This window comes from Thalassospira sp. MBR-102, assembly GCF_040549275.1.
Lineage (GTDB): Bacteria > Pseudomonadota > Alphaproteobacteria > Rhodospirillales > Thalassospiraceae > Thalassospira > Thalassospira xiamenensis.
The window spans coordinates 55,503-112,220 of record NZ_JBEPTC010000006.1; the positions used below are offsets into that span (position 1 = coordinate 55,503).

Genomic DNA, 56,718 nt, shown 5'->3' on the forward strand with positions numbered 1-56,718 from the left:
TTGTTCAAGCCGGGAGCAAACATAGTCCCCAAAAATCTGCCGCGGCACGAAACTGGCTGCGGTCGCATATTTCCGGATTTCCGGATCGTCGGACGTGGCGAGCCATTCGATAAAATCATCCCTGCGATCCGGGAAAATGCTGATTTTTCCGGCAGGAACATTAAGAATGTGCGAGGTGCAGCTTGTGCCATAGGCCAAACCCCGACCGCAGACCGAACGTGGCTCGAACACGATGACTTCGTCTGTCTCGGGCAGGCGGCGGAGCAACTGTATGGCCAGAAGACTGCCGCTCAGGCCGCCACCGACGATACCAATTTTGTATGCCATAATCGTCTCCTGTCGTTGAACCGGCATTATTGCCAAAGCGTCCGGTATGATTGCGCTAGTCGATACGATGGTTTTTCAGCAGGGTCCGCAACTGGCTGCGGCTCAACCCCAGCAGTTTTGCGGTTTTGATCTGGTTGTGTTCGGCGATCTCATAGGCCTCTTCAATGGCCATATGCACGAGACCATCAAGAGAGAACATGCCTTCGCGGCGGATCAGGTCATGGATGATATGACGGATGGTATCCGCATCCGATCCAGTGGCTTTATCAAGGGTCACATGACTTAGATTGAGATCGTCCGGACGGATCACATGATCTGCTGCCACCAGAACGGCATGATGCATGGCATTCTCCAGTTCCCGGATGTTACCTGGCCAGGAGTAATGCAAAAGGACCTTGATCGCTTCCTTGCCCAAAGAAAGATCCTTGCGCCCGGTTTTTTCGCTGTAGACATGCAAGAAGTGCTCCGAAAGGGTTAGAATATCATCGCGTCTGGCCCGCAAGGGGGCGACGTCAAGCCGCGCGACATTCAGCCGGAAGAAAAGATCTTCCCGGAAATGTCCGGCACGCACGGCATTTTCGAGATTCACATTCGTTGCCGCAACGATCCGTACATCGACCGAGCGCGTCTTGCGACCGCCTACCGGGGTGACTTCGCGTTCCTGAAGGACACGCAGCAGCTTGACCTGAAACGCCAGCGGCAGGTCGCCAATTTCATCAAGAAAGATTGTCCCGCCATTGGCAGCTTCAAACCACCCGGTGCGATTCTCGGTGGCGCCGGTAAAAGCACCTTTTTCATAACCGAACAGTTCTGCCTCGACGAGCGTTTCGGGCAAGGCGGCACAGTTGACCGCAATAAATGGGCCGCTGGCACGTGGCGAGTTATCATGAACGTAACGTGCAATCAGTTCTTTGCCCGTGCCGGTCTCCCCGACGATCAGAACACTGGCATCGCTGACAGAAAACTGTAGCAGACGCCGTTGCAATTCGAGTGAGACTGGATCACGAAACACGAGCGCGCTCGCGCGTATACTTGGCGGAATGTCTGCGCTGCCCCGTCGGGTCAGCCGCAGAACTTCTGCTGACTGTCCCGGTCGCAAATCGCGATGATATGTCAAGCCGGTCCTCCATTTCTCAAGCCTCGCAAGAGAGATTTCCTTAACCACTTAAAGTCTACCTTTTTAGTCGACATTGTCGATAAAAAAAACCCGCCTGCAATCTGATCACCGATAACTACTTGATATGGAGAAGATCATCCCGCCTGCTTCTCGGGATATTGCTCAAACAGAACATCGAGAATTTTACCTTCGATTTCTGCAAGTATCGCGCTACCGCGACGGCGTGGTCGAGGCACGTCGATCTCGATATCGAGCTTGATCTGTCCTTCATCGATCAAAACAACCCTGTCGGCAAGAGCGACGGCTTCGGATACGTCATGCGTCACGAGAATTGCTGTGAAGCCCTGATGCAGCCAGACTTCTTCCAAAAGATTCTGCATGTCGATCCGTGTTAGAGCATCCAGCGCCCCAAGGGGTTCGTCGAGTGCAAGCAGACGGGGATGACTGACCAGTGCGCGTGCCAGAGCGACACGTTGTTTCTGCCCCCCCGAGAGAGCCGAGGGCCATTCATCCCGTTTGTTCTCAAGGCCGACTTCGTCAAGTGTGACCAGAGAGAGGTCAAGAACCTGATCAGGGTTACGAACAGGTGTACCCGTAAGGCCGAGTTTCACGTTATCGATAACCTTTGCCCAAGGAAGCAGCCTGGGTTCCTGGAACACAATTCTTGATGCGGTCTCTCCGCCGCTTCCGATCGATATCTCTCCTTTGGTCGAGGCATCAAGTCCCGCGATCAGTCGCAGGAGGGTACTTTTGCCGCAACCGCTTTTGCCAATGACAGCAATGAACTGTCCTGCCGGAATATGAAGGTCGATACCCTTAAGGACTTCTGTGTGGTCAAAGGATTTATGCAGGTTTTGAAGCGTTACGGCGACCCCACCACTGGTTTGAGGTAAAACGGGCCGTCGGGGTGCCGTTGTGACGCGGCGGAAAGAACTTTTCTCCAGTGCCTGAATGGTCATGACGACTTCTCCTTGAAGACTCTAATGAACTTGAAAGGATGGATGCCAGGCGAGGTAATGGCGTTCAAGCAGGCGTGCGGCGGTATCCGCCAGCTTTCCAAGCAGGGCATATATCGCGATGCCGAGTACGACGACATCCACCAGCAGAAACTCGCGTGCCTGCATTGCCATATAGCCAAGACCCGAAGACGCCGCGATGGTTTCTGCCACGATCAGCGTCAGCCACATGATGCCAAGTGCATAGCGCACACCGACGAAGATTGATGGTAATGCACCCGGCAGGATGACCCGCCAGAACAGCTGCCTTGATGACAGTCCGTAAATGCGTCCCATTTCGATCAATTGCCGATCAACCGTGCGGATACCGTGGAACGTATTGATATAAATCGGGAAAAACACACCAAGCGCGACAAGGAACAGTTTTGACTGCTCCTCGATCCCGAACCACAGGATGACCAGCGGAATCAGGGCGAGATGCGGAACATTCCTGATCATTTGCAGGGTTGTATCGAGATACTCCTCGCTGGTTTTTGAAGCACCATTCAAAAACCCCAGCGTAAAACCGATGGCAGCACCGATTGTAAACCCGCCAAGGGCACGGGCGGTGCTGACCAGCAGATGATCAAACAATTCGCCAGATGCGATCAGACCGGATGCTGCGCCGAGAACCGCGCTTGGAGCGGGTAAAATATAGGGTGGAATAAATCCGGCACTTGCCGCCACCTGCCAGGCGGCGACAAGCAGAACCGGAAGAATCCAGGGGCGGGCTTTGGTCAGCAAAATCGTTCTCACAGGGCGTCTCCATGATTCATGATGTGCTGACGGCGAGCTTGCGCTGCTCGACCGAAGCCGGAAATTCTCCGACAGGATCAAGGTCGCGCTGTCCTGACGCCGAAAGACCGAGTTCAGGGAAAAGAAGCTCGGAAACGGTATAAGCTTCTTCAAGGTGCGGGTAACCCGATGCAATAACAGTATCGATACCAAGCGATTGGTATTCGCGTAGTCGCTTGGCAACGGTGGATGCATCCCCGACAAGTGCGGTGCCCGCCCCGGGTCGCAGCAGGCCGATACCGGCCCAGAGATTGGGGCCCACGATCAGGCGATCACGTTTGCCACCGTGCAGTTCCGCCATGCGACGCTGACCGACAGAGTCATGTTGTTCAAGGAACCGTTTCTGAGCTTTGGTAATATCTTCATCCGAGACTTTGCTGATCAGGCGTTCTGCTTCGGCCCAGGCTGCGTCTTCGGTTTCGCGAACGATCAGATGAATACGAAGCCCAAAGCGAACTTTGCGACCTCGGTCATTCGCACGTTTGCGCACGGCTTCGATTTTCTCGGCAACCTGTTCGACGGGTTCTCCCCAGGTCAGATACAGCTCGACTGTCTCTGCCGCCAGATCCTGTGCGGCCTCCGAAGATCCACCGAAATAAAGTGGCGGATGGGGCTGCTGTACCGGCGGGAAATTGATCCGGCCTTTTTCGACGCGATAATGCTTACCGTGGAAATCGACCTCGTGTCCAGCCAGCAGTCCGCGCCATATATGCAGAAATTCACCGGCCTGCTCATACCGTTTGTCATGTGCGAGAAAAACACCGTCTCCGGCCAGTTCGACCGGATTGCCCCCGACAACGACATTCAGAAGCAGACGCCCTTTGCTCAGCCGGTCAAGGGCAGCGGTCTGGCGTGCCGCATAGGCTGGCGATGTTACGCCGGGGCGCAGGGCAACAAGAAATTTGAGTTTCTCGGTCACGGTTGCAAGACCTGCTGCCGTGATCCAGGAATCCTCGCATCCTTGGCCTGTCGGCAGAAGAACACCCTGATAACCGAGCCGGTCGGCAGCCTGTGCGATTTCCTTGAAATAGTCAAAGTTTGCTGGCCGTTGACGTTCCAGTGAACCAAGGTAAGAACCATCACCGCTTGTCGGAATGAACCAGAAGAAGTTAAGCGGATCGGCGTTCTGACGGTTTTTTTCAATATGTGTCATGATCTGTTTCCTGTGTTGTCGTGAACAGTCCCGTGTGCCGAGTGATCAGGATTGCGGTGCATTCCAGATCGCATCGCGGATGGTAATTTTTTTCGGGATCAGACCGATTTCGTAAAAACGGTCCGCGATGGTTTGCTGCGTCTGAATGATGTCTTGGGTGATCGGATAAATGCCGAAAGACGCCCGCTCTGCCGCGAGGGTTTGCGATTGCAAATCGACGCCAGTGACTTCGGCCAATGCTTCAGCAACCTTGTCGCGATTGGCTTCGGCCCAGTTTGCCGCTTCGGAAAGAGAGGCAATAACACGGGAAACCGTGTCAGGGTGTTGCCGTGCAAAATCGCCATTTGCCAGCAAAAAGCTGTTGGTGGCGACGATCGGTTCGCCGGTGGTCAGAACCCGTGCGTTCTGTTTGGTTTCAGCGATGGCATAATAGGGATCCCAGATTGTCCACGCATCGATGCTTTTGCGAACAAAAGCCGCAGCGGCATCTGCCGGGCTGAGATATACCGGTTCGATGTCATTGTAAGTCAGACCACCTTTGATCAGGGCCTCGACCGTCAGATTGTTGGCACTTGATCCTTTGGTGAAACCGACCTTCTTTCCCTTGAGATCGGAAAGGGTCTGAATTTCGGAATCCTGATGCACAAGTATTGCTGAACCGGTACCCGGAGACGGCTGGGTGGCAACATAGACGATGTTGGCACCCGCGGCCTGGGCGAAGATCGGCGGGGTATCGCCGGTAGTGCCGAAATCAATGCTGCCGACATTGACTGCTTCAAGCAGTGGCGGGCCGGACGAAAACTCAACCCACTTTACGGAAATGCCTTTTTCTTCCAGCGCAGTTTCAATCTTCTGCTGCTGGCGGGCAACCACAAGGGTACCGTTTTTCTGATACCCGATACGGAACTCGGTCAGGGCATCTTCTGCCATGGCATTTACGGGGAACCCGACGACAGCAACGATGGCCGGGATAATTGTCCGGGATATTACATTTCGCAGTTTCATCTGAATTTCCTTTATATCTGTCTGTTGTCGGAAAAAGGCTTAGGCGACGACAGAGACTTGTCGGATCGCTTGCGGTTGCCATGCGGAAAGCTGGGAAACGGCGGTTTCAATTCGTGCGCCAAGTTTTTTGCGGACATCAGCCTCGGTTTCAATCAGATCGGAGGCTGACATATAGATGCCGGTTGGAACCGTCAGGGCGCCGAAAAATGCGAAAAGCGGACGCAAATGATGTTCGATGACAAGGGCATGTCGATTTGACCCGCCTGTAGCGCTCAGAATGACCGGTTTGCCGCGGAGTGCTTCGGGATGCACAAGATCGAAAACATGCTTTAGAAGGCCGGTATACCCGCCTTTGAAAACAGGTGTGCCCACAACCAGCATGTCAGCCTGTTCAATAGCATCGACCAGATGGTTCGGTGTGCCATAGGGGGTGCCGGGATCAAATGAACCAGGGGCTGCATCAAGCAAGTCATAAAAATCGGTTTGCCCCAGATGCCTGTGGGCGATTTCATCAAGAATGACATTGACCAGCATGCTGGTTTTGGATGGTCGATTGATGTTGCCGCTGATGCCGATGATTGTTGTGGTCGACATTGTGACCTCCCGCCTGTTTGAGATGCGGGGTCATAACGGCAATAAGCATGCCAACGGCTAGTGCATTGGTTTTAAATAATAAAAGAAAAACCCGCATCCAAAGAGATGCAGGTTTTCAACCAGGCAAAGGTCATATTTAGCCACTATCCAATGTGATTTATAAATTAATCACATTGGATAAGTGTTGTTTACTGGAGCGGCCAGAAGATCGGAATGATAAAGGTGGCAGTGGCCCAGAACAAAAGGTTCAGCGGTACTCCAACGCGGACGAAATCCATGAATTTGTAACCACCCGCATTATAGACGAAGGTGTTGGTCTGATAGCCAATCGGCGTTGCAAAGCTCGCACTGGCCGCAAACATGACGGCGACGACAAACGGGCGGGGATCAATACCAAGCTGTTCGGCCAGGCCAATCGCAATCGGGGTCAGCAAAATAGCCGCTGCATTGTTGCTCATCATCTCTGTCAGGATTGAGGTAATGAGATACAACCCGGATAAAACTGCAATCGGACCAAGGCCACCGACAAGAATGGCAAAGTTCTCCACAATCAGCTTGGCGGCACCGGTTTTGTCCATCGCGATGCCAAGGGCAAGCATGCCAAAAATCAGCATAAGAATATTCCACCGGATGGAACTGTAAGCTTCGTCCGGTTCAAGACAGCCGAGTGCAACGACAGCGGTTGCTGCGATGATTGCCAGCGCGGCAATAGGTAGGACCTCGAACGCTGCCAGGGCCATGACCAGAAATACAGCGAGAATGGCGATCGGTGCCTTGTTGCGTCGAAACGGGCGCTCGCTTGGCTGGGAGAGGTTGATCAATTCCTGATTGTCGAACAGACGTCGGAAATTTGCAGGTGTTGCTTCGATCAGAACGGTATCGCCGATTTTCAGCCTGGCCTGCTCGAAATCATTACCGATATTTTCCCCCTGCCGGTGCACAGCGAGAATATACGCCCCGTACATTCTCCGAAGCCCAAGCTCTGAGATACGCCGACCGACGACGCGCGACTGTGGCCCTACAACGCCCTCCATGATTGTCGTTTCCTGGGAGGCAATCGGCTCGAAAGCGTGAGCACCATTCTGCTTCAGGAAGTCAACGTCTCCGGCCTCTCGCAATCCCAGCATATCCCCGACGCGGCTGCGGATGATCAGCCGATCCCCGGCTTCCAGCTTTGTTTCGAGCAGGGTTTCGCGCAGAATGCGCCGCATGCTGACATCCTTGCGCACCAGATCGATCACCCGGAACCCGCGGCTTTCGGTAAAACCCGCTTCACGCATCGGTTTGCCGATCAGGGGGGAATCAATCGGGACCAGTACCTCTGCAAGGAAATGGCGTTCTTTATTAGTGGGGAGCAGATTGGCAAGTGTATCACGTACCGGCAGCAGCCAGCGTGATGTTAATGCGAGATAGATGATGCCGACCAGGCCCATACAGATTCCGGCAGCTGTGATTTCAAAGATTCCGAAAGGTTCCATGCCTTTGGACTGGGCCACGCCGTCAACCAGAATGTTGGTTGACGTGCCGATCAGTGTCGTCGTGCCACCGAAGATGCTGGCAAAAGACAGAGGGATCAGAAGCTTTGATGGTGCGGTTCCCATCGTTTGTGCAAGCGAGATCACTACCGGAGTCAGAATGACAACAACCGGGGTATTGTTGATGAAGGCAGACAAAAACATTACCGAGATCATCAGGGCAAGCACAGCAAACAATGGGGATTTCCCGGCAAAGCGGGTCATCAAGCGCCCCATGCCATCAATACTGCCCGTCCGTTCCAGAGCAGCACTGAGGACAAACATGGCAGCAACTGTGATTGGAGCACTGTTGCTGAACACGCTCAACGCGTCGTTGGTGGAAAGGATACCTGTCAGCAGCAGAAGGCCCATGGCACCCAATGCGACAATATCCGGAGGCAGTTTTTCGCGGATGAATCCGAAGAAGACGACTGCCACCAGAGCCAGCACAAAGATGATTTCCAGCGAAGCCCAATCCATTTGCATCTAACGTGCGCTCCTTGCATGAGCCGGGACACGGGTCAAAATTGACCAGAACCTGGTCGAATATGACCAAGGCGGGCATTGTCGCCTGCCCTTGGATTGAAATCAACTATTAAGTCTACATATTAGGTAGAGTATAAGGATAATGAGAAAATATAGATATTCAGTTAGATGGTTGGTTGTGGTGCCATGTTTACCAAGACGAGTAGCGCAGGAACTGATGCTTCCTATCTGGGATGCTTCACCAAATGGATGCTGAAAGTTACAACGTCACCCTGTCACAAAAGGCATCTGAATCGGTTTTGTTTCAGTGATCCTCGTTTTGTCGGATGGCTGGATTATCTATTGCAGTCCGGATGGACAATCAGAGTCGCACAACCGCGCAATTTTCTGGTTTGGAGCTGGACTCTGGAAAATGGCCGCTATGCCGACCCTGTCATCATACTGCCAACAGTCGGTTCTCTTGTCCGGCCGGTTGTGATGGACAAGTTGTTTGCCTGCCTGATGGCGCGCCGTATGGAGTGCGGTTGTGCAGCCGGAACAATAAATGATTTTAGAGATTCATGGCCAGTTACGGATCTGTTTGCGATAATTGGCACGCAAGATCAGGAAGCAATTGCCGAGATCTTGTCTGCTTCTTTATCGGAAATCACCCAGGAAGTATCAGGTCTTGCACGTATTTCAGAGCACCCGAAGCTTCCCTAGGGATAACATCCTGCAGATATACTGACAAAGGCATGTGGCTGCCGGGACAGTTACCAGTTTTCCGCAAGACCAAAAGGATCAGATTTGGTCATCACACCCGCTAGAACGAAAAATTCCTTCATTTGTGACGACTAGAATCTCCGGGGCCGGCTGGCATCAAGGCCGGTGGAACGTCTCGGGGGCAATCCCTCACATCTTTGGAGATAGACATGGTTATAAATCACAATGACCTGACCCGGCGTATTGAAACCCTCCTCTTGGATCTTCGACAGGCAGAAACCAGCAATGCGGTTTACCGTGAACCTGCGTTGTATCTGCATACAGCGCAAAAAGCCCTGGGCTCGATTGCGGATCAACATTCAAGCGATAAAAATCGCCCGACCTGTTAGAAACAGGCATCCGGTTGGGGCACGAGAGTGTGTTATCGGAGGGGGAACAGTCAGATTCCCCCTTTCTTCAAGCCATTTGGCTAAAGATTGAAGGTTTGCCCGGCACAGGTGCTTTCGGGCCAGTATTTGCGATCAACCGGCCAGAGCTGATCGGGAATATAATGCAAAATTTGGTCCCGGTTTGACACTTCGGACAAAAACGTAAGCCCGGTCAGATCTTCTAACTCGGATATCGCGACGATTTGAGGTTTGTGGTCATAAACATGCTTTAGACGTTTCGCCTGGCTGCAATTAACCCATGTCTCCAACGGCTGCGGTATATTTTCGGTGTCCATCCTGTATGGTTGCGGAAACAGGAACGCAATTGCATCCACGGCTCCCTGCCCGATGTCACGGACAAGAATTTTGAATAGTCCGTGTGGGACGGCAACAGGGACTTCGCCTTTGGAGCTCTCCCCGATATAGCCGATCTGCTGGTCCTTGAGGAAGACAGGCCCGGTAATGATCCATATATGGTCAAATCTGTTTGAAGCGGCTGCCGAATAGTCTTCCAGATGTCGCCAGGGTCCCTGATTCATGTCGGCAGCTTGAGGAACAGCATTCCAGAAAAAATGTGTATTGCACGAGGCCTGCCATGAAATTCTCTGGGCATGGTCTGCCATGGCCAGATGTCCGCGGTTCCAAATTCTGCCAACGCCGTCGTAACTGTTATCCAGACGTTTCTTGCGGACGCCTGGGCGGTCCGTCCAGAGGAAGGCAAGGTCGTCTGATCGATACCAGTCTGAGGGTCTGTTAATAGAGATGTCCGGCTCGTGATAGGTTCCATCCGGTTGTGGCTCTACCCCTTTGAGTTCATAGGCAACCCATTGCGGAACAGCCAGATAATCTTCCTGACCGTCTCCGGTATCGTCATCTATGCCGTCAAAGGACGATACATATGCTTCAAAAGTCTTCATGACTTCCCGCTCGCGTGGGGCATAGAGGAGATGATCATATGAGGCATTTTGCAAGATTGGATAAGGAGATGTACCGCTATCTGAGGCGCAGATAAACTTTTCCGCCCTCGATGGGGTCGCGATCAGAAATATGCCCAGAATGGAAAGGGCCGACAGCAAGACAGGGAATGACCGCATCTTTCACTCCATCGGGGAAACACGAATATGCTCAGCAGGCATTTTTCTGCCTTCACGGCGACGTTATGCAGCTCGCCGTGAGGACGTGTTATTGCTACTGCACCGGGATGCCCAAAGCCGTGAGCGTTTCAATGTCCATGCGTCCGGTCTTTGCCAGTGAGCGATCCGTTTGAAACCGTGTGATGGAGTCTCGGGTCATAGGGCCGAGCAAACCGTCAATGTCCCCATTGTAGTATCCGAGCCTCATGAGGGCGGCCTGCACGCGAACGACCATCATCGAAAGCTCTTGGGAGGAAGGTCGCGTGATAATTGACGAACTTGTGCTCGGGCTATTCGCAGACGGAATTTGACGACTTGGTGAAGCGGGTGCCGGCGAAACATACGACGGCGCAGGTGTCGGATAACTAGGCGCAGAATAGGTCGGGGCGGTATATCTGTAGCCAGAACTCGAGCGATGACTGGAGTGCGAGCTGTGGCTGCGGTGACTGGAATGTGACCGGTGGCTTCTATGGCCGGCGAACAGGTCATGAGACGTGCTATTAAGCGTATTTGGCAGCAAAACCGGCTTCTGATGCATATCGGGGTTGGTCCAGAAATCGCCATCCATGGCGGCTGCATTTGCAGATGGTCCCGAGAACGCACTGCCAATGGCAACCGATGGCCAGGAGAGAATGGCTGCCAGTTTCTTTTGCCAGTTCGACGTCATATTGCCCCCTGAAATATGGATGTGCCTAGTGGTGTAATCGGCTGAATTCCCCGACTGGTCCAGCCCGGATCAATTGTACGGAAAAATCCGCAACAGTTCGTTTTCTCAATGCAGCCATCGCATGCCGGAAGATAGACGTTCTTCCAGTCCGAGATACTTTGACGGCAGAAATCGTGCAAAGCCGGTTCAATCGTGCAAATGGGAAAATTATAAAGACTTGGATTCATCCCGCGATCGGCGAGATAGGATACCGCTTCATACAGCTGATCCCGACAATCAATCGGATCGATCCAGATACTGTCCCGGTTGGTCCGGGCAAAGCCCATCGGCTCCAGGGCCATAAAAGCAATATGATCGACAAAACTCAGATTGTGAAAAATGAAGCGCGCAAGTTCCGGCAGGCGATCAACATTGCTCTTCTGGATCACCACACGAATTTCAATGCTGGCCTCAATGCGGGCAAGGTTGTAGAGGCCGTCAATCGTCTCGTGCCAGGCTCCTCGGGACTGGACGATATGATCATGTTGGCCGGGATCATCTGAATAAAGCGGGATGCCCCATTGCAGGTGAGGATGTTTCACGGCTGCAATCATGCGGGTAAATGTCGGGTCGGAAAATCTTCGGCCGTTGCTCAGGATATGCAAGGTTGTATCGGGCAGATGCTTGCGGGCCTGATACAGGACAACAGCAAGATTATCGCCCAAAAGCGTCGGCTCGCCGCCGCTCAGACCGAGCATGCTCTCTTCCGGATCAATCAGGGGAATGGTGTCGAGCATTTGTTGCACAAACCAGCTGTCCTCGACTTCACGTGGCGGCTGGGAACACATGATACAGAAGCTGTTGCAGCGCTCGGTCGCCATAAGGGTGTTGCTGTTTGAGCCGCGGCGATAGAAGACGGAGATACGTGAACTGCCCTCCTGGACACGAATAACGTCCCCGGGGGCAATGACGCCTTGGGTCCTGGGATTGCTGATTGTGATCCCGGACTTTGGCGGAGTGATTTCGGGGACGGCAAGAACCGCGCCAGCAAAATTCTCAAGTGCCAGATCTGTCACCGGCTGATCAAGCCATACCAGCGACTTCTCTGGCGGAAATCTCCCGGTGCGCGCCTCCGGGATATCAACGATTTTCAAGACCTTGGCACCGTCAAGATGCTGGATATCGGCCTGCGTGTATAAAGGCAGCATTACACGGCCTCCCGACGGGCAGAGACCAGATCCGAGAGCGGCTTGCGGGTGATCCAGGACAGAAATACGGACATCGTGTCCCGGTCATTCTTGGCGATGTAGTCAAAGAACAATTCAAAATATTCTGTCTGGCGCTGACAGAATTCGCTGGTCGCGCGATCCCCCGCAGGATCGCCCTGGGTTGCAACGTGAAACACCGGGTCGGCTCCGCAATAGGGAACGAATGCACAATCGCGGCAGCCCGAAAGCTCTTCGGCAATGCCATGTGTGTTTATGATCTTCATCGCCGGGGATGCCTGCAGGTCTGCAAGACTTTGCTTTACGGTTCCCATGCGGAAACGATCATCACCCATCTCGGCCAGCATGCGACCTTCATCTGAAACATACACTCCGCCATCATAGTTATAGACCAGCACATTGTGACCGGCCGCCGCTGGTGACTGCAGATCGACATAGCTGGTTGGAAACGGCGTTAGAATGCGGGTCAGCAATAAGGAGGCATATGTTTCTTCAAGCGGGATGCCCTGGAGATTGAGTTCGATCAGATACTCGATCGCTTCCTTGTAAAACTGCATGAATTCCTGCGCGGTATATCCCAGTTTCCGGACCGACTTGACCGCAAAGCCAAATGGGCTAATCGGGCGCAGGGAGATTGTCTCCAGACCGGCCTCCACATAGGTATCGATGATGGCCCGGGCATGCGGCAGACTGAAACGACTGACGGTCGTCAGTGCGGAGACATGTTCTTTGCCGCAAATTTCGCCGGCCCGTTTGATGGCGGCGATTGTACGCTGCCATGAATCCCGGGTTGCGTTGGGACGGTTGGCATTGTGCACGAAGTCGGGACCGTCCAGCGATGTGGAGAGCTCGATGCTGTGGTCGCGGCAAAATGCCAGTTGGTCGGGATCAAGCAGATGAAGCGTGGTTGTAATGACAAAGCGGACAGTGCGCTGCTCTTGAGCCGCGCGCGCTTCACCCGCTTCAACGATCCGGCACAGCAGATCAAAGCTGAGAGCTGCTTCGCCCCCCTGAAATTCGATTGTCAGAACCTCGGCACGGCTTTCGAAGACGCGATCCAATGCCAATTGTGCGGTTGGCCAATCCATATCGAAACCGCAGGCAGATAGTTTTTGCGGGGTTACCTGACAATAGAGACAACGATGATCACACCTGAGTGTCAGAACAAAAATATGCAGGGCCGGACCTTGAGTGACATGATTCTTGCGGGTTCGGGTCTGGGCTTCAATCGCCTGAAAAAGCGGGCCGCTATCCCTGTCACAGACCATGTGGCGGCTGCGCAGATTTTTGAAGAGCTCTGTGCTCTTTTCGAGCTCGCGAGCAACAATCAGCCGGTATTCGTTTGAGGATACAATCTGATGATCCCCGACACAGGATGTCAGGAGAACCTGACCATTTCGCTCAAGGTGTCGGGCCCGGACGGGCATCAATTCATAGTCTTGCGTTCCGGAACCGAACGCCGTGGGTGGGGCGAATTCAACAGAGCGCTTTTCAAATGACATGATCAATTCTGCCGCGGTGAAAAGATGGCCGTTGGATGCATGGAGCGCCAGGAGGCAGGCATCTCAAAGCGCGTGCCCCACATGCCGCGTTTTTGCTGACGTGCTAACGCTTGCTGATCGCTGAGAATGAGTGACGGGTCTTTGGAGATTGTCGCAAATCCCGTCTGGATCATGGCTGAGGACAGATTGAAATCACTGATCGTGCACTGGCTGATCCATGCTTTTTCCGCCGAAGAAAAATAAACAGGAATACAGGTGACAGTTTGTCCGGCGGTGAAACCGATCAGGGCGTTTCTGGCCATCTCGCCACAGGGCAGGTTTTGATTTTCTTTTTCGCAGGTCTGCAAGGCTTCCAGGGCATCAATGCCGAAAAGAGAAACCTCGCTGCCGTCGAGCGTAAAACTGTCGCCGCTATGGACAAACTCGGGGCGGACTGTGCCGCTAAGCATGCGGGGCTCGGCCGATGTGACCGGTGTTGCCTTACGATCTGTCGAGGCCGGGATCGTGGCAGGCTGATCTTCGCTGGTCAGGCTCGAGAACAGGTCTCCCATCTGACTGCTGACATCATTGATGGTTTGGCAGCCGGTCAGGGCGGTCACAGAACATATGATCACTGTGCGCAACCACCCATGCATAGCCTTTTCCCGAACATTGTTTTGGGCGGCAATGTCGGCGGGGCATTACCATGTCAGACAGAATATTCATAAAATATGATTTTAAAAAGCTATCTGTTCGAGCAGGTTGCTATCCCTTTGAGCGGTTTTTGGCTTGGGTTGTAAATTGATGATATCGATGACGGGAAGGGGCGCTTCGAAGCATTCCCGTCGCTCGGAAGGGCATGATGCGACTTTCCGGTTGCCTTGGTTAATGGCCTTCCAGCAGGGCTTCCAGATAGTGTCGGACGTTCAGCATATAGGGCAGGCCGCGATCAATCATGCGCTCGACAGGTTTGTCGCCGGCAAAGAGCGGCCCCTGATTGGGCAGAAGGATCCAGGAGCGAGCGATAGGCGTGTCAAAATACAGCTCAAGGCTGCGATAGATGCCGATCAGTGCGCTCAGCCTGAGCATCTGATCGACATTGATCCGGCCGCGATAGTTCGGGCGGCGCGCGCCGCGCCATTTTCCCGGGGACATATCGACAAGGGCGGCTGCCTGGCGGGCGGGCAGCGCCCAGTTGTCTGCAATATTGCGATAGGCCTTGAGCGCGACCGCGGTCGCTCTGGGGTTCTGGCTGAATTGTGCTGCCGTCATCCGTGTCTCCCGTTTTGTTGCCCGTCGACAGACTGGAAATTTCATACAATTTCGCCCATCATACAAGGGTGACATGGTTCGAGAGTTGGATGCATGACAAGGGAGGCCCTTATGGATTCCACCAGCATCAATCTTTTTCTCTTTGGCACCGGAGCTTTTTTCGTTCTGCTGCTCATTGGCGTAAAGATCGGCGAATATCTGGAAAAGCACCCGAAGCCGGACTGACCCTTTTCCCTGCGCGAAAGATAGTCGGCGCGGTGAGACCTGGCCTCTCGGCGAGCCGATCGTTTCGGAGAAGCCAAAGCCCGCCGGGGATTGACGGGCTTTGACCGATGTCTGTCGGGGGAGGTCGTGACGACCAAACGTTACCAACAGCACAGATTATTAATATCTGCCTCGTTCCGGACACTGTCAAACGACGTTCTCCCTTACCAGTAATATGGCATAGGCAATCGATCAGGCAGCGGAACGAGTGTATTCCAGTCCTCGCCTTTGAGGATATGGCGTAAATATGCGCGCTCGCGGACACGCATGGGGGTGTGGACACGGCGTTTGCGCCACTCCTTGTTGACACCGTTCGGGAAGCGCGGTCGTGGATAGTCGCAATGACGCTCGTCGATCCGCTTTCCCTTCTGTTTACGATAGGTACGTGACATCAATCATCTCCTAGGTTGAAGGTCTAGAAGATGTCGAGAAGCATATAGAAGAAGCCGGCCGGAGAAGTGGTGTGCGCGAAGCACATACAAACACCCGGTTCGCACAAGGGCGTTCCGGGAGCATTGAGGGTCGCGAGCGCGGAGATGTCAGCTAAATTTTTGAACCACTACTATAAGGGCGATGTGGCCGGGAGACAAGGGTTCCGGTGATATCAGGCCGCATGTGACGAGGGCGTATGCAAGTCAAGCGGATCGGTGATTGTTTCGGCTGTGAATTTGTCCGTTAAGGAACTTTAACGGACAAAATAGACGTATCGGAGGCGCGATCACTCCTTGTTGGGAGTGGAGCGCTTCCAGAGGTGCCCCGGAAATCCGACAGCGGTGACCTGTTCGATAATGAGCTGCAATTCTTTCGCATAATCAGCCTGCAGCGCACCATTCTTTTTCTGACGATCTGCCGGAATGCCCCGTCTGCCATTTCGATCATAAATCTGACCGACAATCCTGTAATCATACCCTTCCGGCGTAAGAATGCGATAACAGCTCGCAGGAATATAGCTGACATTCCGAACAGGATCGTACTCACACAGGATTTTGGAGCCGCCCGCAATCACAGTCTGCCCCATAACCTTAACAGGAAGAGACATGATCAACTGAACGAAACCACCCGGGATTTCGGTATCCAAAGCTTCAACATTACTGGCGAGCATCAGCCTGTTTTGATCAACGAGGATGTCCAATTGGTTGAATGTTTCTGCGACCCACTGATCCTCTTGCGCCTTTGCCGGTTCAGTTAATATAACAGTGCGTAACAGACACGTCAGAGTAACGAGAACCATTCTGTAGCGTGGACATATTTTCTTAAGCTGCATAGATAGATCCACGGGTTCTAGATAACTTCTTCCCAAAGCATTCTGGAGATGGATGAAATATCATCTTTGCGACAATGATCGGTACCAGCGACGCACCGATGGAGAAACCGACGTGTCTTCGTACATGAAGCATTCCGACATCTTATCGATCGTGTTTATCACTCCGTTCAGGGCCGGTGCAGAGAAGCTACTGCTACCACCAGTCGCGTAGTGATTGACCCAGTTTCCAATAATCAACGGAACATGAGAGTTCAGCAGATCTTGAACCTGTTGTGTTTCGAGAACAAGTGATCCTGCTTTTTGATGCAAGTCGATTGCTGAATTGATTGCATCTAGGCAATTGCTGACCATCTTGTTTGTATCTTTTATCGCAAAGTCTAGAGGAACGGGAATATTCACTTTTCGGATAATTTGTTGAAGTTTATATTCTAAGTATTGGCGGACAATCGGCTCTGCCTCACTTATCTGTCCTGCTGTCAGAAGACTTGTAATACGAGTATTGAGGCGACCGGCACCTTGAGCTTGGTGGAGGATATCTCCCAATGGGGGAGACCCTTGCAGTTTGTTGTGATGCCATCCCCCGGCGGCGCCTTTCGTATCAAAATACTTCTCAAGTAATCCATCGTGACTTAAGATGATAAACTGAATTCCTTGGGGATTTTTTGGATATTGGAGCTTTGTTCTGATCAATTCCATTAAGTAGAATTGATGTCCTGCGTCAAAGCTTGATGTCACATCATCAAGAATTATGAAGCGTGGAGCGCCAGAGTGCCGTATGGCAGCGGCTAGGAAAACAGAAATAGCAAGTGCGTTGCGATAACTCTCTGAAAGTAGAGCACGTGCAGATAATTGATGCTGACCATGGAAATCTCTCAGTTCAACGTTCAAATCTTCTTTTTCATCTGAACGCTGCAGGTCTGGGACCACGTCACTAACTTGCATGATGTCCTTGTACATTGATTTGTACTCAGGATCGATATCGTTGATCTTGCCTTTGGATAAGGCTGCCTCCGCCAAAGCAAACCTGTTAGAAGCTGAGGATATAAAATTTTTCCAGCGCTCGCGAATGTCTCGTTGAGCCTGAAGCTTATTCTGCTCGGACTGTCCTTCTATATAACTGGCCAGAGCATTTTTGAACTGGCGTCCATATTCGACTTGCTCAGTAAGCTGTACGAGAGATGCTGGGAGTTCGGTTTCGAGCTTGGTTTTGGCGTCCTGCGCTTTTTCTAGTTGTGTGGCAACAACATCTATAAGTTCGTCTGTGCGTTTAGCGGCATCAGAAACATTGGCTTCGGTCAGCTCGCCTGATTTGCTTCTAATATCAGTTTGCGTATGGATACGATCTTTTGCTTCGATGCTCAGCACTTTGGCTAGCTCGTGCTCGAATAGACTTTGCCGCCATGCTGAATTTTCCCATAACTCCCTAATTTCTTTGTTTTTTTCTACCGCAGCAGTAAATTGATAGAGCTGTTGCTTTATATGTCCGCTTATCGAATTTTCTAGAGAGCTCTCACACAGCGGGCATTGTTTGTCATTTTGCCAAGAGCCATCATTGATAACATTCTGAGCTGCTGAATATAGTTTTTCAAACAGGTCGCCTTTGGTTGCGTGCAGCAAGGCATCCCGCTCTTTGATAAGTGCCGTAATCTTCTTCTGTTCTTCAGATATCACTGGTGTGATCAGGGACTTCAGTGACTCTAAGATCGAAATGTGAGCGATAGTGCTTTCAAGTTGTTTTCGAGCTTCTCCACCTTCTGCCGTTTTAATAACATCCTTAAGTGCGTCAAAATCAATATCTTCCAGAGCTTTTCCGTTAAGGTGCTCTCTTAGAAGTTCGACGTTTGCGAGTGCCTGTGAGACCTCAACACCATGCTGGTCAAGCTTGTTTACATCTTCGATGTTTCTTCCGGTGATTTTCTCGAAGTTGGTTTGTAATAAATCTAGCGCTTGCCTAATGGTACGCTGGTTACTGTCAATCTTTGTAGCTAGGACCTTCAATTCGAGATCGCTATTGGTTGTCCGTGTTTCAGAAACAGTTTGAAGCGCTTGACGACAATCGGAGTACTGCGATAGCCCAAGTAGTGTTGAGAACGTTCTACCACGTTCAAGTGGCGACTCTTCTATGAACCGTGCAAAAGTGCGATAATCAAGCAGAGCAAAAGTTTCATTCAGTGTATCGAGGAGCCTGGATGGATCAGGATGACCACTAGGGCTGCTAACGGATCGAGTTCCCGCACCATCGCGCTCAACCTTGACGGATACTAGATTGCTTCCGTCATCGGGCATTAATTCAATCTCGATAACTGCTTTGTTGGTAGTGTGAAAGCGGTTGCAGTAGTAATCCTGGGGTCGTTCGTGTGTTTTCAGCTCATCAAGCTTTGGAATTGTCCCATGTATTGCATAATACAGAGCGTCAAAAATGGAGCTTTTTCCGATCCCATTTACAGCGAATACCGAGTTTACCGCGTCGTGTTTGAAGCTCAAGTTGAGAGGGTTGTCTTGATTATTGATGCCCCGAAAACCTTCAATTTTCAGATTTGTAAGAAAATATCGAGGCATTACTCGTCTCCCGCTTCTGTCTGCGACGTGAGGAGATTGTCCAAAGCTTCAATAATTGTCGTGTTGAAAGCTGTTCGAGCCTTCGCCTCCCTCTCTCCTGAAGACACGACATTTAGGAGCAAATCCCAATTGGCTTCGAGAATTTTCGCCATCTCTGGATCTATTTCCTTTGTGCTATCTAGGAAGTCAGAACAATTCTGGCTAAAACGCTTGCTTCCGTCGAAATTGAAATCAGGCATTTAGGAGGCCTCGCTCTTAAAGTGGTGCGTTTGTGGGCAACAACGCAGCGTTTAATCTTGTTTGGTATTCAAGGTTGTATTTCTAATTTATCGTCAACTCTCGATCTCCGTTTCGACCGAGATACCTAGTTGCTCAACCTCAGTGCCCATCATCAAACGAAACTCGTTGTAGGTGTCGTCCTCTGGGTCGAGACTTTCTAAGGTCAGAACGAAAGTTGCCTCATGTTCACGTTCCCGGATTGTGACGTCTTCAAAGAGGAAACGATGGCGCCAAAATAACCTGGCTCCAACCTGCAGTCGGTTTTCTCTCAGAAATGGACCATTTGTTTCTGTGAACTGTTTTTCGAGAAACTGAACTGGTTGCCATTTTTGCTCTTCTTTGCGTGCCTTATGCTCATAAGTGGTTGGTTTCTCGCTTCCGAGCAGACCAGCCCACTTCTGTTTGTCTTGCGGTAAATAGCGTACATTTGTTTGGATACGTATGGAGAAATACTCGTCCCCAGCACGCTCTACAGTGGGTTCTAAAATCGCAATTAGTCGGACACGCCCAACCAACCGACCATTTTTGATCATGCTCGGCGGAACGGCAATATCTGTCCAATAGTAGGATTGCTGAGCTCGCATGGCCTCGGACCAAGCCATGATCACCATGTTGGGTGGACAGTTCCACGGCTCATTGATCAGCACTGGCGATCCATAACCCAAGTGCTCATCATATTTCCCCTTTGGCAGATCTGCAGCATTCAGGATCAAGCCACGGACCAGATCCGGCGTAGGGTTGCTTACGTGTTCGAAGCAATGGGCTGCTAGACGGGAAACCAGCGGTGCGGCAAAACTTGAACCACGCACGATTGATCCACCGAGAACCCGATGTGTTGAGAACCAGCTGAGGTCGGGTTTGAACATCAATTCAGGCCCGAATGCAGTTCGCGAAATGTCACATTTACCACCTAAAGCCTCAAAAAGCCCCGTCGTGGAACGACCAAAGCAGCATCACAATCTGCAGGTGGTGAAATGATCTCCGGACTGCCGGGCTCTCGATTACCGCTGGAGATCACAAGGAGGTTCTGATGTTTTCGACACAGGCCAGCCAATAGATGGGCCATTTCGCTAACTTCAAACTCATGAGCTGCAAAAGGCGTATTTGCCGAGAGATTCCAGACACGGGTCTCTGGTTGATCTGCCATAACCTTGTCGAGATGCAGAACCAGCTCTTCTGCTGTGACTGGTGTGACCAGTATGTCGTCACGTTGCACGGCCTGAACAATACCCAAGCGGCACGGCAGATCAGGAATCGGGAGGCTGTTGCTCCAGCGTGTGGCATCAACAATCATTGCAGCAAGCATATTACCATGACGCCGATCCGCTTCATCGTCAGTGACCAGCTTGTCACTTTCCCAAGCAACTGCATTCAGGTAGCTGTTGGCATGATACCCGCCGTCGATGACACCGATGATTGGTGCGCGGCCTAGATCGTAAGGCAGTTCTTCGGGCTCTCGTCCCGCGCCAGGGCTAACACTGCGCGGTGTTGTAATTGGCTCCCAGCGTCCGATTGAGCCGCTAAGAAGGAGTTGGCTAATATGTTCAGTCCTCGAGAGCCCAAGAATTAAGGTTTTTGGTTGGTTTCTACCTGCGCCATAAAGTGCGAGAGTTCTCCCTTGTGCGGGCACCAAATCGCGTGCAGTCGGCTGATCGCTGGTTTCTTCTGCTGGCGGCAACATCCAGACATCACGCAAGGTATCTTCCAGATAAGAACAAACAGCACTTTGGCTGTCAGTTGAGACGTAGGGGGCAACTGTGAACCGAATCCAGATGCGGTTTTTCTCATCGCGATACGCTTGGCTTGCCAAGTCAGAGTGACGTTCATACTCGCGTTGAAGAGCGGACGTAAACGGTTCGATATTCAAAATGTTGGAGATATCGATCTGGGCTTGCTTGGTGGGATTGTCGATCCGGCCTCGAAGGTTACGTAAACCTTGTTCTGTGAGTTCGATGACATAGCCCCCTCGCCAGGGAGCCGTGATCTGACAACCTGAAACCCCACACAATTCGTTTGGGGTATGACTGGGGGCAGCAGAATCATGATAAAACTGCATCCAGACCAGCATCCTCTCTGAAAAACGAGGTAGGGTAGAAAACTGATCAAGCAACCGTGAAACACGCTCATATGCGCGGCGACGGCAGGTCTCATAGCGTTCGGCGCGTTGCTTTTCGAGTTTTCGTCCACCCGTCGCACGGATCTTCTGCTCACTCGGAGATTTTGTGAGTCGCAGTGCCGGGTTATTAAAGACAGGACGATTGTCTGCCACAGGATATACCTCCAGATAGAGATATTATCCTATAGGTTGTTGTTTGGTTATTTCAACAACTTACTAATATGCTGGCGTGTTGTGGACAGCAGGTCACCTATTTCAACCTGACGTAAGCCCCCCCGTTGTTGAAGCTGTTTTGCAAGCTCCTCCATCTCGCTGGTTGTCAGGGACGATGCTTTCGGGCGTCGGATTTTTCCGGTTTCGCTTGCCAAAACAGCAGCCGTGACCTGAGCTAGTTCAATGGGTTTGCCGGTAATTACTGCACGCCGCCTGGCTGCTAGTGAAATTTCACGGATATCGGAGCAGCTCAGATGGTTAGAGCATACTGACAGTGCCTGAAGTGGTCTCTTTTCGGCTTCATCAGAGAAAAGATAATAGTTCCATAACGCGCTTCGCAATTCTTGTGATGGCAATTCGACTTCGATACTATGCGTAAAACGTCGCCAAATTGCTGGGTCGAGAATCTCGGGATGATTTGTTGCGCCGATAACGATGCTGGTCGGTTCCAAGTTATCCAGTCCCTGCAACAGGGTATTTACCACCCTCTTTAACTCCCCCAGTTCCTTGCGATCATCCCGGAACTTTGCCAACGCATCCAGCTCATCAAGGAACAAGATCGCATTGGTGCCGTCGACAAAATCGAATAAAGCGCGGATGTTTTTGGCCGTATCGCCCAGCAGAGATGAGATCACGCTGTCAAGACGCACGATATTGAGCGGCCGTCCGAGGCGTTGCGCCAGATGGCGGGCGATGTGAGTTTTGCCTGTACCGGGGGGGCCATAAAGCAAAAGCGTATTGTTGGTTTCCAATCCGGCCGCAGCCAGTTGCTCCGCATGACTGAACTCTTCAAGGATCAACAGCAATTCTTCTTCAAGACTGTCTTCAAGCAGCAGAGGTTCTCGTGGATCGCTATCAGGTTGTAGAAGTGGTGTGCGGGTTTTGGCATCTACAGGAAGTCGTTCCGCACTTTGAAGAGGGCGCAAATTAACGAGCGGTTTTTTGGTCAGCCGCATTAACTGATCCCGCACTTCTTGTTGATCCGGTCCCGAATAATGACGAGAGATATCAGCAAGCTTGCGAAGCAGGCTGGTATTGTCGCCAGACAGTGCTGTACGGGCCAAATCAACCAAATCCTTGCCCGGGGTGAGTGGTTCGGCAACCAGTGTTTCTGGATCACGAGATATCTGTTTCATGGCCGACCTGCCTGAGCTCTGAACTTGGAATCGAAAGCCCGACAGGAGCTCTGCACATGATGTGACTGCTGCTGTCGGGCACCTGTAAGAGTCGCCCAGAATCGATGTTTTGTCAACAGATTCGGCAATTCTGTAAACGGATTTTTAAGGTTTGTCACCGGAATCACCTGTTTTGTAAACAGAATTTCGAAGGTATGGGTGACTTATCTGTGCGTGATGTATGTACTTATATTCTTCTTCGGGTTGAAAACTGATTAAGAGTAGCATCGGAGGAGAGAGCGACTTCGCGCAGAAGTTATTTCCATCTTGTTCTTGGTTTGTTTTTTCTGTTACGGTCTTGTTCTAACGATTTACTCTTAATACAGGATTCGGAACGATCGAATCAGGTAGCTCCTTTCTCGAACTCGCCAACCGGGCGGGACGCATCATGGATCAGGCGTTGGCGCCTTCGACGCGCACTCGCTATCTCGCATCTTGGCGACGATACGAAGCTTGGTGTGAGGCCAAGGGCACCGAAAAGCCAAATTCCGACCCCAAGACGATTACGCTCTTTCTGACAGAGCGCTCAGCCAAAGTGGGACAAAGTGCTCTCGAACAAGATCTCGCGGCCATCCGCTTTATGGGCGCGATGAACGGACTGGAATTTAAGGATCCTCGAAACTATTTGCGTCGTTTCATGCGAGGTATTCGCCGGGAGCGAGGTCATGATCCCAAACGCAAACGCATGATCGCTCCCGTGTTATTGGGGCAAATGCTGGATCATTTACCAGAGAACGGTCCAAAGGCGTCCCGGGACAGGGCCGCTTTGCTGATCGGATTCTCTCTGGCATTAAGGCGCTCCGAGATTGTTGCAATTGGTTGGGATGACATTGTTTTTGAAGATGCTCACCTGATCGTGCGTCTGAAGCCATCAAAGAACCAAAGCAACGCCGTCTTCCAGTGGATACCCAAAGTGCCGTCCTCGCTTTGCGCCTTTAACGCGATGCAGCACTGGTACCAGCTGAGTAACAGACCCATTGATGGTCCCTGTTTTCCTGCAATCCGTGATGGGAAAATTCAGAAAAGAGCGGTTTCTGACCGCTACATCAATCGTCTGGTCAAGCGATTGCTTTTGTTGTGTGACAAGGTTCCCCAAGAGTTCGGCGCACACTCACTACGAAGCGGAATAGCAACAGCTGCGCATTGGGAGGGGCTCTCGGATGCGGATATTCGCAAGATTACCCGCCACAAAAGTACCGGTGGCCTTTTACCTTATCTGCAGCCCAAAGATGGCCTGTTGCATGAACAGATTTTTCGATCTTTCGATAATGAAGGGGGACGTGCAGGATCGGGAAAATAGTTTGTTAAGCGCACAATATGTTCTGTCGCCTGGTGTTACTTTCAGACACGGGACACCTGATGAATTTGGCAAAACACACATGTTGGGGGTCCATGTCTGATCGCATCCCGTCTATTGAAACACCGCAACTGCGTACTGCTCCTTTTAGAACCCCCCACATTCTTCTCGATGTCGTCGGTTTCACACATGATCCCATAGAATCTCCAAATCTTGGCTATCGTGCAGACCAGATTTGGGGGCTCGCCAAATTTGCGCCTTGTGAGGACGTTTTTCCGACATCGAAGAATAAATCGGGAATTGATGTTGTTACGTATCTGGCTGCTCGGACGCAAACCGAGAGCTGGGTTTACCGCAAGTTTCCAGTGCGGGAATTCGGGTTGATGAGAGAGGGACGCGTTTGGAATAATCGCATTCACTCACCTATTCCTGATCTGGAAGTCTTCCATGCGACTCTTGATCCCAAGACTGCGCGGCTTGAGTGGCTCACTCATAGCATGGCCCACTATCAGTGGATCAATATTCCAGACAATCTGGAGAAGTTTGGTCCAGTAGAACTTCCCTCTCCCCGATTACTCGTTTCCGGTCGGCTAAAGGGGGCAGATCACCAAACACAGTTCATTATGAGTTGTGCAGATTTTCTCTGGTATCTGACTGGATATTGTTCCGAGCTGTTAGTTGGCCTGATGAACGGGAAAACGCAGCCCGTTGTCGAACGGTTTTACCGTGAGCCATTTGAGCTTGAGCATGGGCATATTCGAATCTATCCAAAAAACTATAACGCTGGCGCCAAATTTGCGGCGGCGATTGAGTTGGCTAACATTTTATCAATGGGAAAGAATGCGGAAGCATTTTTGGGGCAATGTGGTTCGCTGATTTTGAAGGGGTTAAGCCCGTATCGTTGGCCAATTTGTCCACCAAGATTGATTTTGCCATTTAGCGATCTGTTTGAAATCAAGTTCGCGGGCTTTTCAGCAGGCCTTACATCTGACATTCGCCTGCCTCTGGAATATGACATCACCGAAAGCTCCCATGCGATTAACGTCCTTCAAATTCAGAGAATTAGAGCGTTGCGCTTGGCATCTACGATTCAGGTCGTTGTTCCGGCAAAGCCTGAGAAAATGGCGTTTGAAACGGAAGATGGAGTATTTTCAGTCACGAGAGCCGGTGGGCAAGAGATCATCGGTGTAACGTCCGAGCCGGCTGATCTGGGGTTTGATGGGGAAACTCTGAATCTGGAAGCCAGTGACTTTGTTCCGCCAAACGCAGACATTCGCATTGAAAAGCATCAGGAACAGCTGGAGCAAAACCAGATAGGTCCAAAATACCAGTTTGTTGAGGGCGATGTTGCAAGCGGATCATTTGCGGAGCCCTTCTCGAGCGGGACTTTGCACTCAACACTGGAGTTTTCTCCAGATGTAGACATCGAAATAGCGCAGCAGTTACGCAAACGAAAAGCGACGGTCGCGCGTGACCTGTTCGGTTGTTCACCGAAAATCCCTTTACCTTTTCACCTCGTTGAATTGGTGGACGATGGTCAAAGTGAAGAGCTGCGACCAGAGCCAGGTGGGGATCCGATCGATTACCCCTTACCTGATTTGGCAAGAGCTTTGGCAACTCTCCAGAGAAAAACCGGAAATCAAATCGCAACACTCGGAGATGATTGGATTCCTGTAGCTGACGGTAAATTTGCTGTAATTGAGTTTCCGAGTACACGCGAATGGCCGGGATGTATTCCACTCAGAAAGGCTGGCAACGGCCGAAATTTACTGGTCATGGTCTGTCGGGTGCCCAACCGCGGAAAATTTAGTTATTTGATGTTTATTGAGCGAAGATTGCGCAACGGCCTCTATGAGGGACGCCCAGCATTTGTCGCTCATCCAGTCACTTTGTTGAAGCTTCCTGTCCGTTTGATTAGGGATATTCTGTATTTCACGATGCGGGCGGATCACGAAGTGGACGGGATGAACGGTTGGCCTACCACGTTAGATTTGTTGAGTACCGTGAACTGCTACGCCAAAAGATTGGAACGTGACGATCCCAAGCCTGAAAACATGCCCCTGATCATTGAAGAACTTTTGCAGCTATCCTAGTTTGGAGAAAATGTCAGGTAACGTGTGGCGGTTTCGCTAAGTGCCGGATGCGGATTTTTTAAATCTTTAAGCAGGAACGAATGCCAGCAATCTGCACGCATCGCATATGCAATAAGCCGCCATGGCCAGTCTTGAAGTGCCCGGCCGACGATGGCCATGAGTTTGTGTCTATCTTCACAACTGAGGCTCTCCAGCCTTTGCGATTTTTGTTCCCCTTCAAAGCTAAATTCGGGGCCGCCTGACATTTCTCGTATGACTTCCCGTAACCTTGCGACACGAGGTGCTCGATGATGCAATATGCTCATGAGGTCATAAACGAGTTTGGCATACGATTGAGGGGATGGCATCGGTACATCCCAGAAAAGTGTTCCTGTACGAAAACCCTGTTCGAGCCTTTTCTGCAGTCTTTCTGCATGACTGTCTATTGGTAAAGCTTCAGCTTCCCGGCGATCAAACCCGCAAGAATGACAGGTATGCCAGGGACTGCGATGAAGACATACAGGCTCGCCGCACTGACAACATCGATCATGCAGTCTTTGAGAATGGGTTGTGCATTGGGTAATGAACACAAGTCGCCACGACAATCGGTAGTAACCCTCATCAGCCAAACATTGAGGGCAGAAGGCTTGGCCATATTTGCGATGGGTTCTGTGATAAACTCCCAGAACTGTAATCATCTGCTGCACATTGTTCGGCTTCAGCATGGGAAACACGCGTCGTTCCAAAAGATGGATGGTTGTTTCGGCGGCCGCTGAAATTGGCGTGCCTGTCAGACGGGCAAGGTCGCAGACAATCTGTTTATCTGTTGGTCGGTCAGTATCCCGTGTAAAAAAATGCTGATGCTTTGACAGGAAATGGCAGAAGGTACCGACAGGTATGCCGTTTGCGTTCGCGACGCGGATCAGCCAGCTTGTGAAAGACTCATCGACTTGAGGCTTTGGGCGAACCGGTAACATGGTCATTTACCCGGCAATTTGTTCGGCTTCTGCTTTGCGGCGTGAAGGTGATGTATAGTCCGCAATTTCAAAATGATGTGGTTTGAGATGAGCGGAACTTTCATCAAGCGCAATGAAAGTCGCTTCTTTCACATACGAAACCATCTCTCCAACGGTCCGTTCTGAAACTGTTAGAATGGTCCTCGCCAGTTCAGATTTATGCAGGTTCGATGGCTCTGGAAGTGGCAAAGTAGATTCGAGAAAATAGAGAAACCTTCGATAATCCTTTCCGTCTTTCCATTCCGGAAGGTTGTATGGTTTGAATCGATTAGCCAGCTGATCATCGGTTTGAATGGTTCGGATGGCTTTCTTGGTGCCGGCACAGATAAAGGAAAGCCTAAGCTCATTGCTCAGAAAGCGCAGCATATTGAGGAACTGACGCTGCTGGGTAAATTTACCCTCAGAGATGTTATGAAGTTCATCAATAATGATGAGGCGCGTACCAACACCCTTAAGAACGTGCAGTACCTGGCTTTCGAGATTTGCTGTCGTATCGCTGGGCCGATGAACCGCTCCAACTTTATCGAGGACCTGTTTGTAGAAGCGTCGAAGTTCAGGCCCTGGTGGCATCGTGATAAAAATTACCGGGATTTGGTCGGCTTCTTCCTCTGGAATTGAGCGACGCGGATGACGGCTCAGAGCTTCCTCCAAAATCATGGTTTTCCCATTATTGGTTTCGCCGACCAGCATCATGGATGGCATGCGGTGCGTTGGCGGGTGCTTGATCATTGCTTCGATCTTTTCAAGCATCCGATTGCCAGTATCGTAAGGGAACCATTTAGGGGTGTTCAGCCAATGAATCTGTTCGTCCCGTGATGCCTCCAGATATTTTGCCGCTTCACTATGAAGGTGCTCAGTCATCGAATTTTGATCTCCGATTCAATCATTGAGGGATCGAATTCAAATTCCAGATCGTCATTGGATAGCGTCTCCCGAGGCCCGGCCGGAGCAGGCTTGGCCGCGTGCGTTTGCGCCGCATGAGGATTCATGCGGCGCTTTTCGGTTCTACGCTGCTTTTTTGCCTTCTGAGTGGAGGCCACTGACTCTGCGATGCGGTTCTGCATAGCTTCATAACCGGCAAAAATACGCCCTTCATCGACCTGGTCTTTACCCTCTCGCCGCATCCTATCCTTGATATGTCTGAGCTCCCAAATGCTCATGGGAGGCTGGCTCGGGTCGCGATAGGGAAGCTCATAGTATGTCTTGTCTTCTGGGTGATAGAGATACAGCGTCGAAATATCTCTAGGGTCGCGTCGAAGTTCAAACTTCCGCTTGTCCCCATCAAACAATATCTGTCCCAGAATGTCAGAATAGTAGTTGATGCCGTCAACACGCACGCCATATCGCTGAACGGTGCGTGTCATGACAGGTAGAAAATCGATCAGGAATGTTTTTTGATTGCTGGGCAAACGTGGGCGCCGGACAATTGAACGGGGATCATTTCCACCAAAACCCTGTTCGAACTTTGCAGCGGGAGGCATGCCAATACCTTGGTGGAGCCTCTGATTGTAGACGTTAACAATAAACTCCAGAAGGTAACCTTCCAACTCCTTGAGGGTCATACAGGCTCGTCCCTGGGAGTCGTACTCGCCCCGATGATGACTGCTGGAGAAAGTCGTACCGGGAATATTGTGGGATCTATGGTTCAGCGTTTTGATGAAACGCTCAATCACAGCACCAAATTGCGGTGCTCCTTTAGGACGATAGTCAAGGGAAATACCGTGTTGATCGCAGCCTCGTTTGAAGGCGGCGCTATGGAAATCTGAGCCGTTATCGACGAAAATTTTCTCCGGAAGTCCCTGCATTGACCAATTGCCTGAAATTTTATGTTCACGCAGCAGTTGCTCTTTCGGTAGGACAGATTGTGTCAGGCAGAGGGCGGTCGATAGTGAGCTTGGCGCTCCGAAAGAAAGATAAAAGCCCATGCAAGCGCGGCTGTATGAATCGATGGCCGACGTGATCCAAGCTCTATCAATTCCCTCGCGTTCTTTAGGGTCAACAAGAGTAAGATCGGTCGGGGTGTGGTCGATTTGGACTTGTTCGAGAGGGCGAGTTGCCGTGGTTGCAGAACCCTTGTGTGGCTCAAAAAGATGTTTCGCTTTCTTTTTAGAATAGCGATGTTCTGTCGCTATGAAAGCTGGGACGTCTGCAATTCGACGATAAATGGTAGGTTTTGAAGGAGGTGAAAGATTGACTTTGAAGCACTGCAACTCGACTTCTTCGACGACACGTGCCCGTATCGGACGCTCTTTTGTCAGATAAAGGTTTTTAATTACATCAGAGATAATTTTTTCGACGTCGGGATGGAGGCGTTGTTTGGTCTTGTTGCCTCTGTTAAGGCCAACCACAAGACTCGAAGTCTGATGATCCTTCCTGAAATTCTGTACCCAGCGATAAAACGTCGGGACACTGCAATTCAATTTAGCAGCAAAGTCTGCAGCCAGTTCTTTGGTCGGGCTGGCAATTTCTAGCCATCGTTCAATAACCCGCCGACGTTCGAGCGCACTTTCCCAGCGCTCGTCATCAATTTTGTCTGGCTGAGTGTTTTGAAATGTCAAATTCCTAGCCCACCTAGAAAACATAACGATATCGAAACTATCATAAATAGATCGATAAATCAGCATCTAATCTACTATCATCATCGGCAAAAAGCTGATGCGTCGCAAGCATCTTGAGAACTTCTGTGTGAACCTGTTCCTCAGAAAAATTGTGAAGCGCATCTGTTATTTGCCGGATTGTTGCAACTTTGTGCTGCTGGACAAACAGGTCAATTGCAGATTCTACCGGAGTATCAGAATCCAGAAAACGGTAGGGCAGGAGCTCACGAGCACGTTCAAGTTCTGATGTTCGGATTTCTTTTTCGGTGAAGACGCTAAAGGACCAGCCTTTGAACTCGGCCCATTGTTTTGCGTGCTTGAATTTTTGCAAAAGGGTTGGCTGATTTTTACCATTAAGGTCGGAAGTGTATTTGATTTCCACCAGCATGGTGTGCAGACCAGTTTCCGGTCGCTCCAACTCATGACGATAACGCGTGATTAGAAAATCGGGCGTGTAGGTTCGTTCTTTGCCAAAGTCATCCAGATATCTGATGGTGACCGGCTGCGCCTCGATTGAAAAGACACCCCTTCGTCCGGTCATCAAGATCGCAAAATCGCGTTCCAGTGACGATTCGAAGGGTATTTGTGGTTGGTCAGGGGCTACTTTTAGCAAACCCGTTATTGACCGGTCGGTTGGCCGAATTTCACGTGCGCCGCGTGTTTCGGCAGAGATGTCATTAAGGGTTTCAAAAAGACTTTCAGCAAGGCTGTAATTTTCGCTGAGTCTCATATTTTGTATTACAGTCTCATATTTAGTGAGCCAATCCACCCATAAGTCTTTGTTTTTTCTCATACCTGTAAGTCTCATATTTTATGTTTCTTTACAGGTGGCCATCGTGTTCGCCCTGGCGAGATTTCCTTAGCCCATCATGGCGTTCTGTTTTTGGATGAATTACCGGAATTTCAGCGCAATGTCCTTGATGCATTGCGTCAGCCACTTGAAACCGGGCAGGTATCGGTTGCGCGTGCCAATGCGCATGTAACCTATCCGGCGCGCGTGCAACTGGTGGCGGCAATGAATCCCTGCAGGTGCGGCTATTTGGGTGATAATGATCTGGCGTGCACGCGGGCACCGCGATGTGGCGAGGATTATCAGGCGCGGCTTTCCGGCCCGCTTCTGGATCGTTTTGATATCCAGATTGATGTTCCCGCAGTCACACCCGAAGAACTTGACCTTCCGGCGTCGGGCGAGACGACGCAGGTGGTGCGCAAACGGATTTTGGTGGCGCGCGAAACCCAGTCATTACGATATAAAAATGATAATATTTTGACCAATGCTGAAGCAGATGGCGAGGTCTTGCAAAAAGCAGCGGTTCTGGATGAGGATGGGCGTGCCTTGTTGCAGGATGCCACGCGTCAGATGAAGCTTTCAGCTCGCGGGTATCATCGTGTTTTGCGTGTTGCCCGCACGATTGCCGATTTGGCGGGCATGGATAACGTCAAGCGCGGGCATATCGCCGAAGCCCTTGGTTACCGGCATATGGCTTATCGGAGATGATCAGGCAACACGGGAAATCCGGTAAACGGACGATGGTGGTACATTGCGCATGATCGTTCCGATCCGGCTGGCGCGAAGGCCCATCCGATCAAGAATGGTGCTTGGAATCGGGCAGCGCGGGCCATAGGTGAACTGATAGAGGGCACCGGTAGGTCCAAGATAACGGAATGCACCATTCAAAACGCCCATCACTTGGCGGGGTCGCATGGAAAGCAATGGCAGGCCGCTGATGGCAGCACCCAGATCATTGGATGGATAAAGCGGGTTTAAGGTGATTCGGCTGGCATCCATATGCAGCACCCTGGCACGTGGATAACGATCTGAGAGCAATCGGGCAAATTCGGCCCCGGCTTCGACCAGGGTCAGATCGCCCTCATCAAGACCGCGCGCGATCAGGGCCCGTGTAAAAACACCGGTACCCGGACCAAGCTCAAGCACGGAGCCGGTTGCGGGGGAAATTTCGGATGTAATCAATTCTGCCAATGCCGAACTGGAGGGGGAAATGGCCGAAACCCGTTTGGGATCGGCCACCCAGGCCCGAAAAAACGGCAACAGGTCCGACATCGCATTTACTGCCTTTTGATCGAATTTCGATAATGACGTCAATCTCATCATCCTTCATGTCGCCAAAAGTGCAGGTTTGTGTTCATTTTGTGAGAACACGTGAAAAACCGGGATATCGCGATTAATGTGTGTTCCGACGCAGATCATCAATCAACTGTGCCTTGGCTGGATCAGTATGGAAACTTGAAGGGATGATCATCATTCCCTTGGTGCCATCGCGGGCTTCGATCATATAAAGGGTGGCATCATCCCCTGGATCGGTACCTGCATCGACACTGTTGCTGTGCACGATTTTCAGATCTGCCGGATCATAGACCGGGCCGCCCCCATCACAACGTAATACGCCATCTTCATAAACGAATTGATGCGAAAAGCCGTGGCGGATGGCATTTTCCTGCAGTTCTGCGAGATTCATGACTTGGCTCCTTGCTCGTTTTGATATCCGTGTTTCATAAACGCGCAAAGAGAATGACTGTTCCGTCAGGATTAAGGATTGCCCGATTTGCTCTCGCGTTGCTGACTTCGCAAATGGTCAATCAGTTCGGCTTTTTCATGTTCTGTGTAAAAACTGCTCGGTACGATCAGGGTGCCACGCGTACCGTCGCAGGCCTCGATCATATAAAGCGTCGCATCATCACCCGGATCGGTGCCGCTATCGACGGATCGACTGTCGATAATAGTCAGATCATTGGCGGAATAGCTTACTTCCTTGCCATCGCAGGTAACATGGTTTCCAGCCGCACTGAAATGATGGGTGAAGCCCTTAAGTGTGGCAATTTCCTGCAGTTCGGAGAGATTCATGGTGTAAGCTCCGTTTGCCGGTGTTTCGTGGGATTTCAATCATAGCATGATAAGGCTGAGAAATATTGCCATTACTATGACAGAAAACCTCAGATTTCCTTTTTCATGCCTTCGTGGCTGGCGACAAAGCCGAGCCGTTCGTAAAAGCGGTGCGCATCCTTTCGGCTTTTATCGGTTGTGAATTGCACAAGCGATGCACCAAGTAATTTCGAAATCGAAATGGATTCGGTAATCAGCTTTTTCCCCACATTCTGACCGCGACATTTTGACGACACCCGCACCCCTTCGATCTGCGCACGCAGACGGCCTTTGCGCGAAAGCCCGGCAATCAGGGTCAGTTGCAGACAGCCAACAATATCATCACCGCGACACGCCAGCAGGTATTTGTTGGGAAGGGCTTCGGTGCTTTGGCTTTGCATGGCATCGAACGCGGCATAATAGACATCAGGCAGCGGATCGCGCAGTTCTTCGCGGGTTTTGCCCTTTTCGTCATCGGCCAGAAGCGCAACGATGGCCGGGAGGTCTTCGTGGGTGGCGTAGCGGAAGGTAATATCGGTCATAAAGGCATCCTTGTTCGGGTCGAGGTGCCATCATGGGTTAAAATCAGGGGCTTGCCAATTTGCTCGGTGGAGTTTTTGCGAGTTTCTTGTCGCTGTTTTGGCAATAGGGCCATTCGTAGAACGGCAAAGGTGCCGTCCTCATGTTTGCAGGACGGCACCTTTGCGTAATCACCCTGTCGCGCGGGATCTGGGAAAAGCGGCAGGGCAATCAATTTAATGATCGGGATCAGGCAAGGCCGCCATTGGCGCGCAGCGTCTGTCCATTGACCCAATCGGAATCCGGCCCAGCCAGGAAGGAGACAACACCGGCGATATCTTCTGGCTGTCCGAGGCGTTCAAGTGGCGGCATTTTGGAAAACTGCGTAATCTGTTCGTCGGTCTTGCCGTTCAGGAACAGCTCGGTAGCAACCGGGCCGGGGGCTACGGCATTGACCGTGATATTGCGGCCGCGCAGTTCCTTGGCATAAACACCTGTCATGGCTTCAACCGCCGCCTTGGTTGCATTGTAGACCGCATAACCCGGCAATTTCAGATGAAGGGCCGTGGTTGAAAAGTTGATTACCCGACCGTTATTGCGCAGGCGTTTGGCCCCCTCGCGCAGCATGTTGAAGGTACCGCGTACATTGGTATCCATCATCGAGTCATAGACCGCGTCACTCATTTCCGAGATCGGCTGTGTGGTCATGACGCCAGCATTATTGACGATGACATCAACCCCGCCAAAACGGGTTTCGGCGTGATCGAACATCTGTTTGACGGCATCGGCATCGGTGATATCGGCCTTGATTGCCATCGCCTGATGGCCGCTTGTTGTCAGTTCGTCGACAAGGGCGTTTGCGCTGTTGGCACTGTTGGCATAGTTGATAACAACGGCAAAGCCATTCTGTGCCAAGCGTTTGGCAAGGGCCACACCAATGCCACGTGCGGCACCGGTGATAATGGCGGTTCTGGTTTCATTTGCATTTGTCATGTCGGTTTTCCTGCCTGGTGATGAACCAATTTCGATGGGCGGAGTATGAACCGGATGACATTTGGGATAATTACCCCATAATCGACAATACTGTTCGATAAATCATAACAATTTGAAATGCGATGGACCGGTTTGAGGAAATGCGCAACTTCGTTCGAATTGTCGAGCGCAGAAGCTTTACCAAAGCAGCGACGGATCTTCAGATACCACGCGCCACGATGACCAACGCCATTCAGCGCCTTGAAGAACGGTTGGGTACTCGGCTTCTGAATCGCACCACCCGGCAGGTTCGACCAACTCTGGACGGCGAAGCTTATTACAAGCGCTGTATCCGGATACTGGGCGAGCTGGAGGAAGCCGACGGCCTTTTTCGGCCTTGTGCGCCCAAGGGGCTTTTGCGCGTCAATCTTCAGGGGACACTGGCCCGGATGTTTGTCATTCCGGCCCTGCCGGGCTTTATGGATGAATATCCTGATATCACGCTTGTGGTGGCGGATGGTGATCGGTATGTCGATCTGGTTCATGAGGGATATGATTGCGTTTTGCGCAGTGGGGAACTGGTCGATTCATCCATGATCAGCCGTCGTTTGGCAACAATGCCCGAGGTGACGGTTGCAAGTCCCGGCTATCTTGAAAAATATGGCATGCCCGAGCGGATCGAGGATTTTGAACGCCAGGGACACCGGGTTGTTTCCTTCCTTTCCGGTGCGGATGCCAAGTCGATGCCGATTGATTTCACGATTGACGGTCTTGTGCGGCAGGTGGAGATTCCTGCCAATATTTCCGTGACCGGGGCGGATTTATATATCGCGGCGGCTATTGCCGGGCTTGGGATCATTCAGGTCCCGTATTACCGCGCGGTGGCCGATCTGAAGGCTGGTCGGCTGGTCGAAATCCTGCCGCAATATCCGCCGGAATCGATGCCTGTATCGGTGCTGTATCCACATAACAGGCAACTTTCACCGCGCGTTCGGGTATTTACCGACTGGCTGGGGCAGCTTTTTGCCAATGGGATCGAAGGACTGATGGCAAGCTGATTGCGGTTCGAGGTGACTAACGTTGGCAGGCAGAATGGACTGGCATAGCCAACCATTCTGCTCCTTTACCAACGATGCGGCTTAATATCCTGTTTTACGATCAACAAGGCCGCGCGGGGTTTCGCCGCGTGAGATGCGATCAATATTTTCGGCGATCTGATCGACCGATTCCTCAATCCGTGTCGCGGCCGCGATATGCGGCGTGATGCGGATTTTCGAATGATCCCAGAACGGGTGGCTTTCGGGTAGCGGTTCGGTTACCGCCACATCAAGGAACGCCCCGCGCAGATGCCCGGTATCGATCAGGCGCAGAAGATCCGCCTCCACAATCATCGCACCGCGCGCGGCATTGATCACTGCGGCATTTTTTGGCAATTGGGACAGAGTGTTTCCGTTCAAAACGCCCTCGGTTTCGGCGGTACGCGGCAACATGCAAACCAGGATGTCGGATTGTCCAAGGAACTCGTTGAGGGTTTCGGCCCCGGCATAGGTGGTGATGCCATCAATCGCCTTCATCGTGCGGCTCCAGCCGGATACGGCAAAGCCAAGCTGGGTCAGGGCGGTGGCGACCGCCGCACCAAGTGCACCCAGCCCCATCACCCCGACCCGGCATTTCGAAATACGTGCGACATCGTGCTGGGTCCAATCGGCCTTGGCCTGCTGACGGGCATAAATATCGAAATCGCGCATGAAATGCAGCGCGGCATACAGATGATATTGCACCATCTGATCGGCCATACCGGCATCTTCAAGGCGAATGACTGGCACTTCTGTCGGAAGGCTGGGCGCTGAAAGTACATGATCAACACCCGCGCCAAGTGAGAAGATCGCCTGAAGTCCCGTCAGGCTTTTAAGCAATCCCTGCGGCTGTTTCCACAACAAGGCAAAATCAATCGTTTTGGGATCGTAATTTTCACATTGTGTGACGATATTTGCATCCTGCAGGCGGGCGACCATGGCCTCTTTCCAGCGATCATCCTCGCCCGCCGCCGCAATCAGGATGCTGGGGGTTTTGCGGGTAGCATTGGCGGAACTGGCGGCGGACATGGGCAATTCTCCTGACGGACGGATGATGTGGATCGACGATTTAGGGATGTCGCGGATACCGATCAGAACCGGCATCGCTCATATTACCTGATCATATAACGCATTGCAGGGCAAAGCGTTCCGCGACATCAAAGCCAAAGTCTGATCATCTCTGCCTGAAATGCCAATTAATGCGCAAAAATCATCGCCGGATCGCGGAATGTCTTGAATTCCAGACCATTGCCGGCCGGGTCTTCCACAAAGAAAGTTCCCTGTTCGCCCGGTTCATCTTTAAAGCGGATTTTCGGCTCCAGCAGGAATTTAACCCCCGCTTCTTTCAGGCGATCTGCCAGATCATGCCATTTATCCCATTCCAGAACCGCGCCAAAATGCGGGATTGGCACCGCATCACCATCCACATTCCCCGCGCCGGCATTTTGTCCTGCTTCGGGGCGAACATGGGCAGAAAGCTGATGACCAAAGAAATCAAAATCAATCCATGCCTCGGTCGAACGACCTTCGTCACAGCCAAGGATATCGATATAAAACGCGCGTGTATCGGCAATCGATTTAATCGGAAATGCCAGATGGAACGGGGGCAGTGACATGTGAACCTCGTAACGTTAAGGAAATTGCTGCGGCCTAGGCCTTTGGTTTTCGAAGATAAATGCTGTGCAACAAATGGTCTTTCTTCGGGCCAGTTATTTTTATTTTAGTTTCGAAATGATTTTCATCATGCCAGATCATGCAATGATGATAAAAATCATCACCACAGGGATGAATGTCTCGTGCACAAAGCACATCGGCAGCATTCTCTCCAAATTGCAGCAGGACATAGCGATTGCCAAAGCTTAACGGATCGCGAAACAGAAGCTCAATCCCGGGCGGGTCTTCATGCAGAACGAAGTCGTATTCGCGGTAACCGTCAAAGCGTTTGCCATCCCCGCGCTCAAGAACTCCTTCCTCCCGATAGCGTATAATTCCGGTCTTTTCAGGCTCTATCAGACGAAAAGTCACATCGCCTTTGAACTTTCCTGTGGGACCAATATCTCGCACAAGCGTCCAGTCACCCGGAAGGCTTTGGAAAATCTTAGCGGCGGACGAGATATCTCGGATCATGACATTCCGGTAAATCAAAAAGGCAGGGACGCCATAGCCGCCCTGCCCCGAATTCTAGTCTTGCAGGCGTTAACCTTAGTCTTTTGGCAACATCAGGCCCAGCTTTTTGCCGCCGATGATATGGACATGAAGATGCGGGACGTCCTGGCGGCCATGGTCGCGGGTATTGGCGATCAGGCGATAACCGTCCTCGACAACGCCTGCCGCGGCGGTGATTTTGCCGATTGCGCGTGTATAGGCGATAACTTCTGCGTCCGATGCATTGGCTGCAAAGTCGTCATAGCTGGTATAGGCACCCTTCGGGATCACAAGGATATGGGTCGGGGCCTGCGGGGCGATGTCGTGAAAGGCAAGGACGTGATCGTCCTCAAAAACCTTGTTGCACGGGATTTCGCCACGAAGAATTTTGGCAAAGATGTTTTGCGGATCATAGGCAGAGACGGCCATGGGGATGCTCCTGATCTTGACGGGATATGACCCTATTTATCGGTGCGGGATGCCTTTTCGGCAATACCGGAAATACCCTGGCGTTCGGCCAGTATGTTCCATACATCTTCCGGTTTTACCCCCTGATCGGCCCAAAGAACAGTCAGATGATAGAGCAGGTCGGCACTTTCGGATGCCACTTTTTCCGGGGTTTCGGCAAGGGCCGCGATCACGGTTTCAACGCCTTCTTCGCCAACTTTCTGGGCGATTTTTGCCGTGCCCTTGGCAAAAAGTCTGGCGGTGTAGCTCGTTTCTGGATCGGCACCCTTGCGGGCGGCAATCACAGTGTAAAGCTGATCAAGGATATGTTTATCAGTCATAATCACCCCTCGCGGACCGGGATGCCGGCGGCTTTCATGTGGTCCTTGACCTCGCGGATACGATAGGTCCCGAAATGGAAGATCGAGGCAGCCAGAACCGCCGAGGCATGGCCTTCGGTCACACCTTCGACCATATGGTCCAGCGTCCCGACACCGCCCGATGCAATCACCGGCACATGTACGGCATCCGCAATTGATCGCGTCAGCGGCAGGTTAAAGCCCGACTTGGTGCCATCGCGATCCATCGAGGTGACCAGGAGTTCCCCGGCGCCATATTCCGTCATTTGTTTTGCAAACGAAACGGCGTCAATCCCGGTTGGTTTGCGACCACCATGGGTAAAGATTTCAAACTTGTCCGGGCCGGTCGATTTGGCGTCAATCGAAACCACAATACATTGTGATCCGAACTTGCGTGCCGCTTCGCGCACGAAATCGGGGTTATTGACCGCGGCCGTATTGATCGAAACCTTGTCGGCACCTGCCAAAAGCAGTTTGCGAATATCTTCAAGCGAACGCACGCCGCCACCGACTGTGACGGGCATAAAGCATGCCTCGGCGGTGCGGGCAACAACGTCGAAAATGGTATCGCGATTGTCGCTTGATGCGGTGATATCAAGGAAACAAAGCTCGTCTGCGCCTTCGGCGTCATAGATACGTGCTTGTTCCACTGGATCGCCGGCATCAATCAGATCAACGAAATTGACTCCCTTGACGACGCGACCGTCCTTGACGTCGAGACAGGGAATGACACGGGTTTTCAGCATGGTCGGTTTCCTGTTTGGGTCCGCTTAGGACAATGCCCTGATAGCTTCTGCCAGATCAATCCGGCCATCGTAAAGTGCGCGTCCGGAAATCGCGCCGTCAATCCCGGCATCGGTATGTTTGGCAACTGCAATCAGATCATCCAGCGATGAAACCCCGCCCGATACGATTACCGGGGTCGAAATCGCGCTGGCAAGGGCTACCGTGCTTTCGATATTCGGGCCGCCCATTGCACCATCGCGGTCAATATCGGTAAAGATGATTGCGGTGACACCGCAATCCTCGAATTTCTGAGCGAGCTCAAGCGCGGTGACTTCGGATGTTTCGGCCCAACCTTCAACCGCGACATAGCCATCGCGGGCGTCAATGCCAACCGCAATACGACCCGGCCATTTTGCACAGGCTTCTTTGACAAAATCTGGATTACGCAGGGCGACAGTGCCAAGGATCACACGGGTGATGCCCTTGTTAAGCCAGTAATCAACCGTTTCCATCGTGCGGATACCGCCGCCAAGCTGGGTTTTGGCCTTGCCTGCGACTGCGGCAAGGATGCGGTCAACCGCGGCTCCATTGACCGGTTCACCGGCAAAAGCACCGTTCAGATCGACGATATGGACCCAATGACAGCCGGCAGCGACAAATTCACCGGCCTGTGCACCCGGATCGTTGTTGAATACGGTGGCCTTGTCCATATCACCGCGCAGCAGGCGAACGCATGCACCATCTTTAAGGTCGATTGCCGGATAGAGATTCACTGGTCAGTGTCCTGTATTTTCTTGGTGTAGTAGTAACCTTCGACCATTTTACCGTTGACCATTGCGTAATAGGGATTGATGCCCCAACGGACATAACCCAGCCCGTTATAAAGTGCGATGGCAGCAGTCTGGGTTTCACGAAGATCAAGTTTCAAAACCGAATAACCGCGTTCGCGCGCATAAAATTCGATGCTGCGCACGATGGCCTTGCCATTCCCGCGCCCGCGCGCCCACGGTGCCACGAAATGGCCGGTGATCTGGGCCGAATGCCGTTGTGCTTCAAGGTTGGACGGCGTTTCAAGCAACTGGGCGGCCCCGGAAATCACGCCGTCAACGCGCGATACAAACAGATGACGCCCCGGCATCAGCAAAACGCCGCGCCAGTATTTTTCCATATCCGGACGATCCGGCGGGGTCAGCCAGCCAAAACCTCCGCCTTCGACGATTGCCTGGGTACAGGCATCAACGATGTCGGAAAGGTCGCCCGCGCTCAGTTCCGTAACGCGTTCGGCGGTAACACCGGGTTCGATCGTATTGCTGGGTGCGGTCATGGTTTCCATCCCAGGAAGTTACCAATGATGGTAAGTCCCGTTTTCTGGCTTTTTTCCGGATGGAACTGGGTACCGATCATGTTGTCGCGCCCGATCATCGCCGTAAGCGCGCCACCATAATCGACCGATACCAGCCGTTCATCCGGATTTTGAACATGCATGTGATAACTGTGCACGAAATAGGCATGATCGCCATCCGATACACCCGACAACACGGAATGCGATTTGCCAGACAGATCAAGGACCAGCTCGTTCCAGCCCATATGCGGGATTTTAAGCGACGGGTCTGCGGGTTCAATTGCAACCACTTCGCCCTTGATCCAGTCAAGACCCGGGGTGTCGGCAAATTCGCGACCAACCGTCGACATCAACTGCATGCCGACACAAATGCCAAAGAATGGCTTACCACCTTTGATGACCTGCTCGTTCAGAACTTCGACCATGCCGGTAACGGCATCAAGGCCGGCACGGCAATCGGCATAGGCACCAACACCGGGCAGGACGATATGGCTGGCATTGCGGACCTTTTCCGGATCATCGGTGACAATGATATCGGCGGAAATGCCGGTTTCGCGGGCCGCGCGTTCAAACGCCTTGGCAGCAGAACGCAGGTTGCCTGAACCGTAATCGATAATCGCAACACTCATGGGTAGGGGGTGCTCCCGGATAAGGGGGTGGGCGCAACATTTTGCAGGGTATCGTGAACAGCGCGTCCGCCACGCAGGCGATCAAAGAAACGATGTTCGGCTGCATTTTCGTTGGGGCCTGCGACAATTTCGACAAGCTTCCAGCCACCGGCCGCGAGCTTTTTGCGCCGCAAGTCATTGGCAATCAGGCCAAAACCGATGCCGGTCGCAAGGGCGAGGGCAAAATCCATTTCCGGACCGCCATCGAATAGATAGATCACAAGATTGCAAATCAGCGATACGCCGATCAGACCAAAAAAAGCGGCCCACAAACGATGATAAAGCGCCCAGATGCCGCTAAAAATAAAGGCCCAGAAATTAAAGCCTTCGCGGATCAGGATCGCATTTTCCATCGGATTGGCATCGCCGGGATGGGTATGGACTGTGTAAACCTTCATCGAAAACCGACTTCCTGTTCCAGGTGATGCATCACCCGGTCATTCGGATCATACCAGGGGCATCTGGCGGGTTAAAGCGACCCGCCGAGAACACCCTTGGTCGAGGGAATGGCATCGGATTTGCGCGGATCGATCTCGATCGCGGCGCGCAGGGATCGTGCCAGCGCCTTAAAGGCACTTTCGACGATATGATGGTTGTTATCGCCATACAGATTTTCAACATGCAGCGTCAGGCCAGCAGCCTGTGCAAAGCCCTGGAACCATTCGCGGAACAGTTCGGTGTCCATATCCCCGACCTTGTCGCGAGTAAACTCGACATTCCAGATCAGATAAGGACGGTTTGAGCAATCCAGCGCCACACGTGTCAGTGCCTCGTCCATCGGAAGCAAGCAACTGCCGTAACGATTGATGCCCTTTTTATCGCCCAGTGCTTGCGAAAACGCCTGACCGATTGCGATGCCTGTATCTTCGGTGGTGTGATGGAAATCGATATGCAGGTCGCCCTTGGCCCGGACTTTAAGGTCCATCAGGCTGTGGCGTGAAAGCTGTTCGAGCATGTGATCAAGGAAGCCAATCCCAGTCTCGACATCGTATATGCCGGTCCCGTCAAGATTAAGCTCGACCGTGATCTGTGTTTCGTTGGTATTGCGCTCTACGCGGGCCTTGCGCATGCAAAGCTCCTTTCCTGCAGGTATCAATGCATCTGTTGGGTCGTATTTAGCAATAACAGCAGCGAAAAGCCAGTTTAACCGGCTAAGTATTGGCCACAAAACGTAACCGGTATTTGTCATTGTTAAACTGTCCGGTTTGATGGCTTAGACAAAGTCGAACTTGTCGACGTCAAACAGGCCCTTGTCCGTCATTTTCAGGTGCGGGATTACCGGCAAGGCCAGGAAAGCGACCTGCAGGAACGGTTCTGGCAGGATGCAACCAAGATCCTTGGCGGCAGCGCGCAGCGTGATCAAGTCATTCTCGACCACCTCAAACGGTTCCGTACTCATCAGTCCGGCAACGGGCAACGCCAGTTCGGCCTTGATCCTGCCTCCATCTGCAACGGCAAAGCCGCCACCCAGTTCAATCAGGCGATTGACCGCGGCGGCCATGTCGGCGTCATTGGCACCAACCACAGTGATATTGTGGCTGTCATGCCCGACCGAAGATGCAATTGCCCCGCGTTTCAAACCAAAACCACGGACGAAACTGCGCCCGATATTGCCGTTCTTGCCGTGACGTTCGACGACGGCCACCTTGATCACATCGTTTTCAAGATCGGGTTTCAGGCCGTTATCGCCAATTTCAAGGGTGGCTTCATCCCGGAAGGTCAGGATCAGGCCCGGTTTGACGCGTATCACAGGCGTTTGGTTCTGACCCGGTTTGGGTTCGGCCATGAATGCCTCGGCGGTGACCGGTTTGGCCTTCATCGAGGTCAAGCCAATTGGCGCAACTGTTTCGCGGGCATCAAACAGACCGTTGGTGACCAGACGGCCACCGGCAATCACATCGCTGACCGCACAGGTTTCCAAATCATCAAGTATGGCGATATCGGCCCGCCAGCCAGGCCCGATCAGTCCGCGGTCACGCAAGCCGAAAATACGGGCCGCTGAATGCGATGCGGCGCGATAGACATGATGGATCGGGCAATTACGTGCTTTTAAATGACCAATTAATCGCTCAATAAGACTATCAAGATGACCTTCTTCACCAATATCAAGCGGATTGCGGTCATCTGTGCACAGTGCGACGAAGCTTGACGTATTTTCATCCAGAATTTCGGCAAGTGCCTCAAGATCCTTTGAAACAGACCCTTCGCGGATCAGGATCGCCATGCCCTTGGCAAGCTTTTCGCGTGCTTCGGCGGCTGATGTTGCCTCGTGATCGGTGCGGATGCCCGCGGCCATATAGCCGTTCAGTGCCGTACCCTGTACCAACGGGGCGTGACCATCGATATGGCCGTCCTGAAAGGCTTCAAGTTTTGCCATGATGCCTGTATCAAGGTTCAGAACACCCGGATAATTCATCATTTCGGCCAGCCCGACGACCTTGGGATGGTTTCGGAATGGCAGAAGATCATCGATTTCAAGCTGCGCACCCGATGTTTCAAACCCGGTTGCCGGAACGCACGATGACAGATTAACGCGGATATCCATCACGGACCGTTCGGCGCAATCCAGGAAGTATCTGATCCCGTCCGCTCCCAGCACATTGGCAATTTCATGTGGGTCACACAGGACCGTGGTCACACCGTGCGGCAAGACGCAGCGATCAAATTCAAACGGCGTGACAAGCGAGCTTTCGATATGCAGGTGCGTGTCGATAAAGCCCGGTACGGCGAATTTACCGGCACAGTCAATTTCGCGATCGCCCTCGTATGTGGCATGCGTACCAACAATCCGGTCACCCACAATGGCAATATCGGTTTCAGTTACCTTACCGGTGATGACATCAAGCAATCCGATATTGCGCAGGACCAGATCGGCCTTGATCCTGCCCTGACCGGCCAGAATGCATTTGCCAAGATGGGTTTGGGCAAGGTCAGGATTGCTCATGATCATTTTCCTTCGTTCTTTGAAATTCTTTTATGGTCCAAGGGTAAAGCATGTGGCGGTGATACGTCCTGAATTTTTTCTGTTCCGTCGCATTGAAACAGTGTTTGTGATCCGGGGATGGTGGTTCGCGGGGCTTGGCCCTTGACCGGGCGGTTGTGCGTGCTAACTCTTGATCGAACGCATTGGATGAAAATCTAGGGATTATTTATGAGCGAAAAATCTCAGCCGAGCTGGCATGGCACGACGATCCTGTCGGTGCGCAAGGGCAATGAAGTGGTGGTTGCCGGTGACGGTCAGGTTTCTTTGGGCCAGACCGTGATCAAGGGTAACGCCCGCAAGGTGCGCCGCATCGGCCAGAAAGGCGAGATCATCGTCGGATTTGCCGGGGCGACGGCGGATGCCTTTACCCTTTTGGAACGTCTTGAAGCCAAGCTGGATCGTCATCCAGGCCAGACCATGCGCGCCTGTGTCGAACTGGCCAAGGACTGGCGCACGGATCGCTATCTGCGCAAGCTTGAAGCAATGATGGCCGTGGCCGACAAGGATGTTTCGCTGGTCCTGACCGGAATGGGCGATGTTCTTGAACCGGAAGACGGCATTATCGCCATCGGATCGGGCGGGAATTATGCACTTGCCGCGGCGCGGGCCCTGATTGATCTGGACCTGAGTGCCGAGGAAATTGCCCGCAAAGCCATGGCGATTGCCGGTGATATCTGTGTTTATACCAATGACAGCGTTACGCTGGAAAAGATCGAGGATGCGAAATAAGGGTGCCGTTTCGGGCCTGACATCGCATTTCCGTCGCAAGAACTAACGGATAAATTTAATGACCCAACATTTCAGCCCGCGCGAGATCGTATCCGAGCTCGATCGCCATATCATCGGTCAGAAAGATGCCAAGCGGGCGGTCGCCATTGCCTTGCGCAACCGTTGGCGCCGCCAGCAGCTTGACGACACGATGCGCAATGAAGTGCTACCCAAAAATATTCTGATGATCGGCCCGACCGGTGTTGGCAAAACCGAAATCGCCCGGCGTCTTGCCAAACTGGCAGAGGCCCCGTTCATCAAGATCGAAGCCACCAAATTCACCGAAGTTGGTTATGTCGGTCGTGATGTTGAACAGATCGTTCGTGACCTTCTGGAAGTGTCGCTGGACCTGACGCGTGAAAGCATGCGCAAGAAAGTCCGTGCCAAGGCCGAAATGCAGGCCGAGGAACGCATTCTTGATGGTCTGGTTGGTGAAAATGCCTCGGCTGATACCCGTCAGAAATTCCGCAAGATGCTGCGAGAAGGCGAATTGCAGGACAAGGAAATTGAAATCCCTGTTCAGGAAAACAGTTCTTCTTCGATGCCGACCATCGATATTCCCGGCATGCCGGGCGCACAGATGGGGATGCTGAACCTGTCGGACGTGTTCGGCAAGGCATTCGGCGGTCAGACCAAACCAAAACGCATGACCGTCGAGGAAGCGTTTGAGCGCCTGATAGACGAGGAAGGCGACAAGCTTCTGGATATGGACAAGGTCACCGCCGAGGCCATCGAAAACGTTGAACAGAATGGTATCGTGTTCCTTGACGAGATCGATAAGATCACCGCGCGTTCCGAGCGTGGCGGTGATGTATCGCGCGAAGGTGTGCAGCGCGATTTGCTGCCGTTGATCGAAGGGACAAGTGTCTCGACCAAACATGGTACGGTCAAAACCGACCATATCCTGTTTATCTGTTCGGGGGCATTTCATCTTTCAAAGCCATCGGACCTGCTGCCGGAATTGCAGGGCCGTTTGCCAATCCGGGTCGAGTTGAAAGCCCTGACCGAGGAAGATTTCCGCCGTATTCTGCTGGAACCGGAAGCATCGCTGATCAAGCAGTATGTCGCACTGCTGAAAACCGAGGATGTTACGCTGGAATTCGCCGACGATGCGGTTGATGAACTTGCCCGTATTTCGGCCAGCGTCAATGAAACGGTGGAAAATATCGGCGCACGTCGACTGCATACGGTGTTGGAAAAGCTTCTGGATGACATCAGCTTTACCGCAACCGACCGCGGCGGTGAAACGATTAAGATTGATGCGAATTACGTCCGCGAGCAGGTCGATGGCCTTGCCAAGGATGCGGATCTTTCGAAGTTTATTTTGTAATCGAGATGTTCGATTAGGGCAGATACGCAAAGGGCTAGCACGATGTTGCTAGCCCTTTTACTTTAACTCTGCGCGGTTTGATCTTGGACTATAATTAGGGCATGTATATTGAATGGGTACGGTCATGTCATATGACATTGTTTATCTGGCAGACAGGCCTGATTGCGTTGATGCCTGTGCGGCTTGGGCATATGGGCGTTGGGGCGTGCAAAAGCTTGAGAGTAGTCTTGAAAATGCCAGGGCTTACTTTGCTCAATGCAGTCAGAAGGACGGTCTTCCGATGACTCTTCTGGCGATCAACCGCGATACCAACCTGCCGATCGGGATGATTAGCCTTTGGCCGCAGGATGGGCAGGAATGGCCGGATAAAACCCCATGGATTGCTGCAGTCTATACGCTTTACCGCTATCGCGGGATGCGCATTGCAAAAACGCTTGTCGAGCGTATCCTGCAAGAAGCAAAACGTTTTGACTTCGATATTGTTTATCTTCAGGCCGGAAGTGCTGCCGGGATGTATCGAAAATTGGGATTTCGCGAAATTGAACGCAGAGATGCGAGTACTGCTGCCGCAGGTCATGAAATCCTGTTCTGCATGGATATGTGATTGTTGCCCAAAGCGGTTCAGGCGGTATGGAGTTTGCGGATATTATCGCTGGCCTTGGCGGGCAGATAGACAGTGAATACCGAACCAACCCCCTGTTCGCTGTCGATGATCATGGTGCCACGGTGGCGTTGCACCAGATGTTTGACGATGGCGAGACCAAGACCGGTGCCACCAACGGCACGCGACCGTGCCGTATCGACCCTGTAAAACCGTTCAGTCAGGCGTGGCAGATGTTCGCGTGCGATTCCGTCGGAATGATCCCGGACGGCAACGGCCAGAACACGGTCATGCCGGTAACGGGCCAATGCACCCGGGGTCTTTTGGGCCAGTGTGATCGATACATCGATACTGGTTTTGGGATGTCCGTATTTGATGGCGTTTTCGACCAGATTGACAAAAACCTGGGTCATTTCCTTTTCTTCGCCAACAATTTCGGTGTTGTCGAGGTCACAGGAAATCTTGATTTCCATGCCTTTGGCTTCGGCTTTCATCGCCAGTGTCTGGGCGACTTTGTCGATGATCTTGCCTATATCACAATCATCAGATGGCGGTGTATGTTCGTTCAGCTCGATCCTTGCAAGTGACAGCAAATCTTCGATCAGGTGCTGCATACGCTGGCCTTGATCACGCATGACCGGCAGGAACTGGTGCAACGCATCGGGATCGTCCTTTGCCGGGCCTTCAAGCGTTTCGATAAAGCCCAGCAACACCGAAAGCGGGGTGCGTAGTTCATGCCCGGCATCGGTCGCGAAATCGGCACGCATCTGTTCAAGTTTGCGAAGCTCTGTCAGGTCCGAGAAGGACAGAACAAAGTTCCGGTCCCCGGTTGCGGCTGGCAGGCGCGCGGTCAGAACATCGAAATGACGATGGGCGTCGCTTGCCAGAACGAATTCGGCATGTTTCATCTGTTCGCGTTCGCCCGCGACATCATCAAAGGCATCAAGCAGGATCGGATCACGGATATAGCGTGTCAGATCGCGACCGATTTCCAGATTGTGGAACAGGCCGCGTGCCGCCTGGTTAAAACCGGTCACAACGCGTTGCCGGTTGACCATCACAACCGGGTTCGGCAGGTGATCAAGGATTTCGGCATCGGTGCTGGTCTGGGCTTCAAGATGGGCGATGCGTTCGCGAAATGCGTTGGTGATCTGGGTATAAAGGGACGACAGCTCGGACGCCGCACCGAAAAAAAGATGCTGTGGCGGGGTGCCGCGGAACTTGTCACGCAATGCGGTGGCGTAACGCGCAACACGGCGCAGATCATCGAAATAGATACGTAAAACCCCGGCGACACCGACCCACGCCAAGACCGCACACAGAATCGCTGTGCCCCAGCCAAGCAATTCCATCGATGCCAGTACGATAAAGATCGCAGCATTCGGGAATGCAACCGCAAATGCGGTCATTAACAACTGGCGAAAGCCCAAAGGATGCTCCTGATGTCGGGTACCCCAGAGGGTACGCATTAACGCATGCAAAAAATTTCGACTAAAATGATTATGCGCCGGTAAAGATCAAATAAAAGTTAGATGACAGTTTTCAAGTATCGGAAAAGCTTGAAAAAATACGTCGTCTGAACCCTGATCATACAGGTGTATAATCCGATTTTGCCAAAAAATCTGCGAATGCGCCAGCGCGGCCATCCCGCGTCGGTTTCGACTTCAGATAGAAATCAGATAATTTCGGCACCTTCGTCAAACGCTAGGCGAGGGCTGCGATCAAACAGTTTTGAGGGGTCGCCATAGCCGATATTGATCAGGAAATTGCTTTTGACCGACGTGCCCGCGAAGAATTCTCCATCAACCTTGGCATTGTCAAAGCCTGACATCGGGCCGCAATCAAGTCCAAGGGCACGTAACGCCAGAATGAAGTAGGCTGCCTGTAATGTTCCGTTACGAAACGCAGTGGTGGCAATCAGGTCATCATTGCCTGAAAACCACGATTTTGCATCTGTATGCGGGAACAGTTTCGGTAATTTTTCATGGAATTCCATGTCATAGGCAATGATGGCTGTGACCGGAGCTGCCAGGGTTTTTTCCCGATTTCCTTCGGAAAGTGCCGGTTCCAGACGTTGTTTGGCGTCCTGTGATTTAACAAACTTGATGCGCATCGGTTCGCAGTTGGCGCTGGTCGGGCCCATAACCGTAATGTCCCACGCCTTTTTCAGAAGCGCTGTGTCGACATCGCGATCCTGCCAGCCATTGTGGGTTCGAGCTTCATTGAAAAGAATGTCCAGTGCGTCTGAATCCAGCATGCGAATCTCCGTTAATACTGCGGTTGAATTGAGTGCCCTTCAGGTAGGTTGCAGTAAACTATACACAAGCCGAGTGACGAAATTGTGGAAAAACAATTGGTTCGCTGGTAGGTTCACAAAAAACATAATTACCGGAAACCATAAAATGAAGACTGTGGTTTTGGGGGCTGCAGTGACCAATGAGTGGGGTCGCAAAAAGATGGATGTGGCAATGCAAGCACAGACCAATGGGCAGCAAACTTCTGATGCTGTTGCGCGCGCCAAACGCGCAAACATGTTTCGTTGCATGGTATTCGGCACGGCCTTTGCGGTCGGTCTGACATTTGGTGTCTCGCCGGGCATGGCTCAGAATGCCGATACAAGCGGTACTGCAACGGAAATCCAACGTCCTGCTGCTGATGTGTTGCAGTCTGATAATCGCCAAAGCAACAATGATGCCTCCGGTGACGTACAGGCACCATCGGGTGATGCGACGTCGGCCGTTGTGTTTATGTATCATCGGTTCGCGGAAACCGATTTCCCGTCGACCAATATTCGTGGTCCGCAGTTCGAAGCCCATATCCGCGAACTGACAAGTGGCAAATATACGGTCATGGGCATCCCGGAAATCATTGATGCCATGCAAAATGGCAAAGGACTTCCCGATTATGCCGTAGGTATTACGGTCGATGACGCCTACCGTTCGGTTTATGACGTTGCGTGGCCAGCCTTTAAAAAGCACAATATCCCGATGACGGTATTCGTCGCGACCGAGCAGGTTGATGCCGGGTACGAGAACTACATGACCTGGGATATGTTGCGCGTACTGGTCAAAGACGGGGTAACCATTGGCGGTCACAGCCAGCATCATTCGCACTTGCCAAGCTTGCCAATCGAGGAAGTGAAGGCCGAACTTGCGCATTCGGCGCAGCGTTTCAAGGAAGAACTGGGCTTTGTACCGGACATCTTTGCATATCCGTATGGCGAGGCCAGCGACGAAGTTGTCACCGCGGTCAAGGAAGCCGGTTACAAGGCGGCATTTGGCCAGCAAAGCGGCGCGATGAGTACGGAATCGGATATGATGTATTTGCCGCGCTTTGCCATGAACGAGAATTACGGCGAAATGGACCGCTTTATTCTGGCGGCAAATTCCCTCCCGTTATCGGTCAGCGATGTGACACCGCCAAATTACACGCTTGAACGTAATCCGCCAGCATTCGGCTTCACCCTTAAGCAGAAGGCAGCCCACATAGCCTGTTACCCTTCCGAGGGCGAACCGACCATGAATCGGCTGGGCGATGAGCGGGTTGAAATCCGTCTGGATGCCCCAGTTTCATCGGGGCGGTGGCGGATCAACTGTACTTCGATGGGGCCGAATGGACGGTGGCGCTGGTTTGGAATGCTTTATACTGTTCCCTGATAAGTAATTGAAAATCAACAAAGAAATGGCGCCATGGGTTTTACGAACCTGTGGCGTTTTTTCTGATCACTTTGGACGCTTGCGCGCAATCAACGGAGAAGGTAGGTTAATCACACTTCTTCAACGTAAATAGCTGGTAACCACAGTGCAGGCAGGAAAAAATATCCTTCTGATCATCTCGGGCGGCATTGCCGCCTATAAGGTTCTTGAGGTGATCCGGCGGTTGCGCGACCGAGATATTAATATCCGCGCGATCCTGACCAAAGGCGGTGCAGAGTTCGTTACACCGCTGTCGGTGGCCGCCCTGACCGAGAACAAGGTTTATCAGGATCTTTTTTCTCTGACCGATGAGGCCGAAATGGGCCATATCCGCCTGTCGCGTGAGGCCGACCTTGTTCTGGTCGCTCCGGCAAGTGCCGATATCCTTGCGAAAATGGCCACCGGACAGGCGGGTGATCTTGCAACGACGGCCCTGTTGGCTACCAACAAGCCGGTGATGGTCGTTCCGGCGATGAATGTCGAAATGTGGAACCATGCGGCGACACAGGCAAATATCGCGACCCTTGAAGGGCGTGGCGTGATGTGTGTCGGGCCGGCGGCGGGTGATCTGGCTTGTGGTGAAACCGGATCGGGTCGTTTGGCAGAACCTGCTGAAATCATCGCAGCGGTTGTTGATTTTCTTGAAGGACAGCCGGTTTCAAAACCGCTTTCAGGGAAAAAGGCCGTTGTAACCAGTGGTCCGACATACGAGCCGATTGATCCGGTGCGCTACATTGCCAACCGGTCTTCGGGCAAGCAAGGGCATGCGATTGCCGCGGCTCTTGCTGCGGCCGGTGCAGATGTGACGCTGGTTAGCGGCCCGGTAAGCCTGCCTGATCCGATGGGTGTCAAAGTTGTGCGTATTGAAACAGCCCGCCAGATGCTTGATGCGGTGCTGGCCGCCCTGCCCGCCGATATTGCGGTTTGTGCTGCCGCAGTTGCAGATTGGCGCGTGGCCGAAGAAGCAGGTCAGAAGCTTAAAAAAGATGGCTCTGGTGTGATTGCAGACCTGAAGCTTTCGGAAAATCCGGATATTTTGGCGACACTCAGCCAGAAAGGTCCTAAACGCCCGCAATTGGTTGTTGGTTTCGCTGCCGAAACGGAAAATGTCATCGAACATGCCCGCGCCAAACGGGCGCGCAAGGGGTGTGACTGGATTCTTGCAAATGATGTCGCCCCTGGAACCGGGACCTTTGGCGGTGATCATAATGAAATTTTCCTGATTTCCGGGGTGGATGCCACCAGTGACGAAACTTGGCCTCGTCAGGGTAAGAACGGTGTGGCGCGGGCGCTGGCAGAACGAATTATCCAGCATTTTGCATGATATTATGGATTTAACCCGGTCAGTGTTTGTGTGGCATTGCAACGCATCTGACCTGAAAAGTGAAGACAAGGATTGTTTATGACGCGTTTGACTGTCGATCTGAAACAGCTGCCCCATGGTGCGGATTTTCCGCTGCCCGATTATGCCACCGCACAGTCGGCGGCCGTCGATTTGCAGGCAGCGATTGACGATACGCTTGTGATTGCACCGGGTAAACGGGCCATGGTTGAAACCGGTATTGCGATTGCCCTGCCCGCCGGGTTCGAAGCACAGGTTCGCCCGCGTTCGGGGTTGGCTGCGAAAAATGGCGTCACGGTTCTGAACAGCCCGGGGACGATCGATGCGGATTATCGCGGTGAAATCAAAGTAATCCTGATCAATCACGGTGACGCGGCATTCACCATCGAGCGGGGTATGCGCATCGCCCAGCTTGTGGTCGCACCGGTAACCCAGGTGGCGTGGAATGCAGTTGCCGATCTGGATGAAACGGCGCGTGGTGCCGGTGGCTTTGGATCGACCGGTGTTGCTGCACCGGCGGTAAAAACGGTCTGATTGCCGTTAAATACAGCAGCAATATCATCGAAAGCATTTGGGTTATCTGATGATGTTGCTGCGTTGTGAACTCTGATAATCGCCAGTCCCGATATTTCCGGGGGGATCAGCGGGACTGCAAGGGGAGCATGAAAGAGACGATGTTAAAACTGTCAAAGAAGATGCTGTTCGCCATAGAGGCGGTGGTGGACATCGCCTATAACGCTGCGGGTGAACCGGTGCAAAGTCGCGATATCACCGCACGTCAGGGCATTCCGAAACGTTATCTTGAACAGACCCTGCAACAGTTAGTGCGTGCCGACATTCTGGTCGGTGTGCGCGGTCCGCGCGGCGGGTATCGTCTGGCACGTGAACGTCGGCGCATTACCCTTGCCGATATTGTATCCGTCATCCGGTCAATGGAAACATCCGACGACCCGATCGAGGATCCGGCAGGATCGCCGTTGGGTAAGGAAGTTGTCCGTCCGCTTTGGCGGGAATTGCAGGACGAAATGATGGTGGCGCTCACCCGGATCACGGTCGAGGATCTTTGCAACCGTGCGCGTGATGCAGGCCTGCGCAGCGGGATTGAGGAATCACCGGATTTCATTATTTAGTCGTCGGAACGGGCTGCGGATTGTTGTATCGTTAAACCACAAGAATCCGCTGCGGTTCATATCCAATACACAGGCATCGGAAACCGGCCAAACCAAGTTTTGCGTAAAAACTGTTTAAACCCAATTGACTTGGGTGTTAAACGGGATAAATACAAATCAAGAATGTGGTTAGTTTTGAATTACAAGAAATTGCGAGGAAAACATGACTGAGTTTCGCGGCAAGATTTACGACAGCATCATCGACACCATTGGTGCGACGCCGCTGGTTCGTCTTTCACGTCTGGCAGCGGCCGAGGGTGTGAAGGCCGACCTGATTGGCAAGCTTGAATTCTTCAACCCGCTGGCCTCGGTCAAAGACCGTATCGGTCTCGCAATGATCGAGGATGCCGAAAAGTCCGGTCGGATCAAGCCGGGTGCAACACTGGTCGAACCGACATCTGGCAATACCGGTATCGCGCTTGCTTTTGTTGCGGCGGCCAAGGGTTATAAGCTGATCCTGACCATGCCCGAAAGCATGTCGCTGGAACGCCGCAAGATGCTGATGCTTTTGGGCGCGCAGATTGACCTGACCCCGGCAGCCAAAGGCATGAAAGGTGCTGTTGCCCGCGCCGAGGAACTGGTCGCCGAGATTGATGGCGCGATCATGCTTCAGCAGTTTGAAAACCCGGCAAACCCGGAAATTCATCGCAATACGACGGCCGAGGAAATCATCAAGGATACCGCAGGCAAGATCGATATCTTTGTTGCCGGTGTCGGTACTGGCGGGACATTGACCGGTGTTGGTGAAGTCCTGAAAAAACATAATCCGAATATCCAGATCGTCGCGGTCGAGCCCGAAGACAGCCCGGTTATTTCCGGTGGCGCACCTGGCCCGCATAAAATCCAGGGCATTGGTGCCGGTTTCATTCCGGGCAACCTTCATACCGACGTGATCGATAAGGTCATGACGATCGGCAATGAAACGGCCTTTGCCACCGCGCGTAAACTTGCCAGCATCGAAGGGCTGCCGACCGGCATTTCGTCCGGTGCAGCCGTTGCTGCCGGTATCGAGCTTGGCCAGTTGCCGGAAAACGAAGGCAAACGTATCGTGATCATCATCCCTAGCTTTGCCGAACGTTATCTGTCGACCCCGCTGTTCGAAGGTCTGCAGTAATCCGGTTTTGCTGACCGACGCATCTTAAGAAGGCCCGGATTTTCCCGGGCCTTTCTTGTCTGTGCCATGCGCGCTATATGCAATGGTAGACCCGTTTGGAATGAATGAAAGAAACCGCCTGTGAGTGATTTTGATTTCAGCGAAAATGAAGTGCAGCGCTATGCCCGGCATATAGTTCTGAAGGATGTTGGCGGCACAGGGCAAATGAAGCTGAAGCGCGGGCGGGTGCTGATTGTCGGCGCGGGTGGACTTGGATCACCATTGGCAATGTATCTGTCCGCGGCCGGGGTTGGCAGCATCGGGATCGTCGATGCGGATACGGTCGAACTTTCCAATCTGCAGCGTCAGATCGTGCATGGCATGAAAGATCTTGGCAGCCCCAAGGTCGAAAGTGCCAAATCTACCATGCTTGATATGAACCCGGAAATCACCGTACGGACGCATGACGTGCGGCTTGATGCGTCCAATGTTATGGACCTGATTGCGGATTATGATGTGATTGCCGATGGGTCGGATAATTTCGAAACACGATTCCTGCTAAACGATGCATGCTATTTTGCGGGCAAAACGCTGGTGTCGGGTGCAGCCCTTCGGTTTGACGGGCAGGTTTCGACATTCAAGGCGCATCTGGGCGATCCGCATCCCTGTTATCGCTGCATCTATCACAGCCCACCGCCCGAGGATGCCATTCCGTCCTGTGCGCAGGGGGGTGTTCTTGGTCCCGTCGTGGGCATGATTGGCGGGATTCAGGCAACCGAAATCCTCAAGGAATTGATGGGGATTGGCGATGGTTTGTCCGGCAGGCTTGTGATTGTCGATGCACTTGGTGCATCCTTCCGAAAGATCAAAGTCCCGCGCGATCCGGGCTGCCCGCTTTGTTCCGAAAACGCCAGTATCAAGGACCTGTCCATTCATGAGCATTGAAACCGCGAAACAGTCGGAAAGCCCACGGAAATTGTCACTGGTGGTGTTTTCAGGCAGCTTTGAAAAGGTTCATTACGCACTCGTAATGGCATCTGCGGCACTGGCTTCGGGGCGCGAAGCCACCCTGTTTTTCACCATGGAAGCCTGTCGTGCGGTTCTGGCTCCGTCGGGCTGGCGTCATTTGCGGACAGAGGCCGAAGGGGCAACGGCTACCTCGATTGATCTCAGTTATTCCATACGTGGCATCGGCACGTTCGAGGAACTGCTGTCGGCCTGTGTCGCACTGGATGGTAAGTTCATGGTTTGCGATATGGGTCTTCGTGCGCTTGGCCTTGAAAACGAAGCAAAGCGCGAAGAACTTAAAATCGAGACGGGCGGCGTGGTAACGTTTCTGAATGACGCCCGTCAACAGGGCGAAATGCTGTTTATCTAAGACGTTGAAGAATTCAGTTGGTGCTTGTCAGTAGCTTGATGCCAAGTCCGGCAAGACACAGGCCCACCCCACGTTCAACCCAGATTTTAATAGCTGCGATGCGCGCTTGCACCGAAGGCAGTGTCAACGCGACCGCGACCAGTGCAAACCAGATCATGTGGCATGCCGCGATATACAAACCGTAACCGATTTCCATCAAAACCGGTGTATCGGGTGAAATCATCTGACTGAACAATGAAACGATGAACAGCATCGTCTTGGGGTTAAGGGCATTGCAGGCAAAACCGATCCAGAAAGCGGATCGGTTCCGTTTTTGATCTTCTTCCGGCCTGTTAGTGCTTTTGTTTGTCATTCGAGTCTGAAGGGCCGCGGGTCTTTTCGAAAATAAAGGCCGAATATCTGGCCAAAGTGCGGATATCCCCAGCCATATCAGATAGGCAGCACCCAGATAGCGCAAGCTGGTCAGAACCCAGACATTACTGGCAAATACAACGCCAAGCCCGATCAGCGTATAGGCCAGATGTACTGAAACACCGCTGCCGATCCCGATAGCGCACAGAACACCAGCGCGACGACCCCGTGTAAGTGCAATACGCGTCACCATGGCGAAATCCGGTCCGGGGCTGATAACGGCAAGAATGGTGATGATGGCGACGGCAATGACTTCGATCTGGGCAATAACGGGCATATTCGTGGTCCTTGATCTGTGAGTTGATTCAGTATCAAATTGAAAAGATCATCAGAAAATCGAAAATTCGTGGGAAATTTCGTGAGTAATTTTCACAGAAAGCGCAATCTGCCGCCACTTGCTGCGTTACCTGCCTTTGAGGCCGCGGCACGGCATCAAAGCTTTTCCCGCGCTGCCGAAGAATTGCACCTGACGCATGGTGCGATCAGCCGTGCAGTCGCGCAGATCGAGGAACGGCTGGGTATTGATCTGTTTGTTCGTCGCAACCGGCGTGTCTGGTTGACCCCGGCAGGCGAACGGCTTTTCAAGTCGGTCGTAACAGCCCTGGACGGGCTGGATGGCACGGTCGAGGAAATTCACCGCCATGACAGTGCATCGCCGATACTGTCAGTATCGTGCGAACCCAGCCTTGCCATGCGCTGGTTGATGCCAAGGCTGGGTGCGTTTCGCGAAGCCAATCCTGACTTGAATATCGATCTAAGGCTGGCCGGTGGGCCGGTTGATCTGCTGGTTGAGGGATGCGATCTGGCAATCCGGCGGGCCGATTTCGGCATTGCCGAGGATTACGAGGTAACCCGCCTTTGGCCGGAATTTGCCGGGCCGGTTTGTGACCCGGATTGCTGGGAAGGCATTCTGGTTCGCGATTTGTCCAATGCGCGATGGCTGCATAGTCGTACGCGGCCGGATGCCTGGGATATTTGGAAACGGGCGAGTGGAAGTAATGCAAGTCCGGCAAGCAAGCAATATTTCGACCATTTCTTTTTTACACTTCAAGCCGCTGTCAATCGTTTGGGGACTGCAATCGGGCCT

General features: G+C 52.4%; 60 protein-coding genes and 1 pseudogene (2 of these 61 running past the window's edge). 16 read left to right on the top strand and 45 right to left on the bottom strand.

All coding sequences use genetic code 11. The annotated features are described in order from the left end of the window. The 8 genes from ABIE64_RS12040 to ABIE64_RS12075 all read right to left on the bottom strand — a co-directional run. Positions 1–354: the 5' portion of an FAD/NAD(P)-binding protein gene (locus tag ABIE64_RS12040; protein ID WP_354377556.1), read on the bottom strand. Its footprint begins 1,095 nt before the window's first position; only the first 354 of its 1,449 coding nucleotides appear in the window; it begins with the start codon at positions 352–354; its stop codon lies off the left edge, out of view. Positions 355–382: 28 nt separating this feature from the next. Continuing rightward, positions 383–1,339: a sigma-54 interaction domain-containing protein gene (locus ABIE64_RS12045; protein ID WP_354377557.1), complete on the bottom strand. Its 957-nt coding sequence runs from the start codon at positions 1,337–1,339 to the stop codon at positions 383–385. Positions 1,340–1,578: 239 nt separating this feature from the next. Continuing rightward, positions 1,579–2,403: an ATP-binding cassette domain-containing protein gene (locus ABIE64_RS12050; protein ID WP_354377558.1), complete on the bottom strand. Its 825-nt coding sequence runs from the start codon at positions 2,401–2,403 to the stop codon at positions 1,579–1,581. Positions 2,404–2,424: 21 nt separating this feature from the next. Then, entirely contained in the window at positions 2,425–3,195 is a 771-nt protein-coding gene (ssuC, locus tag ABIE64_RS12055; RefSeq protein ID WP_354377559.1) for an aliphatic sulfonate ABC transporter permease SsuC, read from the bottom strand. A 16-nt stretch (positions 3,196–3,211) separates the two neighbouring features. Continuing rightward, a complete protein-coding gene (gene ssuD, locus ABIE64_RS12060; protein WP_354377560.1) occupies positions 3,212–4,387 on the bottom strand; it encodes an FMNH2-dependent alkanesulfonate monooxygenase in 1,176 nt (391 codons plus the stop codon). Positions 4,388–4,432: 45 nt separating this feature from the next. After that, entirely contained in the window at positions 4,433–5,392 is a 960-nt protein-coding gene (locus tag ABIE64_RS12065; protein WP_354377561.1) for a sulfonate ABC transporter substrate-binding protein, read from the bottom strand. A 39-nt stretch (positions 5,393–5,431) separates the two neighbouring features. Next, on the bottom strand, positions 5,432–5,986 hold the full coding sequence (locus ABIE64_RS12070; RefSeq protein ID WP_354377562.1) for an NAD(P)H-dependent oxidoreductase: 555 nt from the start codon (positions 5,984–5,986) through the stop codon (positions 5,432–5,434). A gap of 188 nt (positions 5,987–6,174) precedes the next feature. Then, positions 6,175–7,986 carry an SLC13 family permease gene (locus ABIE64_RS12075; protein WP_354377563.1) on the bottom strand — a complete coding sequence of 604 codons (1,812 nt, stop codon included), beginning with the start codon at positions 7,984–7,986 and terminating at the stop codon, positions 6,175–6,177. Between the two features lie 186 nt (positions 7,987–8,172). Between ABIE64_RS12075 and ABIE64_RS12080 the strand changes: the two genes are divergently transcribed. Then, positions 8,173–8,688 (top strand): hypothetical protein, encoded by a 516-nt coding sequence (locus tag ABIE64_RS12080; protein WP_354377564.1) that lies wholly within the window; start codon positions 8,173–8,175, stop codon positions 8,686–8,688. Between the two features lie 469 nt (positions 8,689–9,157). On the opposite strand, the gene ABIE64_RS12085 is transcribed toward ABIE64_RS12080, so the two are convergent. The 13 genes from ABIE64_RS12085 to ABIE64_RS12145 all read right to left on the bottom strand — a co-directional run bounded on the left by ABIE64_RS12085 (position 9,158) and on the right by ABIE64_RS12145 (position 22,705). After that, the gene (locus tag ABIE64_RS12085) at positions 9,158–10,210 is read right to left on the bottom strand and encodes a DNA/RNA non-specific endonuclease (RefSeq protein ID WP_354377565.1); all 1,053 of its coding nucleotides are present in this window, start codon (positions 10,208–10,210) and stop codon (positions 9,158–9,160) included. A gap of 94 nt (positions 10,211–10,304) precedes the next feature. Next, positions 10,305–10,916: a His-Xaa-Ser repeat protein HxsA gene (gene hxsA / locus ABIE64_RS12090; RefSeq protein WP_354377566.1), complete on the bottom strand. Its 612-nt coding sequence runs from the start codon at positions 10,914–10,916 to the stop codon at positions 10,305–10,307. Continuing rightward, entirely contained in the window at positions 10,913–12,103 is a 1,191-nt protein-coding gene (gene hxsC / locus ABIE64_RS12095; RefSeq protein WP_354377567.1) for a His-Xaa-Ser system radical SAM maturase HxsC, read from the bottom strand. Before hxsC ends, hxsA begins: the two co-directional genes overlap by 4 nt. Then, positions 12,103–13,623 carry a His-Xaa-Ser system radical SAM maturase HxsB gene (gene hxsB, locus ABIE64_RS12100; RefSeq protein ID WP_354377568.1) on the bottom strand — a complete coding sequence of 507 codons (1,521 nt, stop codon included), beginning with the start codon at positions 13,621–13,623 and terminating at the stop codon, positions 12,103–12,105. Before hxsB ends, hxsC begins: the two co-directional genes overlap by 1 nt. Before the next feature lie 2 nt (positions 13,624–13,625). Continuing rightward, positions 13,626–14,222, bottom strand: a complete 597-nt coding sequence (locus ABIE64_RS12105) for a thermonuclease family protein (protein WP_354377569.1) — start codon at positions 14,220–14,222, stop codon at positions 13,626–13,628. A gap of 265 nt (positions 14,223–14,487) precedes the next feature. Beyond that, positions 14,488–14,874, bottom strand: coding sequence for a DUF2384 domain-containing protein (locus ABIE64_RS12110; protein WP_354377570.1), 387 nt, complete (start codon positions 14,872–14,874; stop codon positions 14,488–14,490). Positions 14,875–15,302: 428 nt separating this feature from the next. Further along, positions 15,303–15,530 (bottom strand): hypothetical protein, encoded by a 228-nt coding sequence (locus ABIE64_RS12115; RefSeq protein WP_354377571.1) that lies wholly within the window; start codon positions 15,528–15,530, stop codon positions 15,303–15,305. 326 nt (positions 15,531–15,856) lie between these two features. Beyond that, a complete protein-coding gene (locus ABIE64_RS12120; protein ID WP_354377572.1) occupies positions 15,857–16,402 on the bottom strand; it encodes a hypothetical protein in 546 nt (181 codons plus the stop codon). Positions 16,403–16,462: 60 nt separating this feature from the next. Further along, positions 16,463–18,961 carry an AAA family ATPase gene (locus ABIE64_RS12125; RefSeq protein WP_354377573.1) on the bottom strand — a complete coding sequence of 833 codons (2,499 nt, stop codon included), beginning with the start codon at positions 18,959–18,961 and terminating at the stop codon, positions 16,463–16,465. Beyond that, entirely contained in the window at positions 18,961–19,200 is a 240-nt protein-coding gene (locus ABIE64_RS12130) for a hypothetical protein (RefSeq protein WP_354377574.1), read from the bottom strand. Before ABIE64_RS12130 ends, ABIE64_RS12125 begins: the two co-directional genes overlap by 1 nt. A 93-nt stretch (positions 19,201–19,293) precedes the next feature. After that, the gene (locus ABIE64_RS12135) at positions 19,294–20,106 is read right to left on the bottom strand and encodes a S8 family serine peptidase (RefSeq protein ID WP_354377575.1); all 813 of its coding nucleotides are present in this window, start codon (positions 20,104–20,106) and stop codon (positions 19,294–19,296) included. Between the two features lie 44 nt (positions 20,107–20,150). Beyond that, positions 20,151–21,509, bottom strand: a complete 1,359-nt coding sequence (locus ABIE64_RS12140) for a S8/S53 family peptidase (RefSeq protein ID WP_354377576.1) — start codon at positions 21,507–21,509, stop codon at positions 20,151–20,153. A 47-nt stretch (positions 21,510–21,556) separates the two neighbouring features. Beyond that, entirely contained in the window at positions 21,557–22,705 is a 1,149-nt protein-coding gene (locus tag ABIE64_RS12145) for an AAA family ATPase (protein ID WP_354377577.1), read from the bottom strand. Positions 22,706–23,132: 427 nt separating this feature from the next. Between ABIE64_RS12145 and ABIE64_RS12150 the strand changes: the two genes are divergently transcribed. Next, on the top strand, positions 23,133–24,044 hold the full coding sequence (locus ABIE64_RS12150) for a tyrosine-type recombinase/integrase (RefSeq protein ID WP_354377578.1): 912 nt from the start codon (positions 23,133–23,135) through the stop codon (positions 24,042–24,044). 92 nt (positions 24,045–24,136) lie between these two features. Further along, positions 24,137–26,134, top strand: coding sequence for a hypothetical protein (locus tag ABIE64_RS12155; RefSeq protein WP_354377579.1), 1,998 nt, complete (start codon positions 24,137–24,139; stop codon positions 26,132–26,134). Here ABIE64_RS12155 and ABIE64_RS12160 read toward each other — a convergent pair. From ABIE64_RS12160 to ABIE64_RS12175, 4 genes are read right to left on the bottom strand one after another with little or no spacing between them, the layout of a single operon-like run. After that, positions 26,131–27,090 carry a TniQ family protein gene (locus ABIE64_RS12160; protein WP_354377580.1) on the bottom strand — a complete coding sequence of 320 codons (960 nt, stop codon included), beginning with the start codon at positions 27,088–27,090 and terminating at the stop codon, positions 26,131–26,133. The genes ABIE64_RS12155 and ABIE64_RS12160 overlap by 4 nt on opposite strands. A gap of 6 nt (positions 27,091–27,096) precedes the next feature. After that, positions 27,097–27,990, bottom strand: coding sequence for a TniB family NTP-binding protein (locus ABIE64_RS12165; RefSeq protein WP_354377581.1), 894 nt, complete (start codon positions 27,988–27,990; stop codon positions 27,097–27,099). Further along, positions 27,987–29,687: a TnsB C-terminal domain-containing protein gene (locus tag ABIE64_RS12170; RefSeq protein WP_354377582.1), complete on the bottom strand. Its 1,701-nt coding sequence runs from the start codon at positions 29,685–29,687 to the stop codon at positions 27,987–27,989. The genes ABIE64_RS12165 and ABIE64_RS12170 overlap by 4 nt, the downstream gene beginning before the upstream one ends. Positions 29,688–29,727: 40 nt before the next feature. After that, positions 29,728–30,519, bottom strand: a complete 792-nt coding sequence (locus tag ABIE64_RS12175) for a TnsA endonuclease N-terminal domain-containing protein (protein WP_354377583.1) — start codon at positions 30,517–30,519, stop codon at positions 29,728–29,730. Between the two features lie 33 nt (positions 30,520–30,552). Between ABIE64_RS12175 and ABIE64_RS12180 the strand changes: the two are divergent. After that, positions 30,553–31,224: pseudogene (locus tag ABIE64_RS12180) on the top strand (ATP-binding protein); the annotation flags it as partial. Here ABIE64_RS12180 and ABIE64_RS12185 read toward each other — a convergent pair. From ABIE64_RS12185 to ABIE64_RS12205, 5 genes are all read right to left on the bottom strand, one after another. Continuing rightward, a complete protein-coding gene (locus ABIE64_RS12185) occupies positions 31,225–31,836 on the bottom strand; it encodes a class I SAM-dependent methyltransferase (protein WP_063092241.1) in 612 nt (203 codons plus the stop codon). Between the two features lie 73 nt (positions 31,837–31,909). Further along, entirely contained in the window at positions 31,910–32,203 is a 294-nt protein-coding gene (locus ABIE64_RS12190) for a hypothetical protein (RefSeq protein ID WP_063092240.1), read from the bottom strand. 71 nt (positions 32,204–32,274) lie between these two features. After that, positions 32,275–32,589 (bottom strand): hypothetical protein, encoded by a 315-nt coding sequence (locus ABIE64_RS12195; RefSeq protein WP_063092239.1) that lies wholly within the window; start codon positions 32,587–32,589, stop codon positions 32,275–32,277. A gap of 89 nt (positions 32,590–32,678) precedes the next feature. Continuing rightward, a complete protein-coding gene (locus ABIE64_RS12200) occupies positions 32,679–33,149 on the bottom strand; it encodes a GNAT family N-acetyltransferase (protein WP_063092238.1) in 471 nt (156 codons plus the stop codon). Between the two features lie 226 nt (positions 33,150–33,375). After that, positions 33,376–34,119, bottom strand: coding sequence for an SDR family oxidoreductase (locus ABIE64_RS12205; protein WP_063092237.1), 744 nt, complete (start codon positions 34,117–34,119; stop codon positions 33,376–33,378). Positions 34,120–34,259: 140 nt separating this feature from the next. Here ABIE64_RS12205 and ABIE64_RS12210 point away from each other — a divergent pair, with 140 nt between their 5' ends. Continuing rightward, positions 34,260–35,156: a LysR family transcriptional regulator gene (locus tag ABIE64_RS12210; RefSeq protein ID WP_414718090.1), complete on the top strand. Its 897-nt coding sequence runs from the start codon at positions 34,260–34,262 to the stop codon at positions 35,154–35,156. Between the two features lie 81 nt (positions 35,157–35,237). On the opposite strand, the gene ABIE64_RS12215 is transcribed toward ABIE64_RS12210, so the two are convergent. The 12 genes from ABIE64_RS12215 to ade all read right to left on the bottom strand — a co-directional run bounded on the left by ABIE64_RS12215 (position 35,238) and on the right by ade (position 43,805). Then, entirely contained in the window at positions 35,238–36,203 is a 966-nt protein-coding gene (locus ABIE64_RS12215) for a 2-hydroxyacid dehydrogenase (RefSeq protein ID WP_065702163.1), read from the bottom strand. 167 nt (positions 36,204–36,370) lie between these two features. Then, positions 36,371–36,790 carry a VOC family protein gene (locus ABIE64_RS12220; RefSeq protein ID WP_063092234.1) on the bottom strand — a complete coding sequence of 140 codons (420 nt, stop codon included), beginning with the start codon at positions 36,788–36,790 and terminating at the stop codon, positions 36,371–36,373. 34 nt (positions 36,791–36,824) lie between these two features. Continuing rightward, positions 36,825–37,301, bottom strand: a complete 477-nt coding sequence (locus ABIE64_RS12225; RefSeq protein WP_354377584.1) for a DUF6314 family protein — start codon at positions 37,299–37,301, stop codon at positions 36,825–36,827. Positions 37,302–37,376: 75 nt separating this feature from the next. Beyond that, complete coding sequence (locus ABIE64_RS12230; RefSeq protein ID WP_063092232.1) at positions 37,377–37,748, bottom strand: histidine triad nucleotide-binding protein; 372 nt, start codon at positions 37,746–37,748, stop codon at positions 37,377–37,379. Between the two features lie 32 nt (positions 37,749–37,780). Further along, positions 37,781–38,107: a phosphoribosyl-ATP diphosphatase gene (locus ABIE64_RS12235; protein ID WP_007088470.1), complete on the bottom strand. Its 327-nt coding sequence runs from the start codon at positions 38,105–38,107 to the stop codon at positions 37,781–37,783. A 2-nt stretch (positions 38,108–38,109) separates the two neighbouring features. Then, positions 38,110–38,871 (bottom strand): imidazole glycerol phosphate synthase subunit HisF, encoded by a 762-nt coding sequence (gene hisF / locus ABIE64_RS12240; protein ID WP_063092231.1) that lies wholly within the window; start codon positions 38,869–38,871, stop codon positions 38,110–38,112. Positions 38,872–38,895: 24 nt separating this feature from the next. Further along, positions 38,896–39,624, bottom strand: coding sequence for a 1-(5-phosphoribosyl)-5-[(5-phosphoribosylamino)methylideneamino]imidazole-4-carboxamide isomerase (gene hisA / locus ABIE64_RS12245; protein WP_037989078.1), 729 nt, complete (start codon positions 39,622–39,624; stop codon positions 38,896–38,898). Then, positions 39,621–40,175 carry a GNAT family N-acetyltransferase gene (locus ABIE64_RS12250; protein ID WP_037989259.1) on the bottom strand — a complete coding sequence of 185 codons (555 nt, stop codon included), beginning with the start codon at positions 40,173–40,175 and terminating at the stop codon, positions 39,621–39,623. The genes hisA and ABIE64_RS12250 overlap by 4 nt, the downstream gene beginning before the upstream one ends. Further along, the gene (gene hisH, locus ABIE64_RS12255) at positions 40,172–40,822 is read right to left on the bottom strand and encodes an imidazole glycerol phosphate synthase subunit HisH (protein WP_037989080.1); all 651 of its coding nucleotides are present in this window, start codon (positions 40,820–40,822) and stop codon (positions 40,172–40,174) included. Before hisH ends, ABIE64_RS12250 begins: the two co-directional genes overlap by 4 nt. Next, positions 40,819–41,259, bottom strand: a complete 441-nt coding sequence (locus ABIE64_RS12260) for a DUF2628 domain-containing protein (RefSeq protein ID WP_063092230.1) — start codon at positions 41,257–41,259, stop codon at positions 40,819–40,821. The genes hisH and ABIE64_RS12260 overlap by 4 nt, the downstream gene beginning before the upstream one ends. Before the next feature lie 71 nt (positions 41,260–41,330). Next, entirely contained in the window at positions 41,331–41,930 is a 600-nt protein-coding gene (gene hisB, locus ABIE64_RS12265) for an imidazoleglycerol-phosphate dehydratase HisB (RefSeq protein WP_007088464.1), read from the bottom strand. A gap of 144 nt (positions 41,931–42,074) precedes the next feature. Continuing rightward, positions 42,075–43,805, bottom strand: coding sequence for an adenine deaminase (gene ade, locus ABIE64_RS12270; protein ID WP_354377586.1), 1,731 nt, complete (start codon positions 43,803–43,805; stop codon positions 42,075–42,077). A 207-nt stretch (positions 43,806–44,012) separates the two neighbouring features. Between ade and hslV the strand changes: the two genes are divergently transcribed. The 3 genes from hslV to ABIE64_RS12285 all read left to right on the top strand — a co-directional run bounded on the left by hslV (position 44,013) and on the right by ABIE64_RS12285 (position 46,546). After that, positions 44,013–44,573 (top strand): ATP-dependent protease subunit HslV, encoded by a 561-nt coding sequence (gene hslV, locus ABIE64_RS12275; RefSeq protein WP_007088462.1) that lies wholly within the window; start codon positions 44,013–44,015, stop codon positions 44,571–44,573. Between the two features lie 58 nt (positions 44,574–44,631). Next, positions 44,632–45,942, top strand: a complete 1,311-nt coding sequence (hslU, locus tag ABIE64_RS12280) for an ATP-dependent protease ATPase subunit HslU (protein WP_007088461.1) — start codon at positions 44,632–44,634, stop codon at positions 45,940–45,942. 124 nt (positions 45,943–46,066) lie between these two features. Continuing rightward, positions 46,067–46,546: a GNAT family N-acetyltransferase gene (locus ABIE64_RS12285; RefSeq protein ID WP_354377587.1), complete on the top strand. Its 480-nt coding sequence runs from the start codon at positions 46,067–46,069 to the stop codon at positions 46,544–46,546. A gap of 17 nt (positions 46,547–46,563) precedes the next feature. Here ABIE64_RS12285 and ABIE64_RS12290 read toward each other — a convergent pair whose 3' ends face one another. Further along, the gene (locus tag ABIE64_RS12290; protein ID WP_354377588.1) at positions 46,564–47,973 is read right to left on the bottom strand and encodes an ATP-binding protein; all 1,410 of its coding nucleotides are present in this window, start codon (positions 47,971–47,973) and stop codon (positions 46,564–46,566) included. Positions 47,974–48,218: 245 nt separating this feature from the next. After that, positions 48,219–48,800 carry a malonic semialdehyde reductase gene (locus ABIE64_RS12295; RefSeq protein WP_354377589.1) on the bottom strand — a complete coding sequence of 194 codons (582 nt, stop codon included), beginning with the start codon at positions 48,798–48,800 and terminating at the stop codon, positions 48,219–48,221. Positions 48,801–48,945: 145 nt separating this feature from the next. Here ABIE64_RS12295 and ABIE64_RS12300 point away from each other — a divergent pair, with 145 nt between their 5' ends. From ABIE64_RS12300 to ABIE64_RS12330, 7 genes are all read left to right on the top strand, one after another. Next, entirely contained in the window at positions 48,946–50,199 is a 1,254-nt protein-coding gene (locus tag ABIE64_RS12300) for a polysaccharide deacetylase family protein (RefSeq protein WP_354377590.1), read from the top strand. 145 nt (positions 50,200–50,344) lie between these two features. Next, positions 50,345–51,562: a bifunctional phosphopantothenoylcysteine decarboxylase/phosphopantothenate--cysteine ligase CoaBC gene (gene coaBC / locus ABIE64_RS12305; RefSeq protein WP_354377591.1), complete on the top strand. Its 1,218-nt coding sequence runs from the start codon at positions 50,345–50,347 to the stop codon at positions 51,560–51,562. A gap of 78 nt (positions 51,563–51,640) precedes the next feature. Then, positions 51,641–52,114: a dUTP diphosphatase gene (gene dut, locus ABIE64_RS12310; RefSeq protein WP_063092223.1), complete on the top strand. Its 474-nt coding sequence runs from the start codon at positions 51,641–51,643 to the stop codon at positions 52,112–52,114. Between the two features lie 140 nt (positions 52,115–52,254). Beyond that, positions 52,255–52,710, top strand: coding sequence for an RrF2 family transcriptional regulator (locus ABIE64_RS12315; protein WP_007088455.1), 456 nt, complete (start codon positions 52,255–52,257; stop codon positions 52,708–52,710). A gap of 202 nt (positions 52,711–52,912) precedes the next feature. After that, complete coding sequence (cysK, locus tag ABIE64_RS12320; RefSeq protein ID WP_007088454.1) at positions 52,913–53,863, top strand: cysteine synthase A; 951 nt, start codon at positions 52,913–52,915, stop codon at positions 53,861–53,863. Positions 53,864–53,983: 120 nt separating this feature from the next. Then, positions 53,984–54,787, top strand: coding sequence for a HesA/MoeB/ThiF family protein (locus tag ABIE64_RS12325; RefSeq protein WP_063092222.1), 804 nt, complete (start codon positions 53,984–53,986; stop codon positions 54,785–54,787). After that, the gene (locus ABIE64_RS12330) at positions 54,777–55,220 is read left to right on the top strand and encodes a DsrE family protein (protein ID WP_063092221.1); all 444 of its coding nucleotides are present in this window, start codon (positions 54,777–54,779) and stop codon (positions 55,218–55,220) included. Before ABIE64_RS12325 ends, ABIE64_RS12330 begins: the two co-directional genes overlap by 11 nt. A 13-nt stretch (positions 55,221–55,233) precedes the next feature. On the opposite strand, the gene ABIE64_RS12335 is transcribed toward ABIE64_RS12330, so the two are convergent. Next, the gene (locus tag ABIE64_RS12335) at positions 55,234–55,908 is read right to left on the bottom strand and encodes a LysE family translocator (protein ID WP_063092220.1); all 675 of its coding nucleotides are present in this window, start codon (positions 55,906–55,908) and stop codon (positions 55,234–55,236) included. 81 nt (positions 55,909–55,989) lie between these two features. Here ABIE64_RS12335 and ABIE64_RS12340 point away from each other — a divergent pair, with 81 nt between their 5' ends. Next, positions 55,990–56,718, top strand: the 5' portion of a protein-coding gene (locus tag ABIE64_RS12340; protein WP_063092219.1) for a LysR substrate-binding domain-containing protein. Its footprint extends 189 nt past the window's final position; only the first 729 of its 918 coding nucleotides appear in the window; the start codon lies at positions 55,990–55,992; its stop codon lies beyond the right edge, outside the window.

Coding starts and splice junctions, on each gene's coding strand:
- ABIE64_RS12145 (WP_354377577.1), bottom strand. CDS start 22,705: ATGAAACAGATATCTCGTGATCCAGAAACACTGGTTGCCGAACCACTC.
- hisF (WP_063092231.1), bottom strand. CDS start 38,871: ATGCTGAAAACCCGTGTCATTCCCTGTCTCGACGTCAAGGACGGTCGC.
- ABIE64_RS12200 (WP_063092238.1), bottom strand. CDS start 33,149: ATGACCGATATTACCTTCCGCTACGCCACCCACGAAGACCTCCCGGCC.
- ABIE64_RS12295 (WP_354377589.1), bottom strand. CDS start 48,800: ATGCTGGATTCAGACGCACTGGACATTCTTTTCAATGAAGCTCGAACC.
- ABIE64_RS12175 (WP_354377583.1), bottom strand. CDS start 30,519: ATGAGAAAAAACAAAGACTTATGGGTGGATTGGCTCACTAAATATGAG.
- ABIE64_RS12075 (WP_354377563.1), bottom strand. CDS start 7,986: ATGCAAATGGATTGGGCTTCGCTGGAAATCATCTTTGTGCTGGCTCTG.
- ABIE64_RS12300 (WP_354377590.1), top strand. CDS start 48,946: ATGAAGACTGTGGTTTTGGGGGCTGCAGTGACCAATGAGTGGGGTCGC.
- ABIE64_RS12065 (WP_354377561.1), bottom strand. CDS start 5,392: ATGAAACTGCGAAATGTAATATCCCGGACAATTATCCCGGCCATCGTT.
- ABIE64_RS12130 (WP_354377574.1), bottom strand. CDS start 19,200: ATGCCTGATTTCAATTTCGACGGAAGCAAGCGTTTTAGCCAGAATTGT.
- hisB (WP_007088464.1), bottom strand. CDS start 41,930: ATGCGCAAGGCCCGCGTAGAGCGCAATACCAACGAAACACAGATCACG.
- ABIE64_RS12050 (WP_354377558.1), bottom strand. CDS start 2,403: ATGACCATTCAGGCACTGGAGAAAAGTTCTTTCCGCCGCGTCACAACG.
- ABIE64_RS12205 (WP_063092237.1), bottom strand. CDS start 34,119: ATGACAAATGCAAATGAAACCAGAACCGCCATTATCACCGGTGCCGCA.
- ABIE64_RS12165 (WP_354377581.1), bottom strand. CDS start 27,990: ATGACTGAGCACCTTCATAGTGAAGCGGCAAAATATCTGGAGGCATCA.
- ABIE64_RS12115 (WP_354377571.1), bottom strand. CDS start 15,530: ATGTCACGTACCTATCGTAAACAGAAGGGAAAGCGGATCGACGAGCGT.
- hslV (WP_007088462.1), top strand. CDS start 44,013: ATGAGCGAAAAATCTCAGCCGAGCTGGCATGGCACGACGATCCTGTCG.
- hxsB (WP_354377568.1), bottom strand. CDS start 13,623: ATGTCATTTGAAAAGCGCTCTGTTGAATTCGCCCCACCCACGGCGTTC.
- dut (WP_063092223.1), top strand. CDS start 51,641: ATGACGCGTTTGACTGTCGATCTGAAACAGCTGCCCCATGGTGCGGAT.
- ABIE64_RS12210 (WP_414718090.1), top strand. CDS start 34,260: ATGCGCAACTTCGTTCGAATTGTCGAGCGCAGAAGCTTTACCAAAGCA.
- ABIE64_RS12125 (WP_354377573.1), bottom strand. CDS start 18,961: ATGCCTCGATATTTTCTTACAAATCTGAAAATTGAAGGTTTTCGGGGC.
- hslU (WP_007088461.1), top strand. CDS start 44,632: ATGACCCAACATTTCAGCCCGCGCGAGATCGTATCCGAGCTCGATCGC.
- ABIE64_RS12085 (WP_354377565.1), bottom strand. CDS start 10,210: ATGCGGTCATTCCCTGTCTTGCTGTCGGCCCTTTCCATTCTGGGCATA.
- ABIE64_RS12250 (WP_037989259.1), bottom strand. CDS start 40,175: ATGACCGCACCCAGCAATACGATCGAACCCGGTGTTACCGCCGAACGC.
- ABIE64_RS12215 (WP_065702163.1), bottom strand. CDS start 36,203: ATGTCCGCCGCCAGTTCCGCCAATGCTACCCGCAAAACCCCCAGCATC.
- ABIE64_RS12335 (WP_063092220.1), bottom strand. CDS start 55,908: ATGCCCGTTATTGCCCAGATCGAAGTCATTGCCGTCGCCATCATCACC.
- ABIE64_RS12285 (WP_354377587.1), top strand. CDS start 46,067: ATGTCATATGACATTGTTTATCTGGCAGACAGGCCTGATTGCGTTGAT.
- ABIE64_RS12190 (WP_063092240.1), bottom strand. CDS start 32,203: ATGAATCTCGCAGAACTGCAGGAAAATGCCATCCGCCACGGCTTTTCG.
- ABIE64_RS12135 (WP_354377575.1), bottom strand. CDS start 20,106: ATGTTCAAACCCGACCTCAGCTGGTTCTCAACACATCGGGTTCTCGGT.
- ABIE64_RS12230 (WP_063092232.1), bottom strand. CDS start 37,748: ATGGCCGTCTCTGCCTATGATCCGCAAAACATCTTTGCCAAAATTCTT.
- ABIE64_RS12225 (WP_354377584.1), bottom strand. CDS start 37,301: ATGATCCGAGATATCTCGTCCGCCGCTAAGATTTTCCAAAGCCTTCCG.
- ABIE64_RS12160 (WP_354377580.1), bottom strand. CDS start 27,090: ATGTTACCGGTTCGCCCAAAGCCTCAAGTCGATGAGTCTTTCACAAGC.
- ABIE64_RS12330 (WP_063092221.1), top strand. CDS start 54,777: ATGAGCATTGAAACCGCGAAACAGTCGGAAAGCCCACGGAAATTGTCA.
- ABIE64_RS12315 (WP_007088455.1), top strand. CDS start 52,255: ATGTTAAAACTGTCAAAGAAGATGCTGTTCGCCATAGAGGCGGTGGTG.
- hxsA (WP_354377566.1), bottom strand. CDS start 10,916: ATGACGTCGAACTGGCAAAAGAAACTGGCAGCCATTCTCTCCTGGCCA.
- ABIE64_RS12260 (WP_063092230.1), bottom strand. CDS start 41,259: ATGAAGGTTTACACAGTCCATACCCATCCCGGCGATGCCAATCCGATG.
- hisH (WP_037989080.1), bottom strand. CDS start 40,822: ATGAGTGTTGCGATTATCGATTACGGTTCAGGCAACCTGCGTTCTGCT.
- cysK (WP_007088454.1), top strand. CDS start 52,913: ATGACTGAGTTTCGCGGCAAGATTTACGACAGCATCATCGACACCATT.
- ABIE64_RS12185 (WP_063092241.1), bottom strand. CDS start 31,836: ATGAGATTGACGTCATTATCGAAATTCGATCAAAAGGCAGTAAATGCG.
- ABIE64_RS12080 (WP_354377564.1), top strand. CDS start 8,173: ATGTTTACCAAGACGAGTAGCGCAGGAACTGATGCTTCCTATCTGGGA.
- ssuD (WP_354377560.1), bottom strand. CDS start 4,387: ATGACACATATTGAAAAAAACCGTCAGAACGCCGATCCGCTTAACTTC.
- ABIE64_RS12220 (WP_063092234.1), bottom strand. CDS start 36,790: ATGTCACTGCCCCCGTTCCATCTGGCATTTCCGATTAAATCGATTGCC.
- ABIE64_RS12195 (WP_063092239.1), bottom strand. CDS start 32,589: ATGAATCTCTCCGAACTGCAGGAAATTGCCACACTTAAGGGCTTCACC.
- ABIE64_RS12110 (WP_354377570.1), bottom strand. CDS start 14,874: ATGACGGCAGCACAATTCAGCCAGAACCCCAGAGCGACCGCGGTCGCG.
- hxsC (WP_354377567.1), bottom strand. CDS start 12,103: ATGCTGCCTTTATACACGCAGGCCGATATCCAGCATCTTGACGGTGCC.
- ABIE64_RS12150 (WP_354377578.1), top strand. CDS start 23,133: ATGGATCAGGCGTTGGCGCCTTCGACGCGCACTCGCTATCTCGCATCT.
- ABIE64_RS12235 (WP_007088470.1), bottom strand. CDS start 38,107: ATGACTGATAAACATATCCTTGATCAGCTTTACACTGTGATTGCCGCC.
- ABIE64_RS12120 (WP_354377572.1), bottom strand. CDS start 16,402: ATGCAGCTTAAGAAAATATGTCCACGCTACAGAATGGTTCTCGTTACT.
- ade (WP_354377586.1), bottom strand. CDS start 43,805: ATGAGCAATCCTGACCTTGCCCAAACCCATCTTGGCAAATGCATTCTG.
- ABIE64_RS12070 (WP_354377562.1), bottom strand. CDS start 5,986: ATGTCGACCACAACAATCATCGGCATCAGCGGCAACATCAATCGACCA.
- ABIE64_RS12155 (WP_354377579.1), top strand. CDS start 24,137: ATGTCTGATCGCATCCCGTCTATTGAAACACCGCAACTGCGTACTGCT.